At 59.0% G+C, this 54,626-nt stretch carries 59 protein-coding genes and 4 pseudogenes (1 of these 63 running past the window's edge); 33 read left to right on the top strand and 30 right to left on the bottom strand.

All coding sequences use genetic code 11. The features are described 5' to 3' along the window. From FBY04_RS27410 to arsJ, 8 genes and pseudogenes are all read left to right on the top strand, one after another. Positions 1-232 carry the 3' portion of an arsenate reductase ArsC gene (locus FBY04_RS27410; RefSeq protein WP_084317888.1) on the top strand. Its footprint begins 182 nt before the window's first position, so 232 of the gene's 414 nt are visible here — the last part of the coding sequence; its start codon lies beyond the left edge, outside the window; it ends in the stop codon at positions 230-232. An 8-nt stretch (positions 233-240) separates the two neighbouring features. Next, positions 241-597, top strand: a complete 357-nt coding sequence (locus tag FBY04_RS27405) for a metalloregulator ArsR/SmtB family transcription factor (protein WP_145318364.1) — start codon at positions 241-243, stop codon at positions 595-597. Positions 598-639: 42 nt separating this feature from the next. Further along, on the top strand, positions 640-1,110 hold the full coding sequence (locus FBY04_RS27400; RefSeq protein WP_145318361.1) for an arsenate reductase ArsC: 471 nt from the start codon (positions 640-642) through the stop codon (positions 1,108-1,110). A gap of 174 nt (positions 1,111-1,284) precedes the next feature. After that, positions 1,285-1,458 (top strand): annotated as a pseudogene (locus tag FBY04_RS27390) (arsenical-resistance protein); the annotation flags it as partial. Then, positions 1,451-2,167, top strand: coding sequence for an arsenical resistance protein ArsH (gene arsH / locus FBY04_RS27385; protein WP_084317885.1), 717 nt, complete (start codon positions 1,451-1,453; stop codon positions 2,165-2,167). The pseudogene FBY04_RS27390 and the gene arsH, both read left to right, overlap by 8 nt. 39 nt (positions 2,168-2,206) lie before the next feature. Beyond that, positions 2,207-2,401, top strand: a pseudogene (locus FBY04_RS27380) (protein phosphatase); the annotation flags it as partial. A 23-nt stretch (positions 2,402-2,424) separates the two neighbouring features. After that, positions 2,425-3,429: an ArsJ-associated glyceraldehyde-3-phosphate dehydrogenase gene (locus FBY04_RS27375; protein ID WP_145318358.1), complete on the top strand. Its 1,005-nt coding sequence runs from the start codon at positions 2,425-2,427 to the stop codon at positions 3,427-3,429. A gap of 9 nt (positions 3,430-3,438) precedes the next feature. Beyond that, the gene (gene arsJ, locus FBY04_RS27370; RefSeq protein ID WP_084317882.1) at positions 3,439-4,659 is read left to right on the top strand and encodes an organoarsenical effux MFS transporter ArsJ; all 1,221 of its coding nucleotides are present in this window, start codon (positions 3,439-3,441) and stop codon (positions 4,657-4,659) included. 132 nt (positions 4,660-4,791) lie between these two features. Here the strand turns inward: arsJ and FBY04_RS27365 are convergent, their stop codons facing one another. Next, entirely contained in the window at positions 4,792-5,688 is an 897-nt protein-coding gene (locus FBY04_RS27365; protein ID WP_145318355.1) for an AraC family transcriptional regulator, read from the bottom strand. A gap of 153 nt (positions 5,689-5,841) precedes the next feature. On the opposite strand from FBY04_RS27365, the gene FBY04_RS27360 reads away from it, so the two are divergent. From FBY04_RS27360 to FBY04_RS33375, 5 genes are all read left to right on the top strand, one after another. Beyond that, a complete protein-coding gene (locus FBY04_RS27360) occupies positions 5,842-6,561 on the top strand; it encodes a cysteine hydrolase (protein ID WP_084317880.1) in 720 nt (239 codons plus the stop codon). Positions 6,562-6,618: 57 nt separating this feature from the next. Further along, positions 6,619-6,852 carry a DUF2798 domain-containing protein gene (locus tag FBY04_RS33380; RefSeq protein WP_084317879.1) on the top strand — a complete coding sequence of 78 codons (234 nt, stop codon included), beginning with the start codon at positions 6,619-6,621 and terminating at the stop codon, positions 6,850-6,852. A 379-nt stretch (positions 6,853-7,231) separates the two neighbouring features. Further along, the gene (locus FBY04_RS32895) at positions 7,232-7,363 is read left to right on the top strand and encodes a transposase (protein WP_139273007.1); all 132 of its coding nucleotides are present in this window, start codon (positions 7,232-7,234) and stop codon (positions 7,361-7,363) included. Positions 7,364-7,625: 262 nt separating this feature from the next. Further along, positions 7,626-8,084, top strand: a complete 459-nt coding sequence (locus tag FBY04_RS27340; RefSeq protein ID WP_145318352.1) for a hemerythrin domain-containing protein — start codon at positions 7,626-7,628, stop codon at positions 8,082-8,084. A gap of 132 nt (positions 8,085-8,216) precedes the next feature. Continuing rightward, entirely contained in the window at positions 8,217-8,309 is a 93-nt protein-coding gene (locus tag FBY04_RS33375) for a hypothetical protein (RefSeq protein ID WP_159439526.1), read from the top strand. Here FBY04_RS33375 and FBY04_RS32890 read toward each other — a convergent pair. From FBY04_RS32890 to FBY04_RS27300, 7 genes and pseudogenes are all read right to left on the bottom strand, one after another. Continuing rightward, positions 8,310-8,411, bottom strand: a pseudogene (locus FBY04_RS32890) (MBL fold metallo-hydrolase); the annotation flags it as partial. It abuts the gene before it with no gap. A gap of 86 nt (positions 8,412-8,497) precedes the next feature. Then, positions 8,498-8,917 carry a DUF6691 family protein gene (locus FBY04_RS27325; protein WP_145318351.1) on the bottom strand — a complete coding sequence of 140 codons (420 nt, stop codon included), beginning with the start codon at positions 8,915-8,917 and terminating at the stop codon, positions 8,498-8,500. Positions 8,918-8,919: 2 nt separating this feature from the next. Then, positions 8,920-9,354 (bottom strand): YeeE/YedE family protein, encoded by a 435-nt coding sequence (locus FBY04_RS27320; protein ID WP_084317875.1) that lies wholly within the window; start codon positions 9,352-9,354, stop codon positions 8,920-8,922. Then, a complete protein-coding gene (locus tag FBY04_RS27315; RefSeq protein WP_084317874.1) occupies positions 9,351-9,665 on the bottom strand; it encodes a metalloregulator ArsR/SmtB family transcription factor in 315 nt (104 codons plus the stop codon). The genes FBY04_RS27320 and FBY04_RS27315 overlap by 4 nt, the downstream gene beginning before the upstream one ends. 215 nt (positions 9,666-9,880) lie before the next feature. Further along, positions 9,881-9,979, bottom strand: a pseudogene (locus FBY04_RS27310) (OprD family outer membrane porin); the annotation flags it as partial. Positions 9,980-10,013: 34 nt separating this feature from the next. Then, positions 10,014-10,490 (bottom strand): MarR family winged helix-turn-helix transcriptional regulator, encoded by a 477-nt coding sequence (locus tag FBY04_RS27305; RefSeq protein ID WP_084317873.1) that lies wholly within the window; start codon positions 10,488-10,490, stop codon positions 10,014-10,016. Between the two features lie 110 nt (positions 10,491-10,600). Next, entirely contained in the window at positions 10,601-11,944 is a 1,344-nt protein-coding gene (locus FBY04_RS27300; protein WP_218571664.1) for an MFS transporter, read from the bottom strand. Positions 11,945-12,269: 325 nt separating this feature from the next. On the opposite strand from FBY04_RS27300, the gene FBY04_RS27295 reads away from it, so the two are divergent. Next, positions 12,270-13,250, top strand: coding sequence for an AraC family transcriptional regulator (locus tag FBY04_RS27295; protein WP_145318348.1), 981 nt, complete (start codon positions 12,270-12,272; stop codon positions 13,248-13,250). 18 nt (positions 13,251-13,268) lie between these two features. Here FBY04_RS27295 and FBY04_RS27290 read toward each other — a convergent pair whose 3' ends face one another. The 7 genes from FBY04_RS27290 to FBY04_RS27260 form a co-directional block, all read right to left on the bottom strand. Next, a complete protein-coding gene (locus FBY04_RS27290) occupies positions 13,269-14,840 on the bottom strand; it encodes a methyl-accepting chemotaxis protein (RefSeq protein ID WP_256667185.1) in 1,572 nt (523 codons plus the stop codon). Positions 14,841-14,855: 15 nt separating this feature from the next. Further along, on the bottom strand, positions 14,856-15,620 hold the full coding sequence (locus FBY04_RS27285) for a class II aldolase/adducin family protein (protein WP_084317870.1): 765 nt from the start codon (positions 15,618-15,620) through the stop codon (positions 14,856-14,858). Positions 15,621-15,643: 23 nt separating this feature from the next. Then, on the bottom strand, positions 15,644-16,630 hold the full coding sequence (locus tag FBY04_RS27280; RefSeq protein ID WP_084317869.1) for a ketopantoate reductase family protein: 987 nt from the start codon (positions 16,628-16,630) through the stop codon (positions 15,644-15,646). 176 nt (positions 16,631-16,806) lie between these two features. Beyond that, a complete protein-coding gene (locus FBY04_RS27275; protein ID WP_174602646.1) occupies positions 16,807-17,601 on the bottom strand; it encodes an ABC transporter ATP-binding protein in 795 nt (264 codons plus the stop codon). Continuing rightward, positions 17,598-19,400: an ATP-binding cassette domain-containing protein gene (locus FBY04_RS27270; RefSeq protein WP_084317867.1), complete on the bottom strand. Its 1,803-nt coding sequence runs from the start codon at positions 19,398-19,400 to the stop codon at positions 17,598-17,600. Before FBY04_RS27270 ends, FBY04_RS27275 begins: the two co-directional genes overlap by 4 nt. Further along, entirely contained in the window at positions 19,397-20,434 is a 1,038-nt protein-coding gene (locus FBY04_RS27265) for a branched-chain amino acid ABC transporter permease (RefSeq protein WP_084317866.1), read from the bottom strand. The genes FBY04_RS27270 and FBY04_RS27265 overlap by 4 nt, the downstream gene beginning before the upstream one ends. A 107-nt stretch (positions 20,435-20,541) precedes the next feature. Next, positions 20,542-21,693: an ABC transporter substrate-binding protein gene (locus tag FBY04_RS27260; protein WP_084317865.1), complete on the bottom strand. Its 1,152-nt coding sequence runs from the start codon at positions 21,691-21,693 to the stop codon at positions 20,542-20,544. A gap of 788 nt (positions 21,694-22,481) precedes the next feature. On the opposite strand from FBY04_RS27260, the gene FBY04_RS27255 reads away from it, so the two are divergent. The 14 genes from FBY04_RS27255 (at position 22,482) to FBY04_RS27190 (ending at position 35,672) form a co-directional block, all read left to right on the top strand. Continuing rightward, positions 22,482-23,594 (top strand): amidase, encoded by a 1,113-nt coding sequence (locus FBY04_RS27255; protein ID WP_145318345.1) that lies wholly within the window; start codon positions 22,482-22,484, stop codon positions 23,592-23,594. Positions 23,595-23,620: 26 nt separating this feature from the next. Beyond that, positions 23,621-24,793, top strand: a complete 1,173-nt coding sequence (locus tag FBY04_RS27250; protein WP_145318342.1) for an acyl-CoA dehydrogenase family protein — start codon at positions 23,621-23,623, stop codon at positions 24,791-24,793. 26 nt (positions 24,794-24,819) lie between these two features. Further along, positions 24,820-25,179: an IacB protein gene (locus FBY04_RS27245; protein ID WP_084317862.1), complete on the top strand. Its 360-nt coding sequence runs from the start codon at positions 24,820-24,822 to the stop codon at positions 25,177-25,179. 16 nt (positions 25,180-25,195) lie between these two features. Further along, complete coding sequence (locus FBY04_RS27240; protein WP_145318340.1) at positions 25,196-25,729, top strand: nuclear transport factor 2 family protein; 534 nt, start codon at positions 25,196-25,198, stop codon at positions 25,727-25,729. A 53-nt stretch (positions 25,730-25,782) separates the two neighbouring features. Further along, positions 25,783-27,057 carry a Rieske 2Fe-2S domain-containing protein gene (locus FBY04_RS27235; RefSeq protein ID WP_084317860.1) on the top strand — a complete coding sequence of 425 codons (1,275 nt, stop codon included), beginning with the start codon at positions 25,783-25,785 and terminating at the stop codon, positions 27,055-27,057. A gap of 15 nt (positions 27,058-27,072) precedes the next feature. Then, positions 27,073-27,552 (top strand): aromatic-ring-hydroxylating dioxygenase subunit beta, encoded by a 480-nt coding sequence (locus tag FBY04_RS27230; protein ID WP_084317859.1) that lies wholly within the window; start codon positions 27,073-27,075, stop codon positions 27,550-27,552. A 10-nt stretch (positions 27,553-27,562) separates the two neighbouring features. After that, the gene (locus FBY04_RS27225) at positions 27,563-28,303 is read left to right on the top strand and encodes an SDR family NAD(P)-dependent oxidoreductase (RefSeq protein ID WP_084317858.1); all 741 of its coding nucleotides are present in this window, start codon (positions 27,563-27,565) and stop codon (positions 28,301-28,303) included. A 79-nt stretch (positions 28,304-28,382) separates the two neighbouring features. After that, entirely contained in the window at positions 28,383-29,342 is a 960-nt protein-coding gene (locus FBY04_RS27220) for a PDR/VanB family oxidoreductase (RefSeq protein ID WP_084317857.1), read from the top strand. Positions 29,343-29,361: 19 nt separating this feature from the next. Then, positions 29,362-29,862, top strand: coding sequence for a flavin reductase (locus FBY04_RS27215; RefSeq protein ID WP_084317856.1), 501 nt, complete (start codon positions 29,362-29,364; stop codon positions 29,860-29,862). Positions 29,863-30,089: 227 nt separating this feature from the next. Further along, the gene (locus FBY04_RS27210; protein WP_084317855.1) at positions 30,090-31,367 is read left to right on the top strand and encodes an OprD family porin; all 1,278 of its coding nucleotides are present in this window, start codon (positions 30,090-30,092) and stop codon (positions 31,365-31,367) included. Between the two features lie 140 nt (positions 31,368-31,507). Continuing rightward, positions 31,508-32,689 carry an alpha-hydroxy acid oxidase gene (locus FBY04_RS27205; protein ID WP_145318336.1) on the top strand — a complete coding sequence of 394 codons (1,182 nt, stop codon included), beginning with the start codon at positions 31,508-31,510 and terminating at the stop codon, positions 32,687-32,689. Between the two features lie 122 nt (positions 32,690-32,811). Beyond that, positions 32,812-33,918 (top strand): NAD/NADP-dependent octopine/nopaline dehydrogenase family protein, encoded by a 1,107-nt coding sequence (locus tag FBY04_RS27200; protein WP_145318333.1) that lies wholly within the window; start codon positions 32,812-32,814, stop codon positions 33,916-33,918. Then, positions 33,915-34,913: a 3-hydroxybutyryl-CoA dehydrogenase gene (locus FBY04_RS27195; protein ID WP_145318331.1), complete on the top strand. Its 999-nt coding sequence runs from the start codon at positions 33,915-33,917 to the stop codon at positions 34,911-34,913. The genes FBY04_RS27200 and FBY04_RS27195 overlap by 4 nt, the downstream gene beginning before the upstream one ends. Before the next feature lie 135 nt (positions 34,914-35,048). Beyond that, the gene (locus FBY04_RS27190) at positions 35,049-35,672 is read left to right on the top strand and encodes an NIPSNAP family protein (RefSeq protein ID WP_084317851.1); all 624 of its coding nucleotides are present in this window, start codon (positions 35,049-35,051) and stop codon (positions 35,670-35,672) included. Between the two features lie 162 nt (positions 35,673-35,834). Here FBY04_RS27190 and FBY04_RS27185 read toward each other — a convergent pair whose 3' ends face one another. The 9 genes from FBY04_RS27185 to antA form a co-directional block, all read right to left on the bottom strand. Continuing rightward, entirely contained in the window at positions 35,835-36,521 is a 687-nt protein-coding gene (locus FBY04_RS27185; RefSeq protein ID WP_145318328.1) for an ABC transporter ATP-binding protein, read from the bottom strand. Continuing rightward, positions 36,514-37,263 carry an ABC transporter ATP-binding protein gene (locus FBY04_RS27180; RefSeq protein WP_145318326.1) on the bottom strand — a complete coding sequence of 250 codons (750 nt, stop codon included), beginning with the start codon at positions 37,261-37,263 and terminating at the stop codon, positions 36,514-36,516. The genes FBY04_RS27185 and FBY04_RS27180 overlap by 8 nt, the downstream gene beginning before the upstream one ends. Next, on the bottom strand, positions 37,260-38,285 hold the full coding sequence (locus tag FBY04_RS27175; RefSeq protein ID WP_084317848.1) for a branched-chain amino acid ABC transporter permease: 1,026 nt from the start codon (positions 38,283-38,285) through the stop codon (positions 37,260-37,262). Before FBY04_RS27175 ends, FBY04_RS27180 begins: the two co-directional genes overlap by 4 nt. 10 nt (positions 38,286-38,295) lie before the next feature. Further along, complete coding sequence (locus FBY04_RS32885) at positions 38,296-38,853, bottom strand: branched-chain amino acid ABC transporter permease (protein ID WP_256667184.1); 558 nt, start codon at positions 38,851-38,853, stop codon at positions 38,296-38,298. After that, positions 38,802-39,206 carry a branched-chain amino acid ABC transporter permease gene (locus FBY04_RS32880; protein ID WP_256667183.1) on the bottom strand — a complete coding sequence of 135 codons (405 nt, stop codon included), beginning with the start codon at positions 39,204-39,206 and terminating at the stop codon, positions 38,802-38,804. The genes FBY04_RS32885 and FBY04_RS32880 overlap by 52 nt, the downstream gene beginning before the upstream one ends. Positions 39,207-39,270: 64 nt before the next feature. Next, entirely contained in the window at positions 39,271-40,431 is a 1,161-nt protein-coding gene (locus FBY04_RS27165; protein ID WP_145318323.1) for an ABC transporter substrate-binding protein, read from the bottom strand. Positions 40,432-40,538: 107 nt separating this feature from the next. Continuing rightward, positions 40,539-41,564, bottom strand: coding sequence for an anthranilate 1,2-dioxygenase electron transfer component AntC (gene antC / locus FBY04_RS27160; protein ID WP_084317845.1), 1,026 nt, complete (start codon positions 41,562-41,564; stop codon positions 40,539-40,541). A gap of 18 nt (positions 41,565-41,582) precedes the next feature. Beyond that, positions 41,583-42,074 (bottom strand): anthranilate 1,2-dioxygenase small subunit, encoded by a 492-nt coding sequence (gene antB, locus FBY04_RS27155; RefSeq protein WP_145318320.1) that lies wholly within the window; start codon positions 42,072-42,074, stop codon positions 41,583-41,585. A 2-nt stretch (positions 42,075-42,076) separates the two neighbouring features. After that, complete coding sequence (antA, locus tag FBY04_RS27150) at positions 42,077-43,480, bottom strand: anthranilate 1,2-dioxygenase large subunit (protein ID WP_084317843.1); 1,404 nt, start codon at positions 43,478-43,480, stop codon at positions 42,077-42,079. 412 nt (positions 43,481-43,892) lie between these two features. On the opposite strand from antA, the gene FBY04_RS27145 reads away from it, so the two are divergent. The 3 genes from FBY04_RS27145 to FBY04_RS27135 all read left to right on the top strand — a co-directional run bounded on the left by FBY04_RS27145 (position 43,893) and on the right by FBY04_RS27135 (position 47,588). After that, complete coding sequence (locus FBY04_RS27145; RefSeq protein WP_145318316.1) at positions 43,893-45,149, top strand: OprD family porin; 1,257 nt, start codon at positions 43,893-43,895, stop codon at positions 45,147-45,149. A gap of 363 nt (positions 45,150-45,512) precedes the next feature. Next, the gene (locus FBY04_RS27140; protein ID WP_174602645.1) at positions 45,513-46,526 is read left to right on the top strand and encodes an AraC family transcriptional regulator; all 1,014 of its coding nucleotides are present in this window, start codon (positions 45,513-45,515) and stop codon (positions 46,524-46,526) included. A gap of 27 nt (positions 46,527-46,553) precedes the next feature. Continuing rightward, on the top strand, positions 46,554-47,588 hold the full coding sequence (locus tag FBY04_RS27135) for an AraC family transcriptional regulator (RefSeq protein WP_084317840.1): 1,035 nt from the start codon (positions 46,554-46,556) through the stop codon (positions 47,586-47,588). Positions 47,589-47,665: 77 nt separating this feature from the next. Here the strand turns inward: FBY04_RS27135 and FBY04_RS27125 are convergent, their stop codons facing one another. The 6 genes from FBY04_RS27125 to FBY04_RS27100 all read right to left on the bottom strand — a co-directional run bounded on the left by FBY04_RS27125 (position 47,666) and on the right by FBY04_RS27100 (position 53,216). After that, positions 47,666-48,901 carry a dienelactone hydrolase family protein gene (locus tag FBY04_RS27125; RefSeq protein ID WP_145318313.1) on the bottom strand — a complete coding sequence of 412 codons (1,236 nt, stop codon included), beginning with the start codon at positions 48,899-48,901 and terminating at the stop codon, positions 47,666-47,668. A 63-nt stretch (positions 48,902-48,964) separates the two neighbouring features. Beyond that, complete coding sequence (locus FBY04_RS27120; protein WP_145318310.1) at positions 48,965-49,777, bottom strand: SDR family oxidoreductase; 813 nt, start codon at positions 49,775-49,777, stop codon at positions 48,965-48,967. Further along, positions 49,774-50,367 (bottom strand): cysteine hydrolase family protein, encoded by a 594-nt coding sequence (locus FBY04_RS27115; RefSeq protein ID WP_145318307.1) that lies wholly within the window; start codon positions 50,365-50,367, stop codon positions 49,774-49,776. Before FBY04_RS27115 ends, FBY04_RS27120 begins: the two co-directional genes overlap by 4 nt. Further along, positions 50,367-50,900, bottom strand: coding sequence for an aromatic-ring-hydroxylating dioxygenase subunit beta (locus tag FBY04_RS27110; RefSeq protein WP_145318304.1), 534 nt, complete (start codon positions 50,898-50,900; stop codon positions 50,367-50,369). The genes FBY04_RS27115 and FBY04_RS27110 overlap by 1 nt, the downstream gene beginning before the upstream one ends. Further along, positions 50,890-52,221 carry an aromatic ring-hydroxylating dioxygenase subunit alpha gene (locus tag FBY04_RS27105; RefSeq protein ID WP_145318300.1) on the bottom strand — a complete coding sequence of 444 codons (1,332 nt, stop codon included), beginning with the start codon at positions 52,219-52,221 and terminating at the stop codon, positions 50,890-50,892. Before FBY04_RS27105 ends, FBY04_RS27110 begins: the two co-directional genes overlap by 11 nt. 50 nt (positions 52,222-52,271) lie before the next feature. After that, positions 52,272-53,216, bottom strand: a complete 945-nt coding sequence (locus tag FBY04_RS27100) for a PDR/VanB family oxidoreductase (RefSeq protein WP_145318297.1) — start codon at positions 53,214-53,216, stop codon at positions 52,272-52,274. Positions 53,217-53,324: 108 nt separating this feature from the next. Between FBY04_RS27100 and FBY04_RS27095 the strand changes: the two genes are divergently transcribed. Together FBY04_RS27095 and FBY04_RS27090 are read left to right on the top strand one after the other, a co-directional pair. Continuing rightward, on the top strand, positions 53,325-53,540 hold the full coding sequence (locus FBY04_RS27095) for a helix-turn-helix domain-containing protein (RefSeq protein ID WP_306092737.1): 216 nt from the start codon (positions 53,325-53,327) through the stop codon (positions 53,538-53,540). Between the two features lie 159 nt (positions 53,541-53,699). Beyond that, positions 53,700-54,320: a TetR/AcrR family transcriptional regulator gene (locus FBY04_RS27090; protein ID WP_145318294.1), complete on the top strand. Its 621-nt coding sequence runs from the start codon at positions 53,700-53,702 to the stop codon at positions 54,318-54,320. Positions 54,321-54,626: the final 306 nt, after the last annotated feature.

The following is a 54,626-nucleotide window of genomic DNA, read 5'->3' as shown; positions in this document are numbered from 1 at the left end:
AGGGTTACGCAGCAAGTCGATAGACGAATTCCGTGGTGAGCGTTTCGATTACGTCATTGCCTTGTGTGATAAATCCGCAGCCGAATGCCTGTCTTTACCTGGATCAGGTGAAGCATTGGCCTGGAGTTTTGAGGACCCGGTGACCAGCACCAAACCCGATGCCTTCCGCCACACCCTCCACGAGATTCATGAGCGCATCAAAATGTTCGTCTTGGTCAAAAACAAACATTGAGAACCGATATGGCTGACCATCTGACACCGACCACTGTTTTCAAATGCCTGGCTGACGACACTCGGGTGCGCACGATGTTGCTCATCACCCGCGAAGAAGAGCTGTGTGTTTGCGAGCTGACCTGCGCATTGAACGAGAGTCAGCCCAAAATCTCCAGGCACCTCGCACAACTGCGAACTTGTGGCCTGTTGTTAGACCGTCGGCAAGGCCAATGGGTTTATTACCGGCTGCACCCGAATCTTCCTGACTGGGTTCATCAAGTGCTGACCACCGTGCTTCAAAGCAACAAGCACTGGTTGAGTCCCGATGCCAAACGGCTTGATGAAATGGGTGACCGTCCTGAACGTGCAGCCGTGTGCTGTTAACGCTGGATCGTCTGATTCCGCCTTCGACTACGAGATCGTTCGATGAAAATCTTGTTCCTCTGCACTGCCAACAGCTGTCGCAGCATCCTTTGTGAGGCAGCCTTCAATCACTTGGCACCGCAAGGCATGAAAGCCTGCAGCGCTGGCAGTCAGCCTAAAGGCGAGGTGCATCCACTGAGTCTCAAGACGTTGGAGAAAGCTGGTATTTCTACGGTCGGGCTGTTCAGTAAGTCCAGTGATGTCCATGTGAATCTGGCTCCCGATTTCGTCATCACGGTGTGCGACAAGGCGGCCGGTGAAGCTTGCCCGGTATTTTTTGGACCTGCCACCAAAGCCCACTGGGGGCTGGCTGATCCTTCGGAATACCACGGGACTCAAGCCGCGATCGAGGCGGCTTTCGAAGCCACTTTGGAGCAGATCAAAACCCGTATTGAAGCCTTCCTGGCCTTACCGCTTTCCCAACTGGGCGCCGAACAGCTCAAGGCAGAGCTGGCCCTGATTGGTACGTTGTAATCACAGGAGCAATGATCATGAGCAAAAGCCGCTGACCCTGTGGATTTTTCTCGCCATGGCCTTGGGCATTGGATTAGGGAGCTTGTTCGAAGGCTGGCCGCGGTGGCTCAACAGTCTTTCTGTGGGTACAGCCAACATCCCGATTGCTATTGGCTTGATCGTGATGATGTATCCGCCGTGGCTATTGCCACCTTCGGCCTGGCATCCCCGGTCGCCTTTGCCGCGGTGATTGGTCCGCTGGTGGAAGTACCGGTACTGATTTCTCTGGTTGGTGTGGCCCTTTGGTTGAAACGCCGCTGGTTTGATGAATCCAAGAGCGCCGTTGCGCAGGACAAAGACTATGTTTGATGATCATCTTCCCCAACTCGAAACCGAACTGGTTGATCTCCCATCGACTGACAAGCTCGGTATCGAAAAGACCTCGACCCATAAGCCGCGCATTTTGCTGTTGTACGGATCGACCCGGGAGCGCTCCTTCAGCCGTCTGCTGGTAGAGGAAGCCGCTCGACTGCTGGAACACTTCGGTGCCGAGACGCGGATTTTTAATCCGTCCGGTTTGCCGCTGCCAGATGATGCACCCGACGATCATCCACGCGTGAAGGCGCTGCGCGACTTGGTATTGTGGTCCGAGGGACAGGTCTGGTGCTCTCCAGAGCGTCACGGAAATATGAGTGCAGTGTTCAAGGCGCAGATCGATTGGGTGCCATTGGCGATGGGCGCGGTACGCCCGACCCAGGGCAAAACCCTCGCGGTCATGCAGGTGTGCGGCGGTTCCCAGTCATTCAACGTGGTCAATCAGCTGCGAGTGCTGGGACGTTGGATGCGCATGTTCACCATCCCCAATCAATCCTCCGTGCCGAAGGCCTATATGGAATTCGATGATAACGGCCGGATGAAACCTTCTCCTTTCTACGACCGCGTCGTTGATGTGATGGAAGAGTTGGTGAAATTCACGCTGCTGCTTCGCGACCGTCAGGACTATCTGGTGGATCGTTATTCCGAACGCAAGGAGTCGGCGGAAGAACTCATGAAACGTGTCAATCAGCGCTCCATCTGAGGATTTTTCACCGTGCAACAACATCAGCTGCCGATCGAAGGGAAAGCCATTGCCATCCATTGCAAGGGCGGCTCAGGGCGTACTGGTTTGGTCGCCGCTCAACTGTTGATCGAGAGCGGTGTGCCATTCAGCGATGCCCTCCGCGATGTTCAGTCGTTGCGACCACGCGCCATTCAACATCCCGCCCATATCGAATACATCGGCCAGTTCGACACCCCGTCGAACTCCCACTGACAACAGACACAGAGCACAACAACATGACTATCAAAGTTGGCATCAATGGTTTCGGTCGGATCGGTCGCCTCGCTCTGCGAGCATCCTGGAACTGGCCAGAGTTTGAATTCGTGCAGATCAATGATCCAGCTGGTGATGCAGTAACCCATGCGCACCTGATCAACTTCGACTCTGTGCATGGTCGTTGGCACAACGAAGCCAGCGCAGAAGGCAATCAAGTGGTGATTGGCGGCAAGCGCATCAAGGTGACCGCGAACAAAGCGATTGCCGACACCGACTGGTCGGGTTGCGATCTGGTGATCGAGGCCAGCGGCAAGATGAAGACCGTGGCGGTGTTGCAGGCTTACCTGGATCAGGGCGTTAAGCGTGTGGTGGTCTGCGCCCCCGTGAAGGAAAAAGGCGCGTTGAACGTCGTCATGGGCGTCAACCATCAGTTGTTCAAATCGGCTGAACATCGCATCGTCACCGCGGCTTCTTGCACCACCAACTGTCTGGCGCCAGTGGTGAAAGTCATCCACGAAAAGCTGGGCATTCGTCACGGCTCGATCACCACCATCCACGACCTGACCAACACCCAAAGCATTCTCGATCAGCCGCACAAGGATCTGCGCCGTGCGCGTGCTTGCGGGATGAGTTTGATTCCGACCAGCACAGGCTCAGCCACTGCTATTGCTGAAATCTTCCCGGAACTGCGTGGACGCCTGAATGGTCACGCGGTACGCGTGCCGCTGGCCAACGCTTCGCTGACCGATTGTGTCTTCGAGGTCGAGCGGGCCACCACTGTTGAAGAAGTGAATCAGTTCCTCAAGGAAGCCTCAGAGAACGAGCTGAAAGACATCCTGGGTTTCGAGGAACGTCCACTGGTGTCCATCGACTACCGTACCGACCCGCGCTCATCGATTATCGACGCGCTGTCGACCATGGTCATTAATGGCACCCAGGTCAAACTCTATGCTTGGTACGACAATGAGTGGGGCTATGCCAACCGCACCGTCGAACTGGCCAAAATGGTCGGTCTGGCAGACTAGGGAGCGGTCATGAAAGCGTTGTCAGCCCTTGCGCCGGAAGTGCGGCAGTACCTGCTCGTTACGGGCAATTACTGGGCCTTCACCCTCACCGACGGCGCCTTGCGCATGTTGGTGGTGTTGCACTTTCACGCGTTGGGCTACAGCCCACTGCAAATCGCGGCATTATTTCTGTTCTACGAACTCTTTGGCGTGATCACTAACCTGGTGGGGGGCTACCTCGGCGCTCGGCTGGGTCTGAACCGAACCATGAACATCGGGTTGGGCCTCCAGGTCGCGGCACTGCTGATGCTGACGGTTCCGGTAGCCTGGCTAACCATCCCGTGGGTGATGGGCGCCCAGGCGCTGTCGGGGATTGCCAAAGACCTGAACAAGATGAGTGCCAAAAGCTCCATCAAGCTTCTGGTGCCAGGTGGGCAGCAAGGCAAGCTCTACCAGTGGGTGGCTATCCTCACCGGCTCGAAGAATGCACTCAAGGGTGTCGGCTTCTTTCTTGGCGGGGCCTTGTTGGCTCTGATCGGATTCAAAGGTGCCTTGCTGGCCATGGCGGGAGTCCTGGCGCTGATCTGGATCAGCAGCTTGATCCTGTTGAAGAGGGACCTGGGCAAGGCCAAAGCCAAGCCAAAATTTCGCGACATCCTCTCCAAGAGTCGGGCGATCAATATCCTCTCAGCGGCCCGAATGTTCCTGTTCGGCGCCCGAGATGTCTGGTTTGTGGTGGCCTTGCCGGTGTACCTGAGCAGCGTGTTCGGCTGGGACTTCTGGGAGGTTGGCGGCTTCCTTGCGGCCTGGGTGATTGGCTACGGCATCGTGCAGTCCTTCGCGCCTAACATCACCGGAAAGAAACGTGGGCACGTACCGGATGGTCGTGCGGCATTTCTGTGGGCACTTGCACTGGCAGGGCTGCCTGCGGCCATTGCTCTTGGACTGAACACCGGGCTGTCACAACAGGTGGTATTGCTCGGAGGATTAATGGTCTTTGGCGCGTTGTTCGCAGTGAATTCGTCGCTGCACAGTTACTTGATCGTGTCCTATGCCAAGGAAGACGGCGTGTCGCTGGACGTAGGGTTCTATTACATGTCGAATGCCATGGGGCGGCTGATCGGCACGGTGCTTTCCGGTTGGGTTTATCAGGTGTTTGGGCTGGGCGCGTGCTTATGGATATCGAGCGCATTCGTTCTGCTGGCAGCTTTGATTTCAATCGCATTGCCTCGCCATGCGTCTTGTGAATGACCGCTTCAGCCGATTGCTGCCTCTCACTCTGGGCGATAAACGACCTCACAGCAGGCATTGGCTGGCAGCGATCAACGGATGAGATTTTCCCAAAACCAGCGCAAAAGCCCACACTCATTCGATCTCGGTCGACTAAATATCGTAGGCCGTAGATTCTGCGTGGTTTTGTGCCGCTTGCACGTGTGCCGTCACTGACGGCTGTACTGCATTGGCGTCGCGTTTCAGCCACTCAGCGGGAGGGTAACCAATCACGTTCAGAAAGCTCTTTGAAAAAGACGCCTGGGAACTGTAGCCGACTGACTCAGCAATCACCTTGATCTGAACTCCCTCACGAAGCATGTCCTGCGCCACCTTCATCCTCCATGCGGTGACGTACCCCATTGGCGATATCCCCATAATCTGGGTGAAACAGGCAGAAAACTTCGACCTGGACATGTTCGCCAGGCCGGCCAGTTTCTCGACGCTCCAAAGCGCATCCGGTCGTAAATGGATTTGGTTGAACACCGCGCCGAGGCGCCCGTCCTGAAGGGCAAAGAGCAATCCACTGGATATCAGCCCGTCTGCAACGGCACGCCTCACGATCAGGACAAATATGTATTCCAGCAGCAGGTTCAGCGCTTTGGTTCTTCCTGCACTGCAGTCCTGGAATTCTGCGAGTAGCGCGCCAATCACCGGGCTTAGATTCACTAGCTCCCTGATTGGAAAAATGAGTGTTTCTTTGAGCCCGAGAGGGAAGGGTTGCAGTGTGTTTCGTCCAAATTGAAACGAGGCGCAAATTAACTCAGATCCCTCAACCGTATTGGAGCGCAGTTGATAGCGACAACTGCTCGGACAGAACAGCACGCTGGGCTCGGCAATGGAAATCTTTGGCAACCCAGGCTGAACCATGTCGATACCGCCCTGACTGATGACATGGATAAACGCCATACCCGGCGGCTTATCGAGGACAAGGGTGCCATCGACCCGACCAGAGAAGAAAAGCCTGCCCTGAAGGTTCGTGCGTTCGAAGAATTCGGACAGGATATCCATGATAGCGACGACCAGATAAAGACTGTGTACGTGCTGACAAAACCGGATCAGAACGTGGAGATAGGATGAAGTTCTCGCCGATGGTAAACAACGGCCCGATGGGGCGCCATGGCATAGAGCGACTTTTCTTACCTACGATCGGAGTCAATTGTCATGAGCAACGACACACCACGCCTCGCACATTACGCAGATCCAGCCAACCCTGCGCTGCCAAATCCAGGTATGAAAATTGACCTTTCCCGGACTGCTCTGGTGGTCATCGACCCACAAATCGATTTCCTGAGTCCCGAAGGTGTGAGCTGGGGGGTATTCGGCAAGAGCATCGTCGAGCACGACGTGGTCAATCACCTCGGCCAGTTGTTCGCCGCGGCTAAAGATGCGGGCATTACCGTGGCTGTTTCGCCGCATTACTACTACCCGTGCGACCACAAATGGCAATTTGGCGGGCCGCTGGAAAAGGTCATGCACAGCATCTGCATGTTCGATCGCAAGGGGCCGCTGACCCTCGACGGTTTTGAAAACTCCGGTGCCGATTTCATGCCGGAGTTCAAGCCGTACATCCTCGACGGCAAAACCATCATTGCCTCACCGCACAAGGTCTACGGACCGGAAACCAACGACCTGGCACTGCAACTGCGCAAGCACGGTGTGTCGCAGATCATTTTGGCAGGCATGGCGGCCAACCTTTGCATCGAGTCCCACCTGCGGGAATTGCTAGAGCAGGGTTTCGAAGTGGCCGTGGTCCGTGATGCTACCGCTGGCCCTACCACCCCGGAAGGGGACGGTTATCTGGCCGCTCTGATCAACTTCCGCTACATAGCCAACGCTCTGTTGACGACGGCGGAAACTGTCGAGTTGCTTCAAGCCAAGTAAGGTCCATACGAGCCGGCTGCTCGCTACTTGCGACGCAGCCGTCTGGGAGTATCGGAAATGCCCAAGCTCCATCGGCGATTTCGCCAGCGAACTTCTGCGGTCATTCAATCCGCAATTACATGCGCTATTGCTACCGCCATAGCCAGTCCATCAAACCTTTCGGCCAGCCAGTTATTTTCGTATGGATTCAAAGCCTGGTTGATTGCCTGGATAACGATCGTACCATTCGTGTTACTTGCGACACCGCTGATAGGGCGGCTGACGTCGATTGTGGTGCGAGAGGATTCTTAAGATCTTCCGGCTGAATTGGGAGACGCTGTTTCGACGTATTTTACAGCGGGTCAGATTGAATTGAGACTAATAGGTGAGTGTCAGAAAATAACTGCCAGACCTAGCTAACGATATGAAAAATCAGACTTGCGTGCTTCTCTCGATCGACATTTCGATTCGTTCATAAAATTCCTTTAACGCGGAATGCACACTTCTGAGCAATTTTTGCGTGTTATGAGGGACGGCAAATGGCCGAGGCTGTGTAAAAAAGTTTGGAGCATTCCCAGGCGCCTTCGTCGAGCATCTGCGTTGAAATCCCGCACCCGCGTGGCACCGTCAAAGTGAACGGCTCGACCGAAAGCGCTGCCGCCCGCGCCACCTTTCTGCGAGGCCTGTTGCGATGATTCGCATCGACGCCATTGGGCTCGCCAACGAGCCGATGGACATGCGCGCCGGTATCGAGACGGCATTAGCCCGTGTCATTGCTGTATTCGGTGCGGCTACCGCCGCAGCGACCTGTTTAATTACCTAAGGATGTTCAACGAAAGTTTACCGACATCCCGTAGATCAAATGATGGTGTGAATGCTCGCTTGATATTTCAATTTTTTCCAAAAGCGGCTCATTTTTTTGGGATGAACGCTTAGTGCTCGCCCTATACTGAAAAAGTAAAGTAATGCTGGTGAACGCATTGGTAAAACATTGAAAACTAAGGAAGTTTAACGGTATCGATATCCTTGGACGCTGCTGGCAATAATATCTTCTGTTTTGTTTGGTGCCGTGAAGAGGGTTTTTTATGAACGTCTTATTAAACGAACTTCACGCCTATCATCATGACGTGTCAAAAAAAATCAGTCAGATCAAAGAGTTGCTGAGGAAAATGAGGCATGAGTCCGATGGCGCTGCCGACAGTAAGCGGATGTTCGAGATGCTTGAATCCTTGCATGGTGATGCAGAGCGGCACCACCATGAAAATGAAGAACTGATCCGGCGAGCGTTGCTAGCCACTGAGGCACCAATCCACCAACGGGTCAAAGATATAGAGCGAGATCATCAGGCATTTGGGCGTATTGCTGGACAGCTGAAAATGTTGGCGGGTACAACAAAGGACACAAGCGTAATTGCTGACACCATCGATGATTTCATCCAAAAATATTACGATCATATGGAATCTGAAGAAAATATCTTCTTTCCGGCGGCAGATAAGTGGTTATCAGATAACCAATGGCAGGACATAAAGCGTCAATGGCAGTAATTGAAATTCACTGGTCGTTCCGTCTATCGACGTCGGCCCCAAGCGCGATATCGTCGCCTACAGCACGCTATGCACGCACATGGGCTGTCCGGTTGCCTATGACCCAGGGCAAAAGGTGTTCAAATCTGCATCGTGGGTTGTGGATATCACGTGTACAAATGGCCGGTAAATCAGGAGGGTGGATGTCCACCCGAGGAGAATGCACTCGGGCGGCGCGTGAACTGAAAAACCAGCGTCCCCGATTAGATAGGTCATGCAGGCCGGTGTAGGTCCCGGTGTGTGGATGGCGTGCGCTTCGATTCCTCCGACCAAAAAGCGCTCACCGTCTGCAAGAGGTGTGGCCTGATGCGCGATCGTAGTCGAGCACCGATCACACCGGACAGACTGAAATCGTTTTCATGGCGATCTCCCGATCAATGGCTGCGCCGGCTCTCCAGCACAGTAAACAACAACATGCCGGCCAGCATGGCCAACATGAACACGATTATTTGCCAGTGCCCTGTCAGCAGAATTGCCACTGCGGGGCCAGGACAGATCCCCGCTATTCCCCAGCCGATGCCGAACAACAGGCTCCCACCAATCAAGCGCGGGTCCAACTCGCGTTTGACCGGTAGCTGCATTGGCCTTCCCAGCAGCGAACTGGATTGTTGTCGCGCCCAGGTTAGCGGGCCAATGGCTATGCCAATTGCCCCGACCATGACCAACGCCAAGGAAGGGTCCCAGGCGCCGGCTAAATCCAGGAAAGCGAGTACTTTGCCGGGGTTGGCCATGCCTGCCAGAAGCAGGCCCAGGCCGAACAGCAGGCCAGCAATGAATGCGGTCAGTTTGGTCATGTTCAACCCCCCAGCAGATGACGCAAGACAAACACCGTGGCAAAACCACTGAACATAAAACACGCGGTGGCGACCATCGATCGTGGCGAAAGGCGCGATATGCCGCATACCCCATGGCCACTGGTGCAACCTGATCCGTATCGGGTGCCGATGCCCACCAAGACACCGGCGACGATCAGTCCGAACCAGCCACTTTTGAACTCGATCTGTGGCAGCGTGGTGAACAAGCCCCACAGAAGCGGCGCGATGAGCAGACCCAGGAGAAAAAGCGCTTTCTCACTCACCCCCTCGCTCCCACGCTGTAAAAGACTGCCAATCAGGCCGCTGATGCCTGCGATACGCCCGTTGGCGACGACGAATAGACTGGCCGCCAGGCCAATCAATGCGCCACCGGCAAGGGATGACCAGGGGGTGAAGTTGAGCCAGTCGATACTCATGAAATTTCTCCGGCGCAAAAATGTTGATACAGGGTTTGGATGACTGCCAATGCTGCGGGACTGCTGATGCGATAGAACACCTGCTTTCCGTCACGGCGGGTCTCCACCAGTCCTTCGCGACGAAGCACTGCCAGCTGTTGAGAGAGCGTCGGTTGCTGTATCCCCAGCAGTGACTCGAGATCGCTGACATTGCGCTCGCCTTGGGATAGCTGGCACAGGAGGATCAAGCGATCCGGATTGGCCAGGGCTTTAAGGAATTGGCTGGCAGCATCGGCATTGGCGTGTAGCTGCTGGAGATCTGATTCGGGCATACGATTGATCGCTAATTCGTCAGTTTGCTAAATTATAGTATATAAAAAAGCTAAGTGTTTAGCGGCGCTGATTGGCGCTGATCACTGGCATGAGAGATCGGGGGGCAAGTCACAGGCTATAGGCGAGGCCCGGGTGTTGGCGCCGACATCGCATTGACCTGATTCCTCGCACCGATGCCTGTTCTGGATCAGTGCCGATTTTGAGATGGGTTAGTCAGGCCGGGAATCCTGATCTTCGCAAAGTCATAGCCATGGCGAACCTGCCATGTGGTTTCCCCGGCGCGCTGGAACGTGCCGATCATCGATTCAGTCATGAGTAGGCGATCCCGCAGCGTTGGTCGTTGCGGGTCAGTCTTCCGGCAGGTTATTGAATATTTTTTCCAGTGTTCCGTTCAGTTTGGTGATCTGGGCCTCGGTCAGGCCTTTGAAACTTGTACGGAAGATATCGCTGGTGCCGTGCTGGATTTCTTCGATGGTATGGCGGCCGACATCGGTGAGTGAAACCTGAGTCACGCGCCCGTCGCTGGCGCTGGTGTTGGTCTCTACCAGGCCGTCCGCTTTCATGCGATAGACAATTTTGGTGATGGTCGAGAGCTTCGCGATGGCATGGATGGAGATTTCCGAAATGCTCGACTCGCCATTTTCCTTGAGGATGAACAGAATCCGCCAGCGCGGTATGTCCATATCGATTTTTTTCAGCGCTTTCTCCATGGCCATGGAGTAGCGGCCGTGCAGGCGAGCCAGCCAGTAGAAGGGGAACTCTTCCTTCTTGAAGTCTTCGCTGGCGGGGTTATATCGGCTCAGGCGCTTTTTCGGGGTGGTCATAAAGGTTGGCGTAGTCTTTCAAGTGAGCGGGTTTGATCGCGGGCGTCATTGTCGCGCCGCCCGCGGTAAAAAACCAGCAGACACGCCGTAGCGTGCCTCAGGTAAGGACGTCAGGCCAGGCCTTCGTGTTTGAGGCTCTCGCGGAAGTGTCGGCAACCCTTGATCAGCAAGAGCAGGGTGAGTGCGACTGCGAAGGCATTGAGCAGGGAAATAGACGAGCCGACCATGGCCGGATTCTGGAATAGCCGGTCGGTGAGCAGCGCGACCAGTGTGGTACCAAGACCCAGGCCGATCAGGTTGGAAATCAGCAGGAACAGCGCGCTGATCTGCGCTCGCATCTGATTGGGCGGCAGGATCTGCATGGCGGCGGTCGAGGCTGGCATGGGGAACGAAGCGAAGAACATCGCCGGTGCCAGCAACGCCACGGACATCCACAGTTCGCTGACCTGGGTGAACGCGATGGCGGGCACGGCCATGCCGATTGCCCCGATGACCCCCGCGCGGATCGGCGCATCGCTGTACCCTTTTTTTGCCAGCCAGTCGATCAGCCAACCACCACAAAACACGCCACTGGTATTGGCCAGCAATACGACGATCCCGAGCATGTAACCAGCATCGCTGGGGGCCAGGGCGAATTTGCGTATGTAAAAGGCCGGGGTCCAGCTAAGCAGGCAGAACAGCGTCATCGCGTAGAACGAAAATCCCAGGTAGTGGCAGAAAAAGGTCTTGCGGTGCACTGCCAGGAACGTGAACGCCTGTTTCATGCCGGGCGCATGGACCTTGCCTTCGGCGTCCAGTTTCAAACCCTTGCGAGCCGGGTCGCGAATGGTCAGGGCAATCAACAGGGCAACGAGTATGCCCGGCAGTCCCACCAGGAAAAACGTCACCTGCCATGGCCGCATTTCGCCCAGTAGCGGTACGGCGACACTGTCGAGGTTCTTCAGCAAGTCGATGACGTAGCCGCCAATCAGAAAGGCCACGCCGCCGCCGATGAACGAGCCGATCGAGTAGATCGCCACGGCGCGCCCGAGTTTTTCCCGGGGGAACATATCGCTGAGCATCGAGTAAGTGGCCGGCGACAGCGCCGCTTCACCAATCCCGACACCGATGCGCGCCATAAACATCTGCAGGAAGTTTTTGCTCACTCCGCAGAGGGCCGTCGCCAGGCTCCAGAACGCGATGCCGATGGCGATGATTTTCGGTCGGGAAAATTTGTCCGCCAGCAGCGCGATGGGCATGCCCATGAAGGCATAGAACAGGGAGAAAGCCAGGCCGTGCAGCAGGCTGAACTGGGTGTCGGATAACTGCATGTCGTGTTTGATCGGTTCAATCATCAACGCCAGGATCTGACGATCGATGAACGAAAAAATATAGGCCAGCATGCAAACGGCAACGACATACCATTCGTAGGCATAGCTTTTACGGGTGACCTCGGTCGGTGTTTTGCTGGTCATGCTGTTTGGCCCCTTCAGGGTTGGCAATCAGTCAGTCGGCGGCAGCGGTTCGCAGTTGGGTGTATGGGTGACGCCGTCGTTACCCGAGCGCCTTGCCCTGGTGCGATTATTGGTTTTGTTGTGCGGTTCCAGGTTGCCAATGGCTTGGCATATGTGTGCTGCAGGACCTTTTTAGGCCCTTGTTTGCCTTGACTCTATGCCTCAGGCGCAGAGGCTGTTCCGGGCGCGCAGAAAGCATTTGCATGGTGTGAAAATTGCTTTCCATTTCCACTAAGTTATCGATGTGCCTGCGGGCAACGGTGTCATTTTCTGGAGGTGCTTCAGCATGTTCGATCAACACTCTACGCTCCGTCATCATTGCCTTTTGAGTTCCGGCGGGTTTGGCGAGGTCAAGGATCGGATCAGTCATTACCTGTGGCCCCACCAGATGAAAATGCAGCAGGGTGGCGCCCTTCAATCGCAGCTGTACGGCGTGTTTTTCGGCAGCTCGGCATTGTTCGATCTGCACTACGGTGCACCGGTGGAAATCGACGCCGGCGATATCAGTGACTACTACCTGATTCGGGTCACCCTGGAAGGCAGCGGCATGGTCAGCCTGGGCAAGCAGAGCGCGATTTTGCGCAAGGGCGGGCTGACGATTTCGTCGCCTTCCGAGCGCAGTTTTATCCGTATCGACAAGGATTGCCGCAACCTGATTTTGCGCGTCGATCGCCAAGCCCTCGAGCGTCAGCTGCAAGTTTTGCTCAACCGGCGTTTGCGTCAGCCATTGGTGTTCGACATTCAGGTCGACGCCGAGCATCAGGGCATGGCGCCGGTAAGGACCACCCTGGATTACATCTGCCAGCTCTATGGCGACGCCAGCCAGACGCTGATGACCTCAACCATGGGCGGGAGCCTGTCGGACTATTTGCTGTCGGTGCTGCTGACTCAGTTGCCGCACAATTATTCGGTCGATCTGCTGCAAGACCAGCGCCAACCGATGCCTCACCACGTCAAGAAGGCCCGTGACTACATCGAACAGCACCTGGCCGAACCGATTGCGCTGGCGAGCCTGGCGCAGTTCTGTGACGTGTCGATCCGCACTTTGCAAAATGGCTTCACACGCTTTCTTCAGCAAACCCCCAGCGACTATGTCCGTACTCGTCGACTGGCCTTGGTTCACGTAGCCCTGCAGCAGGCCGGGCCGACCGACAGCGTGACGGATATCCTGTTGCGTCACGGGGTCGCCAGCTTCGGTCATTTCGCCATGCAGTACCGCAAGCAGTACGGCTGCCTGCCTTCCGAGACCCTGCGACGTCAGGCCTGATGCATGAGGATGAATCGCTCAGCCCTTTAGAAAACGCTGGGCCAGGTCGAGTTGGGAGTTGGCCAGTTGATGCAACTCCTCGCCGATCTGGGTACTGCGACGGGACTGATCGCTGCTGATTTGCGCCAGGTTCACGATCTGGGAAATCTGCCCATTGATCTCTTGCGCAACTTGACCTTGCTGTTCGATGGCCGAGGCCATTTGCAAACTCATGCCGGAGATCTGCCCGACTTCCTCGCAGATACGCCGCAATGCGGTTTGGACCTGCGATACGTCTTCGCGTGATTCCCGCGCAGCCGATTCGCCGCGTTGCGCGGTGGCGAGGGCCAGGGCGCTGCCGTCACGCAGTTGCTCGATCGAGCGTTGGATTTGTTCAGTGGATTCGCGGGTGCGGGTCGCGAGGCTGCGTACCTCGTCGGCGACCACTGCGAAACCGCGTCCGGTCTCGCCAGCGCGGGCCGCTTCGATGGCCGCGTTCAGCGCCAGCAAATTGGTCTGCTCGGCAATGCTGCGAATCACATGCGCGACGCCGCTAATTGATTCGATCGATTCCGCCAAGCGGCTGACGGCCTGGCCAATTTCCTCGACCGAAGTGCACAGGCCGGTCATCGAACGCTGGCTTTGACCGGACATCCGGTCACCCTCGCGAGCCAGTCGGTCGACGGCTTGTGTGGCCTCGGCCCCCTGTTGCAGGTTGCGCGACAGTTCCTGGATCGTGGCGCTCATTTGATGGACCGCCGCGGCGGACTGCTCGGCTTCTTCAAGTTGCCGTTGCAGGTGCCCGGACTGGGTCTGTACCAGTGTCGACGATTCTTGCGCACGTTGACGCACGGTCTCGCCGTTGATCCGGATACGCGCCATGACCGTGCGCATCCGTGTGTTCTGGCTATTGAGGGCCATGTCAAAACGGCTGGCGAGGCTGGCGCTGCCGTCCTGAAGCGGTGCCAGCAAGGCGTCGCTGTAGACCTGATCATGGCGCACCATGATCCGGGAGACATCCGCGCGCTGTCTGGCGCGCCATTGCCAGATCGAAGCGAACACGCCGCCAAGCACCAGCAACCCCGGTGCCAGGTCGATCTGTCCGCCGACAATCGCGCCAGCCACCCCAAGTCCCAGCAACCAGGCGATACCCTGGCTGCTGGCATGTTCCTGCACGCGGCGGGCAAAAGTCAGCGGGCCGTGGCCGTCATTCAAGCGTCGATAGAGTTTTTCCGCTCGCAGGCATTGGGAGGCGTCCATCGGGTGATACGCCGTGCCCAGCGCATTCAGTTGACCGCCCTCCAGCAGTGGCACCACATAGAGATTGCACCAGAACGTCGTGCCCTGTTTATCGCGACCCATCATAGGCGCCGTCCAGGGCACACCGCTGCGCAAGGTCTCCCACATACGTTCAATGACTCGCTTGGGCATCAGCGGATGATTGATCAGCTCATGCGGCTGGTTCAGCAGCTCCTCCCGGGCGTAACCGCTGAGCGCCACATAAGCATCGTTGCAGGCGATCAGATGGCCGTGAACATCCAGGCGCGAGATCGGTATTTCTGGCTGCGCCGCAACGATGACCGGCGGCGTGTATTCCTTTGGCTTAGCCACTGAACGCTCCCGCTATTACCAGCACTGGCCGCGTTCGGCGCGCATTTTGCGAACCATGGCGTCGAAAAATTTCACAGCGAAGCCGCTGTCCCGAATGAGCATGGCCGTGAGTTCGGCACACTTCTGGCTGATCGCTTCAGGCAGCGGGTTGTCCTCACCGCCCAGAGCGCCGGCCTGGCACTGGATTTCGGCGGCGCGCTGCACTGTCCACAGCAGGAAGAAGGCCTTGGCAATGCTGCTTTCGCCAACGGCAATGCCGTGATTGCGCAGCACCAGGATGTGCTTGTCGCCAAGGCTGTCGATCATCCGTGCTTTTTCGTCATCGAACAGCGTGATGCCTTCGAAGGTGTGGTAGCCGATCCGTCCGTAGAGTTGTGCGCCGTAAAAGTCATTGTGGGCAAAACCGGCCTTTTTCATGACGATGGCCGAAATCGGCGTGGTGTGCGTGTGGATCAGGCACTGAATGTCCGAACGGGCACCGTGCACCGCGCTGTGCAGGGCGAAACCGGCGGGGTTGCCGTCGTAGGGCGAGTCCTCGAGCTTCTTGCCGTGCAGGTCGACCTTGAGCAGGTTCTCTGGTGTCACTTCGGTGTAATTGAGGCCGAACGGGTTGACCAGATAATGGTGCGCCGGGCCGGGAAGGCGTGCGGAAATATGGTTGAAGATCGTCTCGGTCCAGCCGAAGAAATCCACCAGGTGGTAACAGTGCGCAAGTTGCACGCGCAGGGCCCATTCTTCGTCGCTGTACGCGTGCGGTTTTGCCAATTGAGTGTGGTCCATGTCGGAGTCCTTGTCGTAGTGATTCAGTGACGGGCCTGTTCGCCGCGAAAGCGTGCCAGGGCAATGAGGTGTCGAGTAACGGGCATCGGGATCGCCATGCCGTCGGCCAACTCCAGCACCGCGTCGCCGATGGCGGCCAGCTCCAGTGGGCGGCCTTTCTCATAGTCCTGCAGCATTGAAGTGCGCACGGCGCCCATGCCGGCGCCGAGTTCGAGAAAGGTCCGTGGATCGATGCTCACGCGCGCGCCGTACGCGGCGGCCGTCAGCAAGGCTTCGTGCAGGCAACTGCTGACCAGGTCGCGTAACTCCGGCAGGCTGTAAAGCTGATCGAGCGTCGCGCCGGTAATCACCGAGAGGGGGTTGGAGGTGAGGTTGGCGATGATCTTGGTCCACAGATTGTCGCGGATGCGGTCGGTGGCTCGTGCTTCGATGCCGACACTTTCGATCAGTGCGCGCACACGCTCCAGGCGGGGGCTGAGGCGGTTGTCAGGCTCACCAAAAATCATCAGGTGCGGGGTGTTCGATTCAGCCACGGCATTGGCCGGGCAGTGCGCGGTGATGAACACCACGCAGCCGATCACGTGGCGCAGGTCCAGGGCCTGGTGGAGCGTCGACTGCGGATCAACCGCGTTCACCCGTTGCCCGTCGTAGCGTCCGCCTTCACCGTGGAAGTACCACCACGGCACACCGTTGATCACCGGGATCACTACCGTTTCGGCGCCGATCATCGGTTGCAGTTGCGGCAGCAGACTGGCCAGGGCTTGTGCCTTGGTACAGAGGAATATCAGGTCTTGCTCGCCAAGGCTGGCAGCGTCGTCGCTGGCCTCGACTCGCACATGATGATGACCGTCCAGATCGGACAGGTGGATGCCGTCACGGCGGATGGTCGTCAGGGTTTCACCTCGGGCCAGTACGTTGACCGTATGGCCGTTACCCGCAAGGCGGGCCGCCAGGGTGCAGCCGATGGCACCGGCACCGGCGATGCCGATGCGCAAGGAGGAAGCGTTCATCGTGACTCCGGATTATTCACAAGGGACGATGGGTTGTTGAACACAGCACCAGTCACCTGTAGGAGCCGGCTTGCTGGCGATAGCTTCCGATCAGTCGATAAACCCGTCGATTGACCCATCGCAATCGCCAGCAAGCCGGCTCCTACAAGGAGGGGGGCGGTGTCGCGCCCACGTTGTCAGTTGGCGAGCATTTCCTGATGCTTGCTGGCCAAGCCGAGATAGGCTTCGATCACGCGTGGGTCATCAGCCAGTTGCTGCGCCGGACCCTGCATGGCGATCTGACCGGTTTCCAGCACATAGGCGTAATCGGCTACTCGCAGGGCGGCACGCGCGTTCTGCTCGACCAGCAGAATCGAAACCCCTTGCTCACGCAGCGCGGTGATGATGCGGAAGATCTCCCGGGTAATCAGCGGCGCCAGTCCCAGGCTTGGCTCGTCGAGCATCAGCAGCTTGGGCTTGGCCATCAGCGCCCGGCCCACAGCGAGCATCTGCCGTTCACCGCCAGACAACGTCGCCGCCAATTGCTCGCGGCGTTCCCACAGGCGCGGGAACAGTTCGTAGATTTCGCCAAGCGTTTCGCTGTAGCGACGGTCGCCCCGGCGATGGCGTTGAAAAGCGCCGAGCAGCAAGTTGTCCGCCACGCTCATGCTGGTGAACAACTCGCGCCTTTCCGGCACCAGGCCCAGGCCTCGCGAGACCATCACTTCCACTTCCGGCAAGGTTTCCAGGCTGCCGTCGAAATGCACCTGACCCCGGGAGCCCAGCACACCCATGATGGCCGAAAGCAGGGTGGTCTTGCCGGCGCCGTTGGGGCCGATCACTGTCACGATCTGGCCCTTGCCGACGGTCAGGCTGGCGTCGCTCAGCGCTTCGACCTTGCCGTAGGCCACGCTCAGGCCCTTGATCTCCAGCACGGCGTCGTCAACCTGGTTGCGCGGTGCGAGGTGCGGGTCCACTTGCATGTTCATCATTCAACTCCTCCCAGATAGGCTTCCAGCACGGCCGGATCCTTCTGTACGTCTTCGGGCAGGCCTTGGGCGATCCGCTGGCCGAACTCCATGACCACCACGCGATCGACCAGGCCCATGACGAAGTCCATGTCGTGCTCGACCAGCAGAATCGCCATGCCTTCGCTGCGCAGGCGGCTGAGCAGGATGCCAAGGGCTTCCTTTTCTTTCAGGCGCAGGCCGGCGGCGGGTTCGTCGAGCAGCAGCAGGCACGGATCGGCGCACAAGGCGCGGGCGATTTCCAGAATCCGCTGTTGGCCGAGTGCCAGGCTCCCGGCCTCTTCATACAAGTAATCGCCCAGGCCTACGCGCTCCAGCTGACGTCTGGCTTCGCCGAGCAGTTCGGCTTCCTCGCGACGATCCAGGTGCAGCGCCGCCGACAGCACGCCTTGCTGGCCACGCAAATGCGCGCCGATGGCGACGTTCTCCAACACGCTCATGTTGCCCAGCAGTTTCACGTGCTGAAACGTGCGGCTCATGCCCATGCTCGCCACTTGCCGCGAGTTCAAGCCGTTGATCTTTTGACCCATGAACAGCACATCGCCGCTGCTCGGTGTATCGACGCCGGAGAGCTGGTTGAACATGGTGCTTTTGCCGGCACCGTTGGGGCCGATCAGTGCGAGGATTTCACCCGAACGGATTTCCAGGCTCATGTCGTTGTTGGCCACCAGTCCGCCGAAGCGCTTGGTCACATTCCGCGCTTCAAGGATCAGTTCGCCATGTTTGGGCAGTTGCCGGCGGGGCAGGGGTGCAGCCTTGGCGTCGACATTCCGGACCTTGGCGCGGACCCTGAACCGGGCCGGTATCAGACGTGTCAGCAAGGGCCACAGGCCACCCGGTGCACGCTGCATAAGCACCACGATCAAGATGCCGAATACGATGATTTCGTAGTTGCCGGTGTTACCCAGCAGATGCGGCAACCAGTCCTGCAACCATTGCTTTAGCAGAGTCAGGATGCCCGCGCCGAGCAGGGCGCCCCACACGCTGCCGACCCCACCGATCAGGGCCATGAACAGGTAATCGATGCCCATGTTCAGGCCGAACGGTGTCGGGTTGACGAAGCGTTGGGTGTGCGCATAGAGCCAGCCGGAAATGGCTGCGAACACCGCAGAGATGACGAAGATCACCATCTTCGAGCGGAAGGTGTTGACCCCCATCGACTCGGCCATGACCTGGCCGCCCTTGAGTGCGCGAATGGCGCGGCCTTCGCGAGAGTTCAGGAGGTTCTGCGTGATGACGATCGCTAATAACAGCAGGGCCCAGATCAGGTAGAAAATGTTTTCGCCCTTATCCAGTTTCAGGCCGAACAAGGAAATCGATGGCAGGCCGCCGACGCCGGTATGGCCGCCCAGGGATTCCAGCGTGCCGAACAGGTAGTACAGCGAAAGGCCCCAGGCAATCGTTCCCAGCGGCAGGTAATGTCCCGACAGCTTGAGCGTCAAGGCGCCGAGAATCAGTGCCACTGAGGCGGTGAGCACCACGCCCACCAGCAGCGTCAGCCATGGCGACGTTCCGGCCCACGCCAGCCAGGCCGGCAATTGCTCGGTCGTGGTCAGGTAGGCAGAGGTGTAGGCGCCCAGCCCGACGAACGCGGCCTGACCGAAACTGGTCATGCCGCCGACACCAGTAAGCAGCACCAGCCCCAATACGACCATGGCGTACATGCCGATGTAATTGAGCAGGGTGACGTAGTACGGTGGCAACAGCAGCGGCACAACGCCCACCACCAGCAACAGGGCAAGTAACAGATAGCGCGAATTCATTCTTCTTCCTCCACATGACGACTGGTGAGCGAACGCCACAGCAGGAACGGAATAATCAGCGTGAACACGATGATCTCTTTGTAGGTACTGGCCCAGAACATCGAGAATGCTTCGATCAGGCCCACCGCCAGGGCGCCGAGCGCGGCGACCGGATAGCTCACCAGCCCGCCGATGATCGCGCCGACAAAGCCTTTGAGGCTGATGACAAAACCAGAATCGAAATACAGCGTGGTGATCGGGGCGATCAGGATCCCCGACAGCGTGCCAATCAGCGCCGCGAGCAGGAAGGTCGACTTGCCCGCGAGGGTCGGCGAGATCCCCATCAGCCTGGCACCCATGCGGTTGACCGCGGTGGCACGCAGGGCTTTGCCATAGAGCGTGCGCTCGAAGAACAGATACAGGCCGACGATCAATCCCAGGGAGACGGCCAGCACCCAGAGCGTCTGGCTGTTGAACGTGACCGGACCCAGTTCAAGGCCGGCTTCGGAGAACGGTTGCGTGCGGGCGCCTTCGGGGCCGAAGAGCAACAGGGCGATACCGACCATGCTCACGTGCACGGCGATCGACACAATCAGCAAGACCAGTGAGCTGGCCGAGGCGATCGGCTGGAACACCAGTCGGTAGATCTGCGGCCCCAGCGGAACCACCAGCGCCAGCGTCAGCAATGCCTGGACGGCCATCGGCAACTCGGCCAGCGGCAAGGTGTTGATCAGCACCGCCAACAGGCCTGCATAGCCGAGCTTGAAGAGAATGCGCACGGGAAACCGAAAAGCCTGACTGGAGCGTGCCGCGCCCCAAACATCGAGTGCACAGTCGATCAGCGTCAGGCCGAGCAGCAGCCAGACCAGTGCGGTCGGGTGACCACTTTGCAAAGTGGCCATGGTCAAGGCGCCGTAGGTCACGAATTCACCCTGGGGGATCAACAGGATCCGGGTCACGGTGAACACCAGGAGGATCGACAAGGCCAGCAGCGCATAGATTGCGCCGTTGGTCATGCCGTCCTGGCCCAGCAGCATGGCTATCTGGAAATTCATAATGAGAGCTCTTTTCTACAGATTGAATATCAGGCTCGCGTGCCGGCGCAGGTTGGTTCGCCGGCAATCGGGCAGGGCGCACAGTGGGCTGTGCGCCCGGGTTCCGATCAGTTGTCGTGCAACAACATCCAGTTGCCATTCTTCACCACGATCAGTTCGCGACCGCGCTCGTCGAAGCCGCTGTGGTCCTGCGGCGTCATGTTGTAAACGCCTTGGGTGCCGGCCAGTTCGTGGCTTTGCTCAAGCGCATCACGCAGGGCTGCACGAAATTCGGGAGTCCCTGGTGCTGCTTTCTTGGCTGCTATCGGGATCGCCTGCTGTAACAGCAGGCCGGCATCGAAGGTGTTCCCGCCGAAGGTCGCCGGCTTGCTGCCGTTGAGCTTTTCGTAAGCCGCGGTGTAGTCGCTGGCAATTTTCTTCGAAGGATGGCTGTCCGGGATTTCATCGAGTACCAGCATCAGGCTGGCCGCCAGAATGGTGCCCTCGACCTTCTTGCCGCCCAACTTGAGGAAGTCTTGCAATGCCGCGCCGTGGGTCTGGTAGACCTGGCCGCGATAGCCCTGATCGAACAGGGTGGTCTGCGGCATCACCGCCGAGCTGCCCGGCGCTGCGACCAGCACTGCATCGGGGCGGGTGGCGAGAATTTTCAGGCTCTGCCCGGTGACCGAAGTGTCCTGGCGCTGGAAGCGCTCGTTGGCCACGACCTTGATGTTCTGCTGCGCTGCCAGGCCGGTCATGACCTTGGCCCAGTTTTCGCCATAAGGGTCGCCGGTGCCGATGAAGCCGAGGGTCTTCACGCCTTTTTTGGCCATGTGCTCGAACAGCGCCTTGGCGATCAGGTCATCGTTCTGCGTGGTTTTGAATACCCATTTCTTCTGCTCGGTCATCGGCAGCACTACCGCCGCGGTACCGACCGGTGCCAGCAATGGCACGCCTGCCTCGGCGACGAACTGGATCACGCCCATGGCGTTGGGCGAACCGCTCGGGCCGATGATGGCATCGACCTTTTCTTCGTCGATCAGCTTCTTCAGCGCCTTCACCGTAGCGGTCGGGTCGCTCGCATCATCCAGAGAAATGTACTTCACCACCTGGTCGCCGGCCTGGGTCGGCAGCAACGGTATGGTGTTTTTCTGGGGTATCCCGACCAGTGCGATCGGTCCGGTGGAGGAGGTGATGACACCGACTTTCACATCCGCCTGCGCAGCGGCGGCGCAGGCGGCACTCAACAACAACGTGGACACGGCTTTTCTGAAAAGCATGACTTTCTCCGAAGAGTTGCAACGCTGCAAAAGGCTAATGGCCAGCCGCCTCGACCACGACGTGGTGCGAGTTCGGCCCAAGGTACGGCCCTGTTTTAGTTATCGAACTGCGGCGACACCCATGCTCGGTTACCGAGTCATCAGGGTGCCGCTCGACCATGAGCGATCGGTCGAAGGCGAAGAGGGCAAAAGCAGATTGCATGCCAGAAATTTTTTGGTGCATGGCAGAAAGCCGTTACTGCGATGCCTGATGCACGCGCTTCGAGGCGGGCCGACCAAGGTGCTCCCAAGGACCGGCAGAAGGTCGTGTGAAGGGCGGGAAAAACCTGCAGCACGCCATATCAAACAAGGCTCTGATCTGGATCAAGGATGCCCTCGAATGACTAAAAACAGCTGACAAAAAAACTCAAAAAACAGTGATTTTTTGCCCTGTTTTTGCCAGCCATTTTTGGGCCGATTTATTTTTCGTGTTTGTCTTTTCAGAGAGGCAATCGCTCAACATTTTTCTAAATGTTTCGTTGTTTTCTGCTGGGTATTTGTAAATAAAACGTTGATTTATATGAAGAAAATATCAATTTTTCAGAATTTGACGTTTTTTCAGCAGTGTTACCAAACTGCACGTCGTTGGTGCGAAAAAGGAAAATCTGCACCGAAAATACACACTCTTTTATTTGGTAAAATTCAATTGACATTTCACGTAAATATTACGATTTTAGATTTAAGCGTTTTCCCCGGCCCTCATGCCGAGGTCATTCGTTCTGGTGACACATAACGAGCAGGTAAAGAGCATGTCGATCGTTGTTGAGGATTTAGCCTTGGGAGGAAATGGCCTTTCGGTCATGGTGAAAGACACCATCGATATCGCCGGCTATCCGACCCGCGCTTCAAGCCGCGCGCTGGCCGATGCGCCGGCAGCCGCTGAACATGCACAGGTGGTTCAGTCCGTTTTGGAGGCGGGCTGCCGGATCACCGGTAAAACCAGCCTGCATGAATTGGCATTCGGCACCACCGGCCTCAACGCATGGACCGGCACGGCATCCAACCCGCGCTACCCCGGCTATATACCGGGAGGCTCTTCCAGTGGTTCGGCGGCAGCGGTTGCGGCGGGTCTTTGCGACTTTGCGTTGGGCACCGATACCGGCGGTTCGGTACGGATTCCCGCGGCGTGCTGTGGTGTATTCGGTCTCAAGCCAACCTTCGGTCGCGTCAGTCGTCAGGGCGTCATGCCAGCGCGCAGCACTCTCGATTGCGTGGGGCCCCTGGCGCTGGACATGAATCGCTTGATCGCAGCGATGCGAGTGATCGATCCCACATTCACTTCCCTCCCTGCAACTGAGCATCTGTCGATCGGCGTCGTCGCGGTAGAGGCTAATGAACAGGTGCACGCGGTGGTGAACCAGGCGCTGGCCCATTCGCGTTTCAGATTGCTTGAACAGACACTGCCCGGCATGGCCGCCGCGTATGGCGCCGGCATGGTGGTCATCAACGCCGAAACCTGGGCCGCGTGTGGCCATCTTCTGCAAACCGGTCGGGTGGGCAGCGATGTCGCCGACCGCCTGCGCGCAGCCAGTCTGACCTCGGTCGAAGCCCTTGAAGGGGCCGAAGCCATCCGGCGCGCGTTTATCGCAGAAGTGGATGCAGCCCTGGCCATCACTCCGATTCTGGCCATGCCGACCATGCCCGACTTTCCATTGCTGGTCGCGGATGCGGCCGACACTCGCGCCGCCCTGGGCATGACCTCCCTGGTGCGCGCTTTCAACCTTTCCGGTCATCCGGCTCTGAGCATTCCTCTGGAAAGCGCTTCGGGACTCCCGGTAGGCCTTCAACTCATTGCCGCCCATGGCGCGGACGAACTGCTGTGTGCAGTCGCCCGCGAACTGGTCCGGCGCCTGGAAGAGTAATCGTCATGCTTACTATGGAGAAACCCATGACTGCGCCAAGCGAGCTGAATCACCAGCGCCGCGTGCCGATCACGGCGAATGAAGCGTTTCAGAAACTGCTGGTCGAGATTCGTGCGCGTGCTCGAAACGAAGAATTCGACCAACAAAAATTCATCTCGCAGGACGTTATCGAGCAGTTCCGCAAGCTCGGTGTCTATCGGGCTCTGGTGCCAAAACGCTTCGGCGGCGACGAGCGTTCGCCGGCCGAGTTTTGCCAGATGGTGGAAGATATCTCGATCGCCGATGGCTCCGCCGGTTGGGTCGCCAGCTTTGGCATGAGCCCGGTTTACCTGGCGGCGCTGCCGCTGGAAACCATTAAGAAAATCTATGCCGACTCGCCTGACGTGGTCTTCGCCGGTGGGATCTTCCCGCCGCAGCCTGCGTCCTTTGTTGAAGGTGGCCTGGAGGTCAACGGGCGCTGGAAATTTTCCAGCGGTTGCATGGGCGCGTCGCTCATCGGCGTGGGCATCAGCCCGAAAAACGGCGAGATGCTCGGCCTGCCACGACTGGCGGTGATGCCCCGGGAAAAGGTCAGAATCGAGGAGACCTGGAACGTCGTCGGCCTGGTCGGCACCGGCAGCCATGATGTGGTCGTCGAAGGCGTGGTGGTGCCGGAGGAATGGACCTTCGTACGCGGCGGCCCATCGAATCTAGACGAGCCATTCTTCCGCTATCCGTCGCTGTCGTTCGCCACGCAGGTGTTGTCGGTGGTCGGTCTGGGCGTTGCTCGTGCGGCACTCGATGAGTTGAGCGGAATGGCCAGCGGCCGGATCTCCGTGACCGGTGCGCCGTCGTTGTCCGACCGGCCCCTGGCCCAAGTCGAGATGGCCAAGGCCGAAGCGTCGCTGCGCGCTGCACGTTCGTGGTTCTACCAATCCATCGACGATGCCTGGGCCAGCGTGTTGGCCGGCGACCCGGTGAGCGTCGAGCAGACCAACATGCTGCGCTTGTCCTCGACCCACGCCACCCGCGTCGCGGCCGATGTCGCGCGCACAGCGCAAATGCTCTCGGGCATGAGCGGGGTGTACCGCACCAGTCCTCTGTCGCGTTTCGTCAACGACACCCAAGTCATTACCCAGCACGCCTTCATGGGCGACATGACCTACCAGAACGCCGGCGCGATCTTCTTCGGCAATAAGCCGCTGCCTGGCTACCTGTAATTTTTCCCTACTGATTGGTGAACCCCATGACCGATAAAAAAGCCCTGCGTGTTCTGTTCTGCATCGGCATCAACCAAAACTTTTTCGATGCTCCACGTCCTGAAGCGCTGGAAGTCTGGGCCGCGTTCGGCGCCATGTGGAACGGCATCGCCGACCTGCCAGGCGTCACCGTGCTGGGCAACATGGACGACGATCAGAGCATGGTCGGCCCGTCTGCAGGCTGGCCCTGGACGACTTACTTGCTGGCCGATGTACCCGACATCGAAACCGTCCACGCCGCCTGCAATCTGTTTCGCACCACGGATGTCGGCAACGGCCCTTACAAGCTCTGGAAGTATTGCAAGGTCGAGGCCCGTACCGGTCGCGAACTGATCATCCAGCGCTGAGTCGAGAGAAGTCGCCATGTCATCACAAGAGCATTTGCGCGCACTGGAACAGCGGCTCGAGCAGTTGGAAAGCGAGAACGCGATCCGCGGCTGCATGAATCGCTACATGTTTCTGTGCGACGAGCTGGGCGTGGGGTCTCCGCTCGAGGAACTGGCCGGGTTGTTCACCGAGCAGGCGATCTGGGAAGGCAAGGGTGCCAAGTACCAGAACAGCTTCGGCGGTTACCACGGGCGTGAGGCGATCAAAGCGATGTTCGCAACCTACATGGTCGAGCCGGCGCACTTTTCGCTGAACGTGCACTTCCTGACCTCGGAGCTGATCCGGGTCAGCGGTGAGACCGCAGATGCCAGCTGGGTGATGTTGCAGACGTCGACCTTTGCCTCGGGGGCCTCGCACCTCAATAGCGCCCGCCTGACTGTGCGGTTCGCCCAGGAACAAGGGCAGTGGCGCATGGCGCATTTTCAGACCGAGAACCTGTTCAGCCGACCGGTCGACACCTGGAACAGCGCCGCGCACCTGCCCGTACCCGGCAAGTCCGGCCAGTCCTGAAAGTAACACCCCGAATTCTTAGAGTCGGCGAACAATGCCGACGAGGAGTGATCGTGAGTAACCTGATAAATACCGTAACGCTCGACGCCAGTCCTTCCGACCTGGTCTTGCATGATCGCGTTCACACGTCGCTGTACACCGACGGCAAGATCTTCGATCAGGAGCTGGACAAGATTTTCTACAGCACCTGGATCTGGGTCGCTCACGCCAGCGAAATCCCGGAGTCCGGCAGCTACAAGAGCACCTACATCGGCAAGCAGCCGGTGATCGTCGTGCGCGACCGCAAGAAAGACGTGCATGTGTTGCTCAACCGTTGCCGCCATCGTGGTGCAACGGTGTGCGAACACAAGAAGGGCAAGACCAACAGTTTTGTCTGCCCTTATCACGGCTGGAGCTACGCCCTGGATGGCAGCCTGCGCGGTGTGCCGCACCCGGAAAGCTACGCCGATTGCCTGGACAAGGGCGAACTGCCTTTGGTCAGCCTGCGTGTCGAGCAATACAACGGCATGATCTTCGCCACCTTCAAGGATGACATCGAACCCCTCGCCGATTTCCTCGGTCCGGCCAAAAAGTGGATCGACCTGTTCATGAAGCAGGGCGCCGGCTACCCGGTCAAAGTGGGAGGCGAGCATCGCTTCCGCTTCCCCGGCAACTGGAAGATCCAGCTGGAAAACACCACCGACGCCTATCACTTCCCGCTGGTGCACAAGTCGTTCCTGTCGTCCGTGGATGAACAGACCCTGGAGCTGTTCGACTTCGTCGAAGGGCCGGGCTATGTCGAAGACCTCGGCAACGGCCACAGCGTGATGGTGATGATCCCGGACCTGGTCGACCTGGAAGCCAACCTTGAATTGCCGATTCCCGAGCGTTTCGAGGACCTGGCCGCGCAGTTGCGCGCCGAAGGCCAGGACGAAGCATCGGTCCGTCGCATCGTGCGTGCGGTCGGCGGTTCGGGCTTCAACCTCAACCTGTTCCCGAACATCGCCTGTTCCATGGCGTTCTTCCGGGTGCTGCAACCGATCGCGGTGAACGAAACCGAAATCCATCACGCCGTCATCACCATGGACGGTGGCCCGGCCGTGGCCAACCGTTATCGTCTGCGCCTGCATGAGCACTTCCAGGGACCGATGGGTTTTGGTACTCCGGACGATTCCGAAGCCTGGGAGCGCGTACAACGCGGCGCCAGTGCCGGCACCGATCTGTGGATCATGCTCAACCGCGGCTTGCCGGGTGAAAAGCAATCCGAAGACGGGCTGGTGAGCGATGTGAGTGCCGAGACCGGCATGCGCGCTGGTTACCAGCAGTGGAAAAAGATGATGTCGGCCTGAGTGACGGAGAACCCCATGAACAACCTGCAATTGCTCAACCAAGTCAGCGCTTTCATCTGGCAGGAAGCGGACATGCTCGACCATGGCGATTTCGTCGAATGGCTCGATCTGTGGACCGAGAAAGCGACCTACATCATCCCGATCGATCCACTGGAAACCGACTTCGAGAACACCCTGAACTACGCCTACGACGACCACCACATGCGTCAGTTGCGTGTCACCCGTCTGACCAGCGGCGAGTCGATCTCGACCACTCCGCGGGCGCGCACCGTGCGCAGTCAGTCGCGCTTTCGCGTGCTGTCGGATGAAGACGGAGTTGTCACTGTGCGCTGTGCGCAGAACCTGCGCGAGTTCCGCAAGGATGTACTCAAGCAGTACACCGCCGATGTCACGTTTGAACTGGTGCGCAGCGGTGACAGTTTCAAGATTCAGCGCAAGCTGATCCAGCTGATCAATTCCACCGATACCCTCGCCGGTATCGGCTACATCCTCTGAGGACGCTGCCATGACACAGGTTGCATTGGTCACCGGCGCGGCCCAGGGGCTGGGCAAAAGCATTGCCGAGCAACTGCTGAACGCCGGTTATCGGGTCGTGATCAGCGACCGTTCACTGGAGTCGGCACAGGTCACCGCCACTGAACTCGATGCCACGGGCGAGCGGGTCCTGGCGCTCAAGCTCGATGTATCGAGCAAGGCCGATTTCGAAGACGCCCTGGCGGCCGTCGTGGCGCATTGGGGTGAATTGCAGGTGGTGGTGAACAACGCCGCGATGACCATGACCACACCGGTGATGCAGATCAGCCCGGAAGAGTTCGACCGTGTCGTGAGCGTCAATCAGCGCGGTACTTTTGTCGGCTGCCAGGTGTTCGGCAGCTATCTGGCGGCCCGGGGTTACGGGCGGATCATCAACATGGCCTCCCTGGCCGGGCAGAACGGCGGCACCGCGACCGGCGCGCATTACGCTGCGTCCAAGGGCGCCATCATTACCTTGACCAAGATCTTCGCCAAGGAGCTGGCGGCGTCAGGGGTCACGGTCAACGCTATCGCCCCGGGCCCTATCGAGTCGCCGGCGGTGCGCGCCGCCGTGCCGCCCGAGCGCCTGGAAAAACTGATAGAGGCGATCCCGGTCAAGCAATTGGGCAACGCCGCGTTCATTGGCAAGCTGATCGTGCAACTGGCCAGCGAAGACGCCTACTTCACCACCGGGGCGACCTGGGATGTGAACGGCGGGATCTTCATGCGCTGAGTCCACGGTTATAGGGTTTGAAAAAGCAGTCGGGGGCGCTCAGATGCGCCCCCTTACAACGAAATCGGGATGGTCCTGTATGAGCGATCAATTATTGAAAGTCGTCGTGCGCAAGCGCGAAGAACAGGGCGAAGGTGTTGTCGTACTGGATCTGAGTGATCCGACGGGACAGCCTTTGCCCGCCTTCGAGGCGGGCGCGCATGTCGATATCCACCTCAAGGCCGGTCTGGTTCGCCAGTATTCGCTGTGCGGTGATCCGGCCAACGCTGGCGCCTATCGCTTGGGCGTACTCAAGGACCCCGCCTCGCGTGGCGGTTCGGTGGCGGTGCATGAACTGCTGCAGGAGGGTCGTGAAATCGAGATCAGCCTGCCGCGCAATCACTTTCCGCTGGCCAGCGATGCCAGGCGTTCGATCCTGATCGGCGGCGGTATCGGCATCACCCCGATGGTGGCCATGGCCTACGCGCTGAATGCCCGTGACAGCGATTTCGAACTGCATTATTGCGGTCGTTCGCGCAACCGCAGCGCCTTTCTCGAGGAGCTGGGTAACGCGGCGTTTGCGTCGCGGTTGAACACCCATTTTGACGACGAGGCCGCCGAACAGAAACTCGACCTGCCAAAAGTGCTGGGCACTCCACAAGCCGGCGTACACGTGTATGTCTGCGGACCGGCCGGTTTCATGGACTGGGTCATTGCTCAGGCCCTGAAGGCGGGGTACGCCGACGATCATGTGCACCGCGAATACTTCCAGGTCGAAGTCGACGCTTCGGGCGCCGGTTTTGAAGTGGTCGCTCAGCGCAGCGGCAAGACCGTACAGGTTGCCGAGGGCCAGAGCATCGTCGATGCGCTGACCGCCGTGGGCATCAAGATTGAAGTGTCGTGTGAACAGGGCGTTTGCGGTACGTGTTTGTGCGACGTCATCGAAGGCGAACCGGATCATCGCGACGTCTATCTCACGGATGACGAAAAATCTGCCAATGACCAGATTCTGGTGTGCTGTTCCCGGGCCAAGTCCAAGAAACTGGTGCTGGATATCTGATAGACCGGAGGGTAAGACCATGGTCGATACAACTGGATTTCGTAACTCAATGGCAATGCTCGGTGGCGCGGTTTCGGTCATCACCACCGATGGTCCTGCGGGTCGTTTCGGGTTTACCGCTTCGGCGGTATGCAGCGTGACCGACCAGCCACCGACGCTATTGGTGTGCATGAATCGCTCGTCGTTTTCCAACGTGCATTTCAAGAGCAACGGTGTGCTGAGCGTCAACGTACTGACCCCTGGGCATCAGGAAGTGTCGGGGGCGTTCTCCAACCGCAATCTGGATACCGAGCAGCGCTTTTCCTGCGCATCGTGGAGCACGCTGGAAAGCGGTGCGCCGCTGCTGGACGAGGCGCTGGTCAGTTTCGATTGCCGTATCGCTCAAGCCCATGAAGTGGGGTCGCATACGATTTTCTATTGCGAGGTGTTGGGTATCCGCAATAGCGACAGCCAGGAAGGCCTGGTGTATTTCAACCGCGCCTACCACCGTTTGGGAGATGCGTCCAAAGCAACTTCTTGAGAGGCTTTTATTCCAGGAGCAGCGATAAGACTTTCCACGATCGTCAAGTTTTTAAAATAACTATAAAGCGGTTTTCGCTGTTCTGGCGAACGGCTGCGTTACGACTTTTTTGCAGTAAGTGGTTATAAAAACAATACTGCGGATTGACTGCCAAAGTTGCACTTTTGCTGAATTGATCTGCTTCCACTCGTCGTGCCTTCGTGCATGTAAAAAAGAAGGAAAGTTTGATGTTCGAGAAGAGCTGGGTAAGCCGTGGCGTCACCACTGCGGCCGTAATGGGGATCTTCACGCCTGTGGTTGCTCAGGCTGACTTCGTAGACGACAGTCAAGTCAGTCTGGGGATGCGCAACTTCTATATCGACCGCGATTTCAAACAGCATGATGCGCCGCAATCGCGGATCGGCAGTTGGACTCAAGGCTTCGATTTTCGCGCGATTTCGGGTTACACCGAAGGCACGCTGCAGTTTGGTCTGGACCTCTCGGCGCAATACGCCTATCGCCTGGACGGCGGCGGTGGCCGTGGTCCGGACAGCATTATTCCGTACGACACGAGCAAGGGCGAACAAGTGCGCGACTACGGCCGTGCGGCGCTGACCGGCAAGGTTCGTTACAACAAAACCGAACTCAAGATAGGTGAACTTCGCCCGACGTTGCCAGTGGCGTACATCGACGACTCGCGGCAATTGATCACCACCTATCACGGTGTGCAGCTCGAATCGAAAGAAGTGGACAACCTGACACTGACGGGTGGCCGTTTTACCGAAATCAGTTCCCGGGAGTCTTCCAATACCGAGAAGATGTACTTGTTCAATGGGCCCAACGTTAAGCGTCGCAGTGACGGTTTGAACTTTGGGGGCGCCACGTATGCGTTTACACCGAACTTGTCCGGTACTTACTTCTTTGGCCAGTTGGAAGATATCTACAAACAACACTATCTCGGTTTGACTTATAACCATGATCTGGGGGCCGGTTACGGCTTGAAGACCGACCTCCGTTACTTCAATAACAGCGAGGATGGCAAGGCTTTATACGGCGACATCGACAACAAGTCCTACGGGATCATGACGACCCTGAAGAAGGGCGCCCACGCATTCGGTGTCGGCTATCAGCGCATGCTTGGCGAGTCGACATTCCCGACGCTCAACGGCTATGCACCGCAGCCTTACCTGGTGAACTGGTCGACAGTGGCGTTCGTCAAGCCGAACGAAAGCTCCTGGCAATTGCGTTATGACTACAACTTCGCGGGCATGGGTTTGCCGGGTCTGAAATTGATGACGCGTTACATGCGCGGTACGGGTATCGACCGGGGCAACAATGCCCTCGACCAAAACGTCGAAAGCGAACGCAACATCGTGCTTGGCTATGTGGTGCAAAGCGGTCCGCTCAAAGATGTGGGTTTCGAATGGCGCCGCATTGACGTCAAGACGCGTTATGGCAATGGCAGGGCATCGGGTGCGGACTATCAGGAGAACCGTCTGATCACCACCTACACCTGGAAGTTCTGAAATCCCTCGGGAGCCGTTCGCGGCTTCCGGGTTTGCCCGCGCATCGGGCAAAGGTTTTCAACACAGGTTTTCCTTCGCCCGGATCGCTCCTTCCGGGCTTTTTTTTCGCAGCGGTTTTATCCGCAATACGAGGATGACCTATGCGTCGCTTCTATACCGGTTCCGACTTGAGTCGTGTGCACAGCATTGCCGAACTGGCCGACATGGCCCGGCGACGCGTGCCTTACTTCGTCTGGGAATACCTCAGCGGTGGCGCTGAAGCCGAGCTGACGCTCAAGGATAATCTCGACGCGTTCAGTGCCTATGGCCTGCACGCCAGAGCCATGGTGCCCTGCCATGCGCCCGACACGTCCCGCGCGTTGTTCGGCAAGGTGCTGTCAATGCCCATGCTGATCGGGCCGACGGGCTACAACGGTCTGTTGCACCGCGATGCCGACATTCACTTGGCCCGGGCTGCAACGGCACGTGGTTTGCCGTTCAGCCTGAGCACCGCGTCCAACACTTCTCTTGAAGACCTTGTTGCGGCGGCGCCTGGCGTCGACCTGTGGTTCCAGCTGTACGCCATGCGCGATCCGGCGGTGCAAAAAAGCCTGTTGCAGCGCGCCGCCGCTGTCGGTTGCCGGACTCTGGTGTTGACCTGTGATGCGATGGTGCTGGGCAATCGCGAGTGGGACCGACGCAGCTTCGCCAGGCCGCGACAGCTGACATGGCGCAACAAGTTTGACGTTGTCCGTCACCCGCGTTGGCTCAAGCAAGTGATGTGGCCATCGGGGCTGCCTGGCATGGGCAATCTTGAACCTTACTTGCCGCCGAGCGAGCGCAACCCCTTGGGCTCGATGGCGTTCATTGGCAAGCAGATGGACACCTTGCTCGACTGGGACATGCTCGCACGTCTGCGTGAGCGATGGGGCGAGCGGTTGTTGCTCAAGGGTGTGTTGCATCCGGCCGATGTGGAGCGAGCGATCGCCCTCGGGCTTGACGGTGTGGTGGTGTCCAATCACGGCGGCCGCCAACTGGACGGAGCCCTCTCTAGCCTCGATGCACTGGGGGCCATCGCGCCCCAGGCGAAAGGCAAACTCAGCCTGCTGCTGGATGGCGGGATCCGGCGTGGCAGCGACATCGTCAAAGCACTCGCGCTTGGGGCCGATGCCGTGTTGCTGGGACGGTCCACCCTTTACGGCGTGGCGGTGGCAGGTGAGGACGGTGCTGGCCGGGCGCTGGACGTATTGACGCAAGAACTGGCGCGGACCATGAACCTGATGGGCTGCACCCACCTCAACCACCTTGACGGCGACAGCGTGTTCGAGCGTCGCCGCGCTTGAGCATTTGTGGTCGCACTCGACCCGTTTATTGCGTTGCAGAATCGGAATGACGCTTGCGCGTTTCGGGCAGTGAGTCGCCGGGGCCGTTGCTAGGATCGAGGCTCTTCTACAGGAGTGCATTCATGAATATCAGTGTTATCGGCGGTGGTCACGGTTGCTACGCGGCAGCGATAGAGTTGGCGGAAAAAGGCCATTCGGTGCGCTTGTGGCGCCGAGACAGTGCCGCGCTGGAAAAACTGCAAGGCCTCGGCCATCTGCTCGTGCGCGACTTCCGTGGCGAACGCCGGTTGAGCTTGGGGCAGGTCGGGGATGCCCTGACCTTGACGGCCGATCTGGCACAGGCCGTGGCCGATGCAGAGCTGTTGGTCATTGCCTTGCCGTCGACCTCTCACTCAGCCCTTGCCAGCGAACTGGCTCCCTTGTTGCGCGACGGGCAAGTGGTCTTCCTGCCGCCGGGGACGTTCGGCAGCATGGTGTTCGCCCAGGCAATGGCGAAGGCGGGGAATCACAGCGATGTGGCGTTTGCCGAGACCGGCACATTGCCCTACCTGGCGCGCAAGCATGGCGATAACCAGGTGGTGATCAGCGGCTACGCGACCCGTTTGCCGACCGGGGTTTTTCCGAGTCGGTTGAGCGAGTCGGCGTTCGCCGTATTGCGCGAGGCGTACCCCAGCGTCGAACCGATCGAGGATGCACTCAGCGGCGCGCTGATGAATGCCGGGCCGATCATTCATCCGCCGTTGATCCTGATGAACGCGGGTCCACTTGAGCATTTCGAAACCTGGGACATTCACAACGAAGGGACCGTGCCTTCGATTCGTCGCGTGACCAATGCCCTCGACGCCGAGCGTATCGCCGTTCGTGAAGCACTGGGCTATGGCGCGCCGCATTTCCCGCTGGCCGATCATTACGCCACCGACGGCGATGAGTGGATGTACGGGCGCGGCGCTCACGGCAAACTGACCGACAGCGGTGACTGGCGTGAAGACATCGACCTGCAAAAGCACCGCTACATGCTCGAAGACACACGGCTGGGCTTGTCGTTTCTGGTGTCGGTCGGGCGGTGGGCCGGCGTGTCGACGCCGGTCGCCCAAGGCCTGTTGAGCCTGGCCACGGTGGTCAGTGGCATCGACCTGTATGCCGAGGGTCGAACCCTGGAAAACCTCGGGCTGGATCAACTGAGTCGCAGCGAAATGGCGCAGTGCCTGAGCCAGGGATTGCAGGCATGAGCGCCGATCCGCAACGCATCTGTATCGTCGGCGCGGGGCGCATGGGCGAGGGCATTGCCTTGGCGTTCATGTTCGCCGGACTGCCGGTGACCCTGATCGATATCAAGCAACGCGAGCCCGTGGAGCAGGACCGCTACTTCCGCCAGATCGAGGGCCACTTGCGCGGCGAACTGGCAACGCTTGCACGTCTGGGATCACTCGATCCGGCGCAAGTCGAACAGGCGATGAGCCATTTACGCTTGAGCGATCGCGAGGGCAGTGACGGCGATTTGCACAGTGCTGCTGTCGTGTTCGAAGCCGTGCCTGAAGTGCTTGAGCTCAAGGCCCTGACGTTGGCTTGGCTGAGTGCCGCGTGTGGCGATGAAACGGTCATTGCATCAACGACGTCGACTTTTCTGGTGACGCAGTTGGCGGCACTGGTCACGCACCCGCAACGCTTCGTCAATGCCCATTGGCTGAACCCGGCATTTCTGATGCCGCTGGTCGAAGTCAGCCGCAGCGAAGACACCTGCCCGCAGGTGGTGCAACGCCTGATGGCATTGCTCAAGCGCATCGGCAAAGTGCCCGTGCAATGCTCCCCGGCAGCCGGTTACATCGTGCCGAGGATCCAGGCATTGGCGATGAATGAAGCGGCACGAATGGTCGAGGAGGGGGTGGCCAGCGCCGAAGACATCGACACCGCGATTCGCGTCGGTTTCGGTCTGCGTTTCTCCGTGCTGGGGATGCTTGAGTTTATCGACTGGGGCGGCGGCGACATTCTGTTCTATGCCTCGCATTACCTGGCTGAAGCCATCGATCCGCGTTTCCTGCCACCCAAAGTCATTGCCGAGAACATGGCGCAAGGGCGCAACGGGTTGCGCGAAGGTCAGGGTTTTTATGATTACCAGGACGTTGATCTGGAGGCCTACAAACTGCAGAGGCTGGGTGAGTTCACCCGCAAGCTCGAGTTGATGGGGCTGTCGCCGGTGTTCAACGGTGGTGTGGCAACGTCCTGAGCGTGGCGCTGACGTGTGATCGCGACAGCTTCACGACCGGGTTGCGCAACCGGCGCGCCGTTATGGCTGCGTCGGCTTTTTTCGTGATGGATGCAGGTCATCCACGCATTTGTCTGGTCCTGAATCGAGGTTGTCATGAAGCTGTACGAATTGATTACGTTCACCGTGCGAGTGCGCACCGTCGCCACTGCCATGGCTTGTCTGGAGCAGCGCCTGGCCGTCGATGACGCCGCAGTCAAACTGGTCGGCTGCTGGGCGTCGGAAATCGGCCCGCTGAATCAGATCGCGGTGTTGCGTGGTTTTGTCGACGAAGCGTCTCGCCAGGCTGAGCGCGAACGGTATCTGTCGAGTGCCGATGCGTTTGGCATCGAGGCGTATCTGACAGACATGCGCGTGGAAAACTATACGTTGTTCCCCTTTATCGAACCGTTGCCTGCCGGGCGACATGGGCCGTTCTACGAACTTCGCGTCTATGACCTCGTGCCATCGGGGTTGGCACCCACGCTCAAAGGCTGGGAAAAAGCCGTGGGGCCGCGAACTGGCGCGCAATACTCGACGGTGTATGCCGCCTTCTATGCCACCGACGGTCAGTTGCCGCGCTACTTGCACATCTGGCCCTATGCCTCGCTCGAACAACGTCTGGACGTGCGTACCCGTGCCGTGCAGGACGGCGTCTGGCCACCGGAAAACTCAGGCCCGCAACTGCGCGACATGCATTCGACGATCTACCTGCCGGCGAGCTTTTCACCGCTGCAATGAGCCTCGTTAACGGACACTCACGCGATCCCCCGTAGGAGCCGGCTTGCCGGCGATGGCGTCCGGTCAGGCGATAAACCTATTGACTGACCGGACGCCATCGCCAGCAAGCCCGCTCCTGCAGGTCGATGTGGTGATCAGATATCGGGCTTGCTGACGTTGTGTTCAAACACCCAGATAACGCTGGGACAATTCCGGTGTGTCGGCCAGTTGCAGCGGCGTACCGTGCCAAACCTGTCGGCCCTTTTCGATGATGTGATGGCAGTCGACCACCCGCGCCATTTCCTTGAGGTTCTTGTCGATGACCAGAATCGTCTCGCCTTCGGCTTTCAAGCTCGCCAGGCAACTCCAGATGGTTTCGCGAATGATCGGTGCCAGGCCTTCGGTCGCCTCGTCGAGAATCAACAACTGCGGGTTGGTCAGCAGGGCGCGGGCGACCGCCATCATCTGCTGTTCGCCACCGGAGAGGGTTTTCGACAACTGATCCTGGCGCTCCTGCAACCGTGGAAACAACTGGTAGATCCGCGCCAGGTCCCACTTGCCCCGGGTCGCGGTGGCCAGCAGGTTTTCCCGCACGCTCAGGCTGCCAAAACCGCGCCGGCCTTCGGGCACCAGTCCCAGGCCGGCCTGGGCGATGCGGTAGGGTGGAGCGCCGCGCATTTCCCGACCGTGAATCAAGACACTGCCAGCGGTGGGCTTGAGCAGACCCATGATCGACTTGACCGTGGTGGTCTTGCCCATGCCATTACGCCCGATCAACGACACGACCTGGCCCTGTTCGATCTTCAAGTGCATGTCGAACAGCACTTGGCTCAGGCCATAGCCGGCCTGTAATCCAGACACTTCAAGCATGTTCTTCTCCCAGGTAGGCGGCACGGACTTGCGGGTCGTTGCGAATCTGCTCGACGCTGCCGGTCAGGATGGTCTGGCCGTAGACCAATACGGTAATGCGGTCCGCCAGGGCGAACACGGCGTCCATGTCGTGTTCCACCAGCAGGATCGCGTAGCGGCCCTTGAGCTCGAGCAACAATTGCGTCATGCGTGCCGATTCCTCGGCGCCCATGCCTGCCATCGGTTCGTCGAGCAACAGCACTGAGGCTTCCTGAGCCAGGGCCAGGGCAATTTCCAGTTGCCGTCGTTCGCCGTGGGACAACTCGCTGACCAGCGCCTGGCCCCGTGCCGCGAGGCCGACACGATGCAGATAGTCCGCCGCCGGTCCCAGCAGGCGACTGTCACTACCCAAGGGTTTCCACATGCCGAAGGTCTGGCCTTCCCGGGCAGCGATCGCGATGGCAACGTTTTCCAGCAGGGTGAACTCCGGATACAACTGACTGACCTGGAAAGCGCGCGCCAGGCCGAGGCGAGGGCGTTGATGGGCGGGCACGTCGGTAATGTCCTGGCCGTTGAGGAAGATCCGCCCCTTGTCCGGGCGGATCTCCCCGGCGATCTGCGAAATCAGTGTCGACTTGCCGGCGCCGTTGGGGCCGATGATGGCGTGCAGTTCCCCCGGGGCAATATTGAAGCTTGCGCCGTTGGTGGCCTTGACCGCGCCAAAGGTTTTTTCCAGCGCCTGGATCGACAGTTGCGGGATCATGAGCGCACCTCGCTGTTGGCAATGGCGGGTGGAGCGTTTGGCACCGGGGGCTTGCGCCAGCGGGGCCACGGGCTGAGTAGCAAGCCGTACAAACCTTTTTTGCCGAACAGCACCACCACCAGCAGCAGCGGGCCGAAGATCAGCAGCCAGTGCTCGGTCCACAGGCTCAACACCTGCTCCAGTCCCAGGTACACCGCAGCGCCGAGCACCGGCCCGATCAGGGTGCCGACGCCGCCAAGAATGACCATCGCCATCAACTCACCGGACTTGTGCCAAGCGCCCATGTCCGGGCTGACGAACATTGCGTAATTCGCCCACAAGATACCGGCCAGGCCACCGCCAACCCCGGCGATGACGAAGGCGCTCAGCCGGTAGCGCAGCGGGTGCAAGCCCAGGCTGATGCTGCGCCGTTCGCTTTGCTTCAGGCCCCGCAGGACATAACCGAAGCGCGAGTTGACCAGTCGCCGGCAGAACAGCAGCCACGCCACCAACAACCCCAGGCACAGGTAGTAAAACTGCACCGGATTTTCCAGATCGAGGCCCGGCAGCGTGTTGCGTTCGTTGAGCAGGATGCCGTCGTCGCCGCCATACAGTGACAGCGAGCTGAGGACGAAATACAGCATCTGGCCGAACGCCAGGGTAATCATGATGAACTGCACGCCGCTGGTGCGCAGTGACAGATAGCCGACCACCAGTGCAAACAGCGCGCAGACCAGCAGCGACAGCGGCCAGACGATCAGCGCGCTGCTTGAGCCTTCCCAGCCCCACAACGGCATGGCCTGGGAGGTGTGAAAACCGATGACGCCGACTACGTAGCCACCCAGGCCAAAGAACGCTGCATGACCAAAACTGATCATCGCGCCATAGCCGATCAACAGGTCCAGGCTGGCGGCGGCCATGCCGTAGATCGCCAGACGCGTGAACAGGCTGACCAGAAAGGGTTCGTGCAACCACGACGCAAGCAGCGGCAGGAGGGCGAATGTCGCCAGGCAGAGCAGATCGATTAGGACTCGACGAGACATGTAGTTTTCCTCAAGCGCGGGCGGGCAACAGGCCGCGTGGACGGACCAGCAGGACGACGGCCATGACGATGTAGGCACTGGCGGAAATCAACCCGCCACTCAAGGTGCCGCTGACTTCGGCGGGCAACAGTTGGTCGAGTAATTGCGGGATGTACGCTCGCCCGAGGCCGTCGACCATGCCGATCAGCAAGGCACCGGCGAGCGCGCCGCGCACCGAGCCGACACCGCCGACGACGATCACGACAAACGTGGTGATCAGGACTTTTTCGCCCATGCCGATTTCCACCGACAGCAGCGGCGCGGCCATGAAACCGGCGAGCCCGCAGAGCACACAGCCGAAGACGAACACGAGGGTGTAGAGGCGGGCGATGTTCACGCCCAATGCCCCGACCATCTCGTGATCGTCGGCCCCGGCGCGAATCAGCATCCCCAGACGGGTATGGTTGATCAGCAGCCACATGGCAATCGCCACCAATGCTCCGGCGGCGATGAACAGCAGGCGGCTGACCGGGTACATCAACCCCGGCAGGACCTCGACGAAGGTGCCATACCACTCGGGTGTCGGCATGGCCGGCGGGCTGCGGCCGACAGCACGGTGATCAACTCGTTGGTGAAAAACACCACGGCCAGGGTGGCCAGCACCTGGTCGAGGTGATCGCGGGCGTAGAGGCGGCGCATGATGCTGGTTTCAATCAGCAGCCCGTACAGTGCAGAGCCAATCACCGCCGCCAGCCCGGCGAGCCAGAACGAGCCGCTGAGCGAAGCGGTGTAGGCGGCGCAGAATGCCCCGACCATGTAGAAGGCGCCATGGGCCAGATTGATGACGCCCATGATGCCGAAGATCAGCGTCAGGCCGGAGGCGAGCAAAAACAGCAAGGCGCTGTATTGCAAGCCATTCAGAATTTGTTCAAGTAACAGCATGCTGGGGAATCCTACGAAAAGTGCCGGCAGCCGAAGCCGCCGGGCACGAGACCGAAAGGTCGGATCACAGGGCGCATTCGGCGGCGAAGCTGTCCACTTGTGACTTGGCGATGGTCTGCACCGGCACCTGGACCAGCTTGCCGTTGGCGTCGGCTTCTACGCGCAGCAAGTACCAGTCGATGACCGCATGCTGGTTTTTGCCGAAGGCGAAATCGCCGCGGATCGAGTCGAACTTGACGTCGCGCAGCGCCTGGCGAAAAGCCGCGGGGTCTTTGGTGTTGCCGCCCACGCTCTTCAGGGCAGCGCCGATCAGTCGCGCCGTGTCATAGGTCTGAGCGGCATACACCGTTGGTACGCGGTTGTATTTTTCGCTGAACGCTTTGACGAACGCCTGGTTGGCCGGGTTTTCAGATCCAGGGTTCCACAAGGTCACGATGTTCATGCCTTTGGCCACATCGCCGGTGGCGGCGAGCATGCGTTCGTCCATGGAGAACACGGGCACTACCATCGGGATGGTTTTGCTCAGGCCCGAGCTGCCGTATTGCTTGGCGAAGTTGATGCCGGCACCGCCGGGGTGGAACTCGAAAATCGCATCCGGCGCCAGCGAACGCACCCGAGCCAGTTCAACCGAGAAATCCAGCTGGTTGAGCTTGGTGTAGATCTCGGTGACCTCACCTTTGTACGTGCGCTTGAAGCCTTCCAGCGCATCGCGTCCGCCCTGGTAGTTGGGGGCCAGGATGACCATCTTTTTGTAGCCCAGCTCATTGGCCGCGACACCGGCCATTTCATGGATCGTGTCGTTCTGGTACGAGGCCACGAAGTAGTTGGGCTTGCACTGCTTGCCGGCCAGGCTCGAAGGGCCGGTGTTGTTGCTGATGTAGAAGCCGTCCTTGGTTGCCGTGTTGACCACTGCCGCCAGCACATTGGAAAAAATCACGCCGGTGTACAGCGAAATGCCGTCCAGGCTCATGCGGTCGATGATTTGTTTGGCGCGCGCCGGTTGCAGCCCGTCGTCCTCGACCAGCAGGCTCACTGGCACACCGCCGAGCTTGCCGTTTTCCTGATCGATGGCCAGCTGGAATCCATCGCGGGAGTCTTCGCCCAGGTAACCGGCGGGGGTCGAGAGGGTGGTGATAAAACCGATACGCACCGGGTCTTGCGCCCGTGCCAGCAGACTGGTCACGCAGCTGGCCGCCAGCAGTGTACCCACGAGTAGTTTTTTCATAGTGCCGCCTTTAATGAAGTCCGCATCGCGCGTGACATAGTTGTTAGTTGAGGGCAGTAAAAAATGTCCGGGTGCCTGGAAATTTGTTTTGGCTGTGGGTTCCAGTGTCAGGTGTTGCTTTCGGTGAATTTCTCGTAGTACAGGCGGGTCTGATCCAGGGCCTGGACGGCCAGCCATTGCTTGATCGACTCGACCATCGGCGGCGGGCCGCAGAGGTACATGTCCAGGTCCTGATCACGAAACTCGGCAAGGTCGAAATGCTCGGTGATGTAACCGCGTCTGCCGCTCCAGTCCGGGGTCGGATCGCTGATGACCGGGGTGAAGCGAAAACCGGGAATCCGCTCTGCGTAGGCCGCGATGCGCGCGGTTTCGCAAAGGTCGGCGGCATTGCGCACGCCGTAGTACAGATGCACCGGATGCCCGCACCCACCACGCTCCGCGAGTTGATCGAGCATGCCCAGGAACGCTGAAAGCCCGGTGCCGCCGGCGACAAACACTAACGGCTTGTCGACGTGGCGCAGGTAAAAGGCGCCGAGGGGGGCTTCGAGCATGATCTCGTCGCCGATCAGGCTGCGCTCGCGGATGTAATTGCTCATCAGCCCGTCGGGCAGCAGCCGGATCAGGAACTGCAACTGGTTACTGCCATTGGGGCGGTTGGCGAATGAGTAGGAGCGCTGGCCGTCTGTGCCAGGCACTTGCAGTCGCGCGTACTGGCCGGGCAAAAAGTCCAGTTGCTGGCCATCGGCACCGGCGTCCAGATGCAGGATCGCGGTGTTCGGCGATACCTGCTCGACGGCCCGCACGATGCCCTTGAGCCGCTCCGGGCCTGGCGCATTGCACAGGCTGGAGGCGAAGTCGAAGTAGAACGCAGCATCGGATTGGACGCGTGTCTGGCAGGTCAGCATTTTGCGCTGGCGCAGGTCGTCGGCCGACAACGCTTCATCGTCGACATAGTCCTGACTGTACTGGCCCGACTCGCAGCGCCCCTGACATGTCCCGCACACACCTTCCCGGCAATCGAGCGGGATATTGATGCCGTTGCGCAGCGCCGCATCGAGCAGGATTTCATTGTTCTGTACCGGGAAGAACAAGGTTTTGCCATCGGCAAAACTGAACGCGACCTTGTGACTCATGATCCAGATTTCCGCCAGTCAGAGGTGATAAAAATCGAGCACCGAATTGATCGTGTCGTTGAGTAGCACCACGTGCTTGCGGCTGATTTTCCAGCTCTCGCCATCAGGCCGCAGGCGGTAGGTGGCGCGACCGAAGAACTGCTCGGCGGTTTGCAGGCGGTAGTAGAGGGTGTGCCAGTTGACCCGCACCTCCAGCTCGTCGTTGTCCAGTGGCGCAATCCGCACATTGCTGATCAGGTGCAGGGTGCGCGGCATCGGGATGGTCGAAGCCGCCTTGCCGGTGCGAATACGGAACACCCGGTCTTCGAGGCCGCCACGATTGGGGTAGTAAATCAGCGACATGCCTTTTTTCGGGTCGGTGGTGTAGACATGTTCCGAGTCCCATTGCGGCAGATGGAACTCGCTGTCGTCGCTGAACATCGACAGGTAGGTATCCCAGTCCTGGCCGTCGCAGGCTTCAGCGTTGCGGTAGAAGAATTGTTCGACGCGGTATTGCAGTTGCGAATTCATGTTCACACCTCACGCAGTTTCAACGGTTGCTCTTCGGCGGCTTTGCGCGCCAGACCTTCGAGCATGAAGCGCTGCCAGTTGCCATGTTGATTGACGTAGAGGCCTTCATGGGTGAACTCGGTGCCGGTCAGCGCCGGTGAGATGCCGATGGTTTCGCTATTGGGCGTCGCCCCCTCGACCCACTTGCCCACGCCGCGGGAAATGTCGCTCCAGCGTTCCAGGCGTGCCTGGAAACCGCGCTGGGCTTCGCGGAATTCCACCAGGTCGTCGGGGGTGCCCATGCCGGACACGTTGAAGAAGTCTTCGAACTGACGAATGCGGTTTTCCCGATCGGCATCCGACTCGCCGACCACACCCAGGCAGAAGCTGTTGATCTCGGTCTTGTTCCAGGCGATCGGACGAATAATGCGCAGCTGCGAGCTGATCTGGTCGAGGAAGAACATGCTCGGGTAGATGTTCAGGTTGCGCAGCCGGTGCATCATCCATTCGGCTTTGCCCTGGCCGTACTCTTCGAGCAGGCGCGGCATGATCGTGCTGTATCCGGGACGTACCGCCGGGTTGGGCATATCGCTGAACAGCACGCTGTGGCCGTTGTGGAAGGCAAACCAGCCATCGTCGGTTTCCTTGTCGCCAGCGCCGAGCTTGCTGTAGTCCAGGGTATCGGCCCCGACCAGGCCTTTCTCGGTATTGACCTGCTGGCGATGCTGCACGGTGGCCACGTAGTTGTAGTGCACGGTGCTGACGTGATAACCGTCCAGACCGTTTTCATTCTGCAGTTTCCAGTTGCCGTCGTAGGTGTAGACGGACTTGCCCGGCAGCACTTCCAGTTCACCGGTGGGCGACTGGGCGACCATCATGTCGAAGAACACCTTGGCGTCACCGAGGAAATCTTGCAGCGAGTCAGTGCCCTCGACATTGAGGCTGACAAACACAAACCCTTTGTAGCTTTCGATGCGGGCTTTTTTCAGGCCGCGGGTGGCTTTGTCGAAACCTTCCGGGTATTCACCGGGGGCCTTGACCTTGACCAGGCGACCATCGCTTTTGTAGCACCATGCGTGGAACGGGCAGGTGAAGGTCGACTGGTTGCCCTTGCCGACGCGGGTCAGGGTCGTGCCCCGGTGCTGGCAGGCGTTGATCAGTGCGTTGAGTTGGCCGTCACCATCGCGGGTGATGATCATTGGCTGGCGCCCGGCGCGCAGGGTCATGAAATCATGCTTGTTGGCGATTTCGCTTTCGTGGCAGGCGTAGATCCAGTTTTTCTCGAAGATCAATTCCATTTCCAGATCAAACAAATCCGGCTCGGTAAACATATCCCGGGCAATTCGGAAGATGCCTTCCGCTGGCCGGAAGTCCAGGCAGCCCTCAATAAAGCTTTTCCACTGTTCGACGCTTTTTGCACTGCTCATTAATCGATACCTCTTTGCATCGGGCTAATTCGTGCATTCAATAAGTTGTTTGTGTCCGCATTAAATAAGTTGCCCGCACCTGGGTCTATCCGCTTTGTCGGCAAACACAGTCCATAAAATTGGCCAATCTGCGTTGGCCTAGATATAGCTGGCCGGAAGCGGCACGGCGAACGAGGAGGAATTGATCATTCGAAGTAAACGGATATGAGTCTCGAATTAACAGGATAGAGACTCTGGCGCCAATGCTGCCTAATCCTTCTCGATGCGTATCGGCTGTCTCGCCGGAGCGACATCAACCATAACGACTCATGCTGAATATTTTAATAAAGAAACAACTGCCAACGATTGGAGTGATCACTTTGGTCACGCCGCTACTTGATGTGTTCGCACATTGAATAAGAGGGGATAAGTTATGTTTCAAGCGAGTTGGTTTACCCGTTGCGTGCAGACGGCCAGCCTGGCCGGAATGATTACACCGATGATGGCCCAGGCGGACTTCGTTGAAGACAGCCACCTGGGGCTGGGCTTGCGCAACTTTTACATCGATCGCGATTTCAAGGGCGAAAACCCGAAGAACTCCCGCGTTGGCAGCTGGACCCAAGGCTTCGACCTGCGCTTCATCTCGGGCTATACCGAGGGGCCGTTGCAGTTTGGCCTGGATGCTTCGATGCAGTACGCCTACCGGCTCGACGGCGGTGGTGGCCGGGGGCCTGACAGCATCATTCCCTATAGCGTCAGCAAGCAAGAACAAGCGACCGATTACGGCCGTGGCGGCTACACCGCGAAGGTGCGTTACTCCAAGACCGAGTTGAAATACGGTGAGCATCGGCCAACGCTGCCGGTGGCCTACACCGACGATTCGCGGCAACTGGTCACCACGTATCACGGCACCCTGATCGAGTCCAAAGAGGTGGATAAGCTGACGCTGACAGGCGGGCGCTTTACCGAAATCAGCGGTCGCGAATCCTCCAACAGCGAAAAAATGTACTTGTTCAACGGGCCTGACGTGCAGCGCCGCAGCGACGGTTTGAACTTTGGCGGCGCCAGTTACGCGTTCACGCCGGCGCTGACCGGGACCTATTTCTACGGGCAACTGGAAGACATCTACCGTCAGCATTACCTGGGTGCCACCTACCTGGCAGACCTGGGTGGCGGCTACGCTCTGAAAACCGATTTGCGCTATTTCAACAACAAGGAAGATGGCGACGCCCTGTACGGCCGCATTGATAACCGCTCCTATGGCGCCATGACTACCCTGCGCAAAGGTGCCCACTCCTTTGGCCTGGGTTATCAACGGATGCTCGGCGACAGCACGTTTCCGACCCTTAACGGCTACGCGCCGCAGCCCTACCTCGTGAACTGGTCCGCCATCGCCTTCGTCAAACCCAACGAAAAATCCTGGCAGGCGCGGTATGACTTCGATTTCGCTGGCGTGGGTATGCCTGGCTTGAAACTGATGACGCGTTACATGCGCGGCACCGACATCGATCGCGGCGCCCTCAGCGACAACAGCGAGTCGGAGCGCAATATCTATCTGTCCTATGTGGTTCAGGAAGGTCCGCTGAAGAACCTTGGCGTCGAACTGCGCAACATCAACGTCAAATTCCGCCATGGTAATGACTTCGACGAAAACCGTCTTATCACCACTTACACCTGTAAATTCTGGTAAGCGACCCGCACCCTCCGAACGAGATTTCGGTCTCCTGCGCTTCAACAATTCCAGGGGGTAACACCTGCCTGCTCATCTGGGCAGGTAATACCCAATCACGCCTGGTGTTCAATGCATGCCTATTGTGCCGACCGGTGGGTGTCTGCTCTTTTTTGCAGCGCCCTACCTGTGTTTACGGCGTGAGAAAGACGTTCACGGGGATGGACGGCTCTGGCGATGCACTGTCCTTATCCGATTAATCGGTGAATGTTATCCGCATATTTCGGCCGGCCCCCGGAGGGAGGCACGCGGCATGAAGATTGCTCTTTCTATCAGAGGCGTGCCGTCAGAGCGCGTTCATAAAACAGCCGTGGGTGCCCCGTGATGAGTACAAGTCCTGATGTACATGTTCGTGACATTCGTATCGAGCGTTATGACCTCAATGGTGCCCGGCAGTGGATGGCCGGAATCTGTGGGCCGCATCTGCTCAAGACCAGCTACCCCAACCGCATTCAGTTCCATCACAGTGGCAATGTGCTCAAATCCATGTCCACGACACTGGGGGTGATCGGGTACGGCACCGACGTCACGGTCGGCATCGAAGACGCCGAACACCTGAACAGCTACAGCCTCAGTCTGCCCCTCGTCGGCGAACAACACTTAAGCAAGCAGGGCTGTCAGGTGACGTCCGATCGCGACAGCGCAGTCATCGTGTCGCCCCACGAAAACCAGGAGCTGTCGATCAACGGCGATTGCCGCAAGATCCAGGTCGTCATCACCCGTGCGGCCATGCGCAAGTCCCTTGAAGACATGCTGCAGCGGCCATTGGAAACCCCCTTGCGTTTCGAGCCGGTGATGGACGCCGTCAACGGGTCCTCCGCGTCGTGGTGGCGCATGGCTCGCTACTTTATCGGCGAGCTGGAGCGCAGCCGCGAGTTGTATGACCAGACGTTTTTCACTCGCGACATCGAGAGCTCGCTGATCAAGGGCTTGATCCTCGCCCAGCCGAACAACTACTCCGATGAGTTGCGCAATGTGCTCGGCGTCAAACTGCCGCACTACCTGATTCGAGCCAAGCAGTACATCCACGAAAATGCCCGCGAAGCGCTGCACCTGGAAGACATTGAGGCGATTTCCGGTGTGTCGCGGTTCAAGCTGTTCGAAGGTTTCAAGAAATACTTTGGCATGTCGCCGATGGCGTATCTGAAGAAGCACCGGCTGGGTGCCGTGCGCCAGGAAATCCTCGAGGACAATTCGGCGCGCAATATCTCGGTGATTGCCATGGGGTGGGGTTTTACCCACCTGGGCCGGTTCTCCAGCGAGTATCGCAAGCTGTTCGATGAAACACCGAGTACCACCCTGCAACGTAACGAAGCTCGCCGAAACCGGTCGCTTTGAGCCATGGCTGCGCTATCGGTTCACCCTATGCCTGGCGCTGGTGCGGGGCTTGATCTGTCGAGGCTGTGCCAGACGCCGGTCTTCACCAGCCGCTCGCGGCAGGAAAGTCATCGGCTGCTCGCGCGTGAGTTGGTCGAACACGACTTGAGCTGGCGCACTGGCAATGTCGACACCGCGTTTTTCCGCGCTGAAGTGGGACGTTGCCAATTGTTTGTCCTGCGTTACGGTGCCGAGGTTGAGGTACGGCCACGGCCTTTTACCGATTTCGTATTGATGCAGATGCCATTGCGCGGGCGGGCCAGCATCGAGTGCGACGGGCTGGCGCTGGAGTTGGAGGAGGGGCAAGTGGCGGTGCTCGCGCCCAATCGCCAGGCCCGACTGGTCTGGCACCGTGGCTGCGAACAATTGCTGCTCAAGGTGCCGCGCTCCTTGTTGAGGCTGATGCAGGAACGGCTGGTGGACGAAGGAGGGCTGGCCGCCGATTTCAGCTTGCCACCCGCCTACCGGCTCGACACTGGTCAGGCGCGTGGCTGGTTGCGCCTGGTCGATGATTTGCTTGAGCAGCTGGGGGCCAGCGAGGGCGAGCCGGTGCATGCTCACTGGTTGCGACATCTGGAAGAAAGCCTGCCGCTATTCCTGCTGACCCACCCACCGAAAGTCGACGGGGCACCGATAGCGGTCGTTGAGACGCCAGCACAGCGTCAGGCCTTGCGACAGTTGCACAAGATCGAAGACTTGATGCGCAGTCGCCTGGGGGACGCACTTTCCCTGGGCGAACTGGCCGCTGCGGCGGGCATGAGCGAACGCAGCCTCAACACCCTGTGCCAGCGCTGTTACGGACAAACACCCATGGAGCGGTTGCGCAACCTGCGGCTTGAAGCGGTGCGCGATCGTTTGCTCGGTCGTTGCGACGTGAGCATTACTGAAGTCGCCCTGGAACATGGCTTTGGTCATCTCGGGCGTTTCGCCCGTTATTACCGTGAACGCTTTGGCGAACTGCCGCATCAGACGGCTGCGAATGCTGACCCTTGCAGGAGCGAGCTTGCTCGCGATGGACGTTAACGATAACGCGTGTTGTCGGGTTAAACGCGTCGCCCTCAAGTCCATCGCGAGCTCGCTCTACAGGGTGCAGTGTTCGATTACTGTTCGGCGCTGTCCGCCCATTTGCCCATCAGCGTATTGGACGGCCGTTGTTCGTCGAGCAGTTTCTTCGCCGTTTCGATACCGGCCACGGGCAACCCGGTGGGGTCGAGCAGGCCGATCTGCACCAGAACGCTGGCCTGGTCCCAGTAAATATGTTCGTGACACAGCTTGTCGCCCCGGAACTTGATGACCCCGAGCATCGGTATTTCGACGTATTGACCGGTCGGCGCGACGTTGGGCAGCATCCAGTCGATTTCACTGGTGTGGGTGAAACACATCACGAACTCGTCGACGATCTGCGAGGCCCCGACAGTGCGCGAGATGGGCACCAGCTTCATGTCCGGCGGATTGGCGTGGACGAAATGGTTCTGGTAGAAGCGGCTCAGTTCGCGGTAGCCCACGCCACCGGTCATGGTCGGAATGTGGTTGACGTACGGTTCGGCAACCATGGTCGCCATGGTCGCCGGGACATCGCGGACGGCAAACTCGAATTCGATGTGCTTTTCCCACAGTTCGGACAGGTTGTAGTTCGGGCCGATGGCCTGTTTGAGTGCGGCGATGCTGCGTTGATGGGCCATCAATGCAGCCGGCTTGTTGTAGTGCATGCCACCGTTGCGGGCGAAGGCATGGTCGACGTCGGGGTAGGTGTAAATCTCGACGTTGTTGCGGCCGCCCAGGCGCTGACTGATCAGCGTTCGGGCATTGGCATCGCAGTAGCCATCCTGTTCGGCGAAGTGCAGCACCAGGCGGCCTTTGATGTTGTCGGCTTCGTCGAGCAACTGTTCAATGCCCATGCCGTAATAGCCCACCGAGCAGGCGGCGTCGGTTCTCGTCGCCGTCAGGTAGGCCAGCTTGCCGCCCATGCAGAAACCCACATAGCCGAAACCGACGTCCTCGACTTCGGGCAAATCGCTGAGTGCCCTGAAACTGGCGTCGATGTCATCGACAGCCTTGTCCACGTCCATGCGCTGGAACAGCTCGATGGCACGGGCGAAGTCGGCCTCGGTGTACCCCAGGTCTACGCCCGGTTCCAGGCGCCAGAACAGGTCCGGCACCAAGGCGACATACCCTTCCTCGGCGTAAAAATCGGCCACTTCGCGCATGTTGGCGTTGATGCCGAAGATTTCCTGGCCTATTACCACGCCGGGACCTTTGCCGCTGGCGGGCAGCGCCAGGTAACCGGCGAAACTGCCGCTGCCGTCGCTGGCTTTTACGGTGATTATCTTGCCCATGGTATTACCTCGTTATCGACTCTTCATCAGGTTTTGTTGGCGGTGCTCAATAGGCGAAGCGATTCAGACCGGGTCACGCAAGCGCTCGAACCACACCCGGGGCGAGAGCCCCTGATCGGGGCCGAGGATCGAAAAACCGCCGTCCACCGGAATGTCTACCCCGGTAATCCAGGACGCCCCATGGCTGCACAGGAAGGCGACCACATGGCCGATCTCCTCGCCGCGCCCGACGCGCCCAAGCGGGTGAAAGGTGGCCCCCACGCGGTCGGCCACGGCAAGGTCGCCGCCGCTCAGGTTCGCCACCGACGGCGACCAGGTCCAGGCCGGCGAGACGCTGATGACCCGGATCGAAGCCGGTGCCAGGCTCACCGCAAGGTTTCGGGTCAGCTGCAGCAAACCGGCCTTGGACGCCGGGTACAGGGCTCGCCCGGCTGCGCCAAACTTGCCGCCGGTGCTGCCGATGTTGATCACGGTGCCGCCTTCACTCATGTGCGGCGTGGCTTTCTGTACGAAAATGGCCGCCGACACCAGGTTGATGTTGAGGGTGTTCAACCATTGCGCGCGGTCTGACTGTAGCCCCTGGTCGTCGTAGACACAGGCGTTGTTGACCAGAATGTCGAGACGGCCGAAGGCGGCCAGCGTGGTGTCGATACAGTCATCGATATCCTCGTCCAGCTCGACATTGCAGGCGACAAAGCGACAGCGTTCACCCAACTCGCTGGCCAGTAGCGCCCCCATGTCGCGGTTGCGGCCGACCAGCATGACGCAGGCACCGGCGTTTAGCAGTTGACGAGCAATGTCAGTCCCCAGGCCCTGGGTGCTGCCCGTGACGATCGCCACCTGACCTTGCAGGTTGGCAGTGGGAATGGACTTCATGGCATTGACTCCAGGGTGCTTGCAACATCCGTGACGGTGGCGATCAACCGCATGCTGTCCAGCGCCGCCAGATGAGTCGCGGGGCGGGCGGCGGCGCAGGCGTCGGCCAGCACCGTCACCTCGAAGCCGCAATCGACGGCATGCCGTACCGTGCTTTCCACCACCGAGTGGGTGGCGACGCCGGCGATCAGCAACTGTCGTGTTTCAAGCTGGCGCAACAGGGTGTCCAGCGGTGTGCCGTAAAATGCGTTGATGCGGGTATGAGTGATGACGAATTCATCCGGGCCTTCCAGCGGTTGCAACGCGTCATGGAACTGCGCGCCCCAAGTGCCTTCCTGGACGGCACCGCTGGCCGCGACGGCGCGCAGGATCGGCGCGTTCTGTACCAGGTCGGCATAGTCCGGGCGATACGCCACGCGCACATGAATGATCGGCCAGCCCCGTGCTCGGGCGCCTTGCTGCAGCCTGATGGCGGCGTCCAGCACGGCGTCACGTGCCGGATCATCGGCTGCGAGCCCGACCCGGATGCGGCCGTCAGGATGCAACACGTCATTCTGATAATGCAGGGCCAATACGGTCGGGCGCCCCATCAGACAAAGACCTCAAGGTTGGCGAACACATCATTGCAGTTGATCAGGTCAACCCGCTTGAGCTGGATTTTCCAGCCGCCGCTGTCCTGACTGGCCAGCTTGTAGGTGTAGCGCCCGGCCAACTGGCGTTGTTCAAGACGCCATTCGCTGACCTGGAACGTCGCGCTCACCACCAGCAGCCCTTGGCTGTCGAGTCCTTCGACCATCACATTGCCCACCAGGTGAGCCGTGCGGGTCGGTGGTTGTTGCGACCAGTTACGCACGTTCTCTACCCGGCGGATGCGCACTTCGCGCAACATGCGGTTTTCCCAGAACAGCGAAATGTGTTCGAAAGGGTCGACCTGCCCATGCAGGTGCGGCACCCAGTACATGCCCGCATCGGTAAACAGTTGGTCCCACTCCCAGAAGCGGCGCTCATCCAGCAGGCGTGCTTCGCGATAGAGAAACTGCTCGATCTCGCGCAAGGTTTCGCTGGGTACCTGGGCCGGGATCAGGGCGTGAGTCGAGACGTCGAAAGTGCGATCAAGCAGCATGGGTGCTCTCCTTGGCGATCAGGGTGGCGGTCATGTAGTGCTTCCAGGCGGCGAACTGGTTGCGCATCGGCAGCTCGCTCGTGCCATTGGTCGAGACCGCGCCATCGGGCAGCAACCGGTCGGTGCCGACATAACGGTGCATGCTGATCCATTCACCACCGCGGGTCATGTTGCCCTCCTGGCAGCGGGCATAGACTTCGACGTCGTCGGGCATGACGTTGGAGGAGGGTGAGTTGATGACGTTGGCGTACGTCAGCGCCCGATCAAATACGGCATCCGGAGCGCCTTTGCAGCGGAACGTCTGGATTTCCACCAAGGTGCGGTCGACGGCCATCGGCCGGATCACCCGGAACTGCATGAACACGGTGTGGGGCGAGCCGCTGCCGTAGATCACAGTGTTGTGACGATTCATTCCCATGATGTCTCGGGCGCGTTCTTCGCCATAGGCATCGCTCAGGCATTCGAAGTGGGCCTTGGACACATCGTCGCGCTCGGCGGCTGCCGGATCGAAGATCGCTTCCATGTAGCCATGTCCATTGTTGTAGGCACGCAGTTCGAGCTTTTCCCAGAAATCGTAGGGCTCGCCGTTGCCGTCCATGATCAGCAGTTCGAAAGGCATTTCTCCCAAGGACTCGGCTTCGCTGCGGGCCGCGTCCACCGAGGACTCATGCGTGACGCGAGCGTGCATGGTGTCGTGGAGATTTTCGTAGAAGACTTTCCAGTTGGAGCGCTGCATGACTCGAAAAATGCCGCCGGCCACTTCGACTTCACCCACCGGCGAGCGATCGCAGAGATTGTCGATGGAGGTGATCACGCCGCCGAGAAAGCTTTTCAGGTCTGGACCATGATCGATCTGGCTGGCGAACACGAAGCCTCGATAGCTGTCGACCCGCGCCAGGCTCACCATTGAAAAGTCCGGGTGCCGGGGGTTGAAACAGGTGCCTTCGAAGCCGTTCTTCAACGGTGCCGAAAGGTGCTGGCCGTCAAGTTTGAAGGTCCAGGCGTGGTAAGGGCAGCGGAAGAACTTGCCGACATTGCCGTCGCCTTCGGCCACCAGCTTGGCGCCTTTGTGCGGGCAACGGTTGTAGAGCACATTGACGTTTTTATCGGCACCGCGAACCAGAATCACGTCCTGATCGCCGATACGTGTGGTGTGGTAGTCACCGACGTTTTTGACCTGGCTTTCATGGCCGACGTAGATCCATGCCTGACCATAGATTCGCTGCATTTCCAGATCAAACAGTTGAGGGTCGGTGTAAACGCTTTTGTGCACGCTGTCGTCGCGGATCAGGGCCGCGATCTGTTCGTTCGAGGGAATCATGATGTCTCCTTTTAACCAGCCATAAAGAGGTGCGTGGTACGACAACGCACTTACAAATCGAGCACCAGGCGAGCGCTGGAGGCGCGGGATACACAGGTGCAGAAGCTGCCGTCAGCCCGTTCGCGCTCCGACAGACAAATATCGCGGTGGTCAGCGGTGCCTTCGAGCACTTGGGCCACGCACACCCCACAGTCACCCCGACGGCAATCGAACATCGGGTCCAGCTCGGCTTCTATCATTGCGTCCAGTACGCTTTTGCCCGCGGGCACCTGGAGCGTTACGCCACTGGCGCGCAGTTCCACTTCAAAACCGGCTTCGGTCTCGGCGTCGAGGCTGCCGATGAACAATTCGCTGTGCAGTTGGCTGTCGTCCCAGCCCAGTGCGCGAGCCGTTTGCAGCACGTTGCTGATCAATGACTTGGGGCCGCACACATAAAGCTGGCGTCCGTTGATAGGCGAATCCAGCAGGCTGTTCAGGGGCAGGCGTCGCGCCGGGTCGCCGCCGCTGATCCAGCATCGGGCGGTGCCGAGCGCCTGGACCTCTTCCAGATACGCCATGCGGCCTGCGTCGCGACCGGCATAGTGCAAAGTGAACGGCTGCTGACTGGCCGCGAGCGAGCGGGCCATGCCAAGCATTGGGGTGATGCCTATTCCTCCCGCGATCAGCAGGTAGTCACTGGCATTAGCCACCAAAGGAAAATGGTTGTTGGGCGCGCGGACCACCAGTTGCTGACCGACTTGCACCTCGTGCATCCAGCGCGAACCACCGCTGCTCTGGTCTTCCAGTTGCACCGCGATCTCGTAGTGAGGGTGTTCAGGCAGGCTGACCAGCGAGTAAGCACGCCACCTGGGTTTGCTGCCTGGTATCTGCACTTCGATATGAGCACCCGGGGTGAAACCGGGCAGGGTGTGGCCGGCGTCATCGACCAGGATCATGCGACGAATGTGAGGCGTGAGCAGATCGATCCTTTCGATACGCAAAGACAGGCTGGGCATGCACGGTTCCTGAACGGGGCGAGCGCTGCTCGCCGTTGAAGTCGTACACACTGTAGGGAGAGGGGGCTGGGGTGAAAAAGCCGATACCGGCAAGTCGATAGCCACATTTTGCGTAAATACGCGGGACCGGGCGTCCTTCAGCAGTTGAAAGGACTCCAGCAGGACGACATCGTTCAGCGCACCGTATATCCAGAGGTACCGCCGCGAGTGGAGCACGCGCTGACGGCGCTTGGTCATGCGCTCGGCCCGGCCATGACAGCCCTTATCGACTGGGCTGAGCTTCGCCAGCAGCATGATGCGAAGGGTATGACTAACAAACGTTAGCGACGATGGACTTTTGAAGCGCTAATCCGCCCTGTTCGATTATCAAACGTCAGCCCGTTTCAGATCTGATCAGCTATGGTTTCCGAATATTCGATTTGTGACTATGTTTACTATTGGTCACAATTTGTATGTCCTCGATAGGGTGAGTAAGCTATTCCCATGAATCAGCCATCAATATCTTCGCCCAGCTTCCGTGGCCCAGCCGATCACGACATTCGAGACCAGATTGTCGCGGCGGCCAACGAGCACTTCAGTCAATACGGCTACGGTAAAACCACGGTTTCCGACCTGGCCAAGGCCATCGGGTTTTCCAAGGCTTACATCTATAAATTCTTTGATTCCAAGCAAGCAATCGGTGAGGCCATCTGCGCTAATTGTCTGGCAGAAATCGTCGCGGCAGTGGAGCAGGCTATCAATGTCGAAGGCCTGTCTCCAACGGAGCGCTTTCGACGTTTGGTCAAAACTGTTATCGCCACAGGTGTGAATCTGTTCTTCAACGACCGAAAACTCTATGACATAGCAGCGTTCGCGGCGTCGGAAAGCTGGACCAGTACGCAGGCTTATGACGCACAGATCAAAAGCTTCGTGTCGCAAATTGTTCGGGAGGGGCGAGAGATTGGCGAATTTGAACGCAAGACTCCGCTGGATGAAACAGTAGAAGCGATACATCTCGCGCTGCGCCCCTTCGTCAACCCTTTGCTGCTGCAGTACAACCTCGATTTCGTCGAGGAGGCGCCCATGCTCACCTCCAACCTCATCTTGCGTAGCCTCATGCCTTGACCTTCGACTAAAGGTTTACGGCATTTGCGGGCAAGCACAGTTCATCAAATGGCTTTTCACTTGGCCCTTCTGCCCTCCGGCGAAGGGCATTTATTTATCCGTATTGTGACCGATCTCTGAATTGGTCACGTGTATAAACATGGTGTGCCTATGGGGTACTACGTCAAACCCATCGATGAGCATTGGGTGTTCGGTGTAGGTGTTTATGTGCCTTAATGAGATGGTCAGCTCGGCTCGAGAAACCCGGTGAGTCTAGACTTACCGGGTTTCTCTCTTTACCGAAGGAGGATCTCTCATGAACACCGT

Origin of the sequence: Pseudomonas sp. SJZ080, assembly GCF_007828295.1 — a bacterium.
GTDB lineage: Bacteria > Pseudomonadota > Gammaproteobacteria > Pseudomonadales > Pseudomonadaceae > Aquipseudomonas > Aquipseudomonas migulae_A.
Note: the sequence above shows the minus strand (reverse complement) of the source record. Positions and strands in the feature narration are given on the sequence as shown.

Excerpts from the sequence above, each read along its gene's own strand:
- FBY04_RS27265 (WP_084317866.1), bottom strand. The coding sequence starts at position 20,434 with ATGAATTTCCAGATAGCCATGCTGCTGGGCCAGGACGGCATGACCAAC.
- FBY04_RS27145 (WP_145318316.1), top strand. The coding sequence starts at position 43,893 with ATGTTTCAAGCGAGTTGGTTTACCCGTTGCGTGCAGACGGCCAGCCTG.
- arsJ (WP_084317882.1), top strand. The coding sequence starts at position 3,439 with ATGAAAGCGTTGTCAGCCCTTGCGCCGGAAGTGCGGCAGTACCTGCTC.
- FBY04_RS27275 (WP_174602646.1), bottom strand. The coding sequence starts at position 17,601 with ATGATGAACATGCAAGTGGACCCGCACCTCGCACCGCGCAACCAGGTT.
- FBY04_RS32885 (WP_256667184.1), bottom strand. The coding sequence starts at position 38,853 with ATGCCGACACCCGAGTGGTATGGCACCTTCGTCGAGGTCCTGCCGGGG.
- FBY04_RS27190 (WP_084317851.1), top strand. The coding sequence starts at position 35,049 with ATGAAGCTGTACGAATTGATTACGTTCACCGTGCGAGTGCGCACCGTC.
- FBY04_RS27300 (WP_218571664.1), bottom strand. The coding sequence starts at position 11,944 with ATGACCAGCAAAACACCGACCGAGGTCACCCGTAAAAGCTATGCCTAC.
- FBY04_RS27375 (WP_145318358.1), top strand. The coding sequence starts at position 2,425 with ATGACTATCAAAGTTGGCATCAATGGTTTCGGTCGGATCGGTCGCCTC.
- FBY04_RS27320 (WP_084317875.1), bottom strand. The coding sequence starts at position 9,354 with ATGAGTATCGACTGGCTCAACTTCACCCCCTGGTCATCCCTTGCCGGT.
- FBY04_RS27340 (WP_145318352.1), top strand. The coding sequence starts at position 7,626 with ATGAACGTCTTATTAAACGAACTTCACGCCTATCATCATGACGTGTCA.
- arsH (WP_084317885.1), top strand. The coding sequence starts at position 1,451 with ATGTTTGATGATCATCTTCCCCAACTCGAAACCGAACTGGTTGATCTC.
- FBY04_RS27180 (WP_145318326.1), bottom strand. The coding sequence starts at position 37,263 with ATGATCCCGCAACTGTCGATCCAGGCGCTGGAAAAAACCTTTGGCGCG.
- FBY04_RS27315 (WP_084317874.1), bottom strand. The coding sequence starts at position 9,665 with ATGCCCGAATCAGATCTCCAGCAGCTACACGCCAATGCCGATGCTGCC.
- FBY04_RS32895 (WP_139273007.1), top strand. The coding sequence starts at position 7,232 with ATGATTCGCATCGACGCCATTGGGCTCGCCAACGAGCCGATGGACATG.
- FBY04_RS27140 (WP_174602645.1), top strand. The coding sequence starts at position 45,513 with ATGAGTACAAGTCCTGATGTACATGTTCGTGACATTCGTATCGAGCGT.
- FBY04_RS27110 (WP_145318304.1), bottom strand. The coding sequence starts at position 50,900 with ATGCTGCTTGATCGCACTTTCGACGTCTCGACTCACGCCCTGATCCCG.
- FBY04_RS27135 (WP_084317840.1), top strand. The coding sequence starts at position 46,554 with ATGCCTGGCGCTGGTGCGGGGCTTGATCTGTCGAGGCTGTGCCAGACG.
- FBY04_RS27125 (WP_145318313.1), bottom strand. The coding sequence starts at position 48,901 with ATGGGCAAGATAATCACCGTAAAAGCCAGCGACGGCAGCGGCAGTTTC.
- FBY04_RS27185 (WP_145318328.1), bottom strand. The coding sequence starts at position 36,521 with ATGCTTGAAGTGTCTGGATTACAGGCCGGCTATGGCCTGAGCCAAGTG.
- FBY04_RS27295 (WP_145318348.1), top strand. The coding sequence starts at position 12,270 with ATGTTCGATCAACACTCTACGCTCCGTCATCATTGCCTTTTGAGTTCC.
- antC (WP_084317845.1), bottom strand. The coding sequence starts at position 41,564 with ATGAGTCACAAGGTCGCGTTCAGTTTTGCCGATGGCAAAACCTTGTTC.
- FBY04_RS27215 (WP_084317856.1), top strand. The coding sequence starts at position 29,362 with ATGGTCGATACAACTGGATTTCGTAACTCAATGGCAATGCTCGGTGGC.
- FBY04_RS27245 (WP_084317862.1), top strand. The coding sequence starts at position 24,820 with ATGACCGATAAAAAAGCCCTGCGTGTTCTGTTCTGCATCGGCATCAAC.
- FBY04_RS27280 (WP_084317869.1), bottom strand. The coding sequence starts at position 16,630 with ATGAACGCTTCCTCCTTGCGCATCGGCATCGCCGGTGCCGGTGCCATC.
- FBY04_RS27400 (WP_145318361.1), top strand. The coding sequence starts at position 640 with ATGAAAATCTTGTTCCTCTGCACTGCCAACAGCTGTCGCAGCATCCTT.
- FBY04_RS27285 (WP_084317870.1), bottom strand. The coding sequence starts at position 15,620 with ATGGACCACACTCAATTGGCAAAACCGCACGCGTACAGCGACGAAGAA.
- FBY04_RS27260 (WP_084317865.1), bottom strand. The coding sequence starts at position 21,693 with ATGCTTTTCAGAAAAGCCGTGTCCACGTTGTTGTTGAGTGCCGCCTGC.
- FBY04_RS27165 (WP_145318323.1), bottom strand. The coding sequence starts at position 40,431 with ATGAAAAAACTACTCGTGGGTACACTGCTGGCGGCCAGCTGCGTGACC.
- FBY04_RS27405 (WP_145318364.1), top strand. The coding sequence starts at position 241 with ATGGCTGACCATCTGACACCGACCACTGTTTTCAAATGCCTGGCTGAC.
- FBY04_RS27195 (WP_145318331.1), top strand. The coding sequence starts at position 33,915 with ATGAGCGCCGATCCGCAACGCATCTGTATCGTCGGCGCGGGGCGCATG.
- FBY04_RS27090 (WP_145318294.1), top strand. The coding sequence starts at position 53,700 with ATGAATCAGCCATCAATATCTTCGCCCAGCTTCCGTGGCCCAGCCGAT.
- FBY04_RS27225 (WP_084317858.1), top strand. The coding sequence starts at position 27,563 with ATGACACAGGTTGCATTGGTCACCGGCGCGGCCCAGGGGCTGGGCAAA.
- FBY04_RS27230 (WP_084317859.1), top strand. The coding sequence starts at position 27,073 with ATGAACAACCTGCAATTGCTCAACCAAGTCAGCGCTTTCATCTGGCAG.
- FBY04_RS27305 (WP_084317873.1), bottom strand. The coding sequence starts at position 10,490 with ATGACCACCCCGAAAAAGCGCCTGAGCCGATATAACCCCGCCAGCGAA.
- antA (WP_084317843.1), bottom strand. The coding sequence starts at position 43,480 with ATGAGCAGTGCAAAAAGCGTCGAACAGTGGAAAAGCTTTATTGAGGGC.
- FBY04_RS27240 (WP_145318340.1), top strand. The coding sequence starts at position 25,196 with ATGTCATCACAAGAGCATTTGCGCGCACTGGAACAGCGGCTCGAGCAG.
- FBY04_RS27365 (WP_145318355.1), bottom strand. The coding sequence starts at position 5,688 with ATGGATATCCTGTCCGAATTCTTCGAACGCACGAACCTTCAGGGCAGG.
- FBY04_RS27200 (WP_145318333.1), top strand. The coding sequence starts at position 32,812 with ATGAATATCAGTGTTATCGGCGGTGGTCACGGTTGCTACGCGGCAGCG.
- FBY04_RS27120 (WP_145318310.1), bottom strand. The coding sequence starts at position 49,777 with ATGAAGTCCATTCCCACTGCCAACCTGCAAGGTCAGGTGGCGATCGTC.
- FBY04_RS27175 (WP_084317848.1), bottom strand. The coding sequence starts at position 38,285 with ATGTCTCGTCGAGTCCTAATCGATCTGCTCTGCCTGGCGACATTCGCC.
- FBY04_RS27360 (WP_084317880.1), top strand. The coding sequence starts at position 5,842 with ATGAGCAACGACACACCACGCCTCGCACATTACGCAGATCCAGCCAAC.
- FBY04_RS32880 (WP_256667183.1), bottom strand. The coding sequence starts at position 39,206 with ATGCTGTTACTTGAACAAATTCTGAATGGCTTGCAATACAGCGCCTTG.
- FBY04_RS27270 (WP_084317867.1), bottom strand. The coding sequence starts at position 19,400 with ATGAATTCGCGCTATCTGTTACTTGCCCTGTTGCTGGTGGTGGGCGTT.
- FBY04_RS27210 (WP_084317855.1), top strand. The coding sequence starts at position 30,090 with ATGTTCGAGAAGAGCTGGGTAAGCCGTGGCGTCACCACTGCGGCCGTA.
- FBY04_RS27205 (WP_145318336.1), top strand. The coding sequence starts at position 31,508 with ATGCGTCGCTTCTATACCGGTTCCGACTTGAGTCGTGTGCACAGCATT.
- FBY04_RS27105 (WP_145318300.1), bottom strand. The coding sequence starts at position 52,221 with ATGATTCCCTCGAACGAACAGATCGCGGCCCTGATCCGCGACGACAGC.
- FBY04_RS27100 (WP_145318297.1), bottom strand. The coding sequence starts at position 53,216 with ATGCCCAGCCTGTCTTTGCGTATCGAAAGGATCGATCTGCTCACGCCT.
- FBY04_RS27250 (WP_145318342.1), top strand. The coding sequence starts at position 23,621 with ATGACTGCGCCAAGCGAGCTGAATCACCAGCGCCGCGTGCCGATCACG.
- FBY04_RS27255 (WP_145318345.1), top strand. The coding sequence starts at position 22,482 with ATGTCGATCGTTGTTGAGGATTTAGCCTTGGGAGGAAATGGCCTTTCG.
- FBY04_RS27115 (WP_145318307.1), bottom strand. The coding sequence starts at position 50,367 with ATGGGGCGCCCGACCGTATTGGCCCTGCATTATCAGAATGACGTGTTG.
- FBY04_RS33380 (WP_084317879.1), top strand. The coding sequence starts at position 6,619 with ATGCCCAAGCTCCATCGGCGATTTCGCCAGCGAACTTCTGCGGTCATT.
- FBY04_RS27220 (WP_084317857.1), top strand. The coding sequence starts at position 28,383 with ATGAGCGATCAATTATTGAAAGTCGTCGTGCGCAAGCGCGAAGAACAG.
- FBY04_RS27325 (WP_145318351.1), bottom strand. The coding sequence starts at position 8,917 with ATGACCAAACTGACCGCATTCATTGCTGGCCTGCTGTTCGGCCTGGGC.
- antB (WP_145318320.1), bottom strand. The coding sequence starts at position 42,074 with ATGAATTCGCAACTGCAATACCGCGTCGAACAATTCTTCTACCGCAAC.